Source organism: Phenylobacterium sp., from assembly GCF_030693405.1.
Taxonomy (GTDB): domain Bacteria; phylum Pseudomonadota; class Alphaproteobacteria; order Caulobacterales; family Caulobacteraceae; genus Phenylobacterium.
The window spans coordinates 1-43,888 of sequence record NZ_JAUYAW010000022.1; the positions used below are offsets into that span (position 1 = coordinate 1).

46 protein-coding genes are annotated in these 43,888 nt (G+C 68.4%); 23 read left to right on the forward strand and 23 right to left on the reverse strand.

Annotated features, from left to right (window positions below):
* From Q8N19_RS04320 to Q8N19_RS04360, 9 genes are all read right to left on the reverse strand, one after another.
* Window positions 1–557, reverse strand: a 557-nt coding sequence (locus tag Q8N19_RS04320; protein WP_305588398.1) for a hypothetical protein, incomplete at its 3' end; no start/stop codon positions are given.
* Window positions 558–604: 47 nt separating this feature from the next.
* Window positions 605–1,756, reverse strand: coding sequence for a hypothetical protein (locus tag Q8N19_RS04325; RefSeq protein ID WP_305588399.1), 1,152 nt, complete (start codon window positions 1,754–1,756; stop codon window positions 605–607).
* A gap of 146 nt (window positions 1,757–1,902) precedes the next feature.
* Window positions 1,903–4,089, reverse strand: a complete 2,187-nt coding sequence (locus Q8N19_RS04330) for a xanthine dehydrogenase family protein molybdopterin-binding subunit (protein ID WP_305588400.1) — start codon at window positions 4,087–4,089, stop codon at window positions 1,903–1,905.
* 5 nt (window positions 4,090–4,094) lie between these two features.
* Window positions 4,095–4,556 carry a (2Fe-2S)-binding protein gene (locus Q8N19_RS04335; protein WP_305588401.1) on the reverse strand — a complete coding sequence of 154 codons (462 nt, stop codon included), beginning with the start codon at window positions 4,554–4,556 and terminating at the stop codon, window positions 4,095–4,097.
* A 136-nt stretch (window positions 4,557–4,692) separates the two neighbouring features.
* A complete protein-coding gene (locus Q8N19_RS04340) occupies window positions 4,693–5,388 on the reverse strand; it encodes a TPM domain-containing protein (RefSeq protein WP_305588402.1) in 696 nt (231 codons plus the stop codon).
* Between the two features lies 1 nt (window position 5,389).
* A complete protein-coding gene (locus Q8N19_RS04345; RefSeq protein ID WP_305588403.1) occupies window positions 5,390–6,199 on the reverse strand; it encodes a YgcG family protein in 810 nt (269 codons plus the stop codon).
* Window positions 6,196–6,876 carry a LemA family protein gene (locus Q8N19_RS04350; RefSeq protein WP_305588404.1) on the reverse strand — a complete coding sequence of 227 codons (681 nt, stop codon included), beginning with the start codon at window positions 6,874–6,876 and terminating at the stop codon, window positions 6,196–6,198. Before Q8N19_RS04350 ends, Q8N19_RS04345 begins: the two co-directional genes overlap by 4 nt.
* An 86-nt stretch (window positions 6,877–6,962) precedes the next feature.
* Entirely contained in the window at window positions 6,963–7,565 is a 603-nt protein-coding gene (locus Q8N19_RS04355) for a 2-hydroxychromene-2-carboxylate isomerase (RefSeq protein WP_305588440.1), read from the reverse strand.
* A gap of 17 nt (window positions 7,566–7,582) precedes the next feature.
* Window positions 7,583–8,323 carry an SDR family NAD(P)-dependent oxidoreductase gene (locus Q8N19_RS04360; RefSeq protein WP_305588405.1) on the reverse strand — a complete coding sequence of 247 codons (741 nt, stop codon included), beginning with the start codon at window positions 8,321–8,323 and terminating at the stop codon, window positions 7,583–7,585.
* A 90-nt stretch (window positions 8,324–8,413) separates the two neighbouring features.
* On the opposite strand from Q8N19_RS04360, the gene Q8N19_RS04365 reads away from it, so the two are divergent.
* On the forward strand, window positions 8,414–8,887 hold the full coding sequence (locus tag Q8N19_RS04365; RefSeq protein ID WP_305588406.1) for a helix-turn-helix domain-containing protein: 474 nt from the start codon (window positions 8,414–8,416) through the stop codon (window positions 8,885–8,887).
* A gap of 10 nt (window positions 8,888–8,897) precedes the next feature.
* Here the strand turns inward: Q8N19_RS04365 and Q8N19_RS04370 are convergent, their stop codons facing one another.
* The 4 genes from Q8N19_RS04370 to Q8N19_RS04385 all read right to left on the reverse strand — a co-directional run bounded on the left by Q8N19_RS04370 (window position 8,898) and on the right by Q8N19_RS04385 (window position 14,964).
* Window positions 8,898–10,781 carry an ABC transporter ATP-binding protein gene (locus Q8N19_RS04370; protein WP_305588407.1) on the reverse strand — a complete coding sequence of 628 codons (1,884 nt, stop codon included), beginning with the start codon at window positions 10,779–10,781 and terminating at the stop codon, window positions 8,898–8,900.
* Window positions 10,778–12,679, reverse strand: a complete 1,902-nt coding sequence (locus Q8N19_RS04375; protein WP_305588408.1) for an ABC transporter ATP-binding protein — start codon at window positions 12,677–12,679, stop codon at window positions 10,778–10,780. The genes Q8N19_RS04370 and Q8N19_RS04375 overlap by 4 nt, the downstream gene beginning before the upstream one ends.
* Window positions 12,680–12,823: 144 nt before the next feature.
* Window positions 12,824–13,618 carry a DUF1365 domain-containing protein gene (locus Q8N19_RS04380; protein WP_305588409.1) on the reverse strand — a complete coding sequence of 265 codons (795 nt, stop codon included), beginning with the start codon at window positions 13,616–13,618 and terminating at the stop codon, window positions 12,824–12,826.
* The gene (locus tag Q8N19_RS04385; RefSeq protein WP_305588410.1) at window positions 13,615–14,964 is read right to left on the reverse strand and encodes an NAD(P)/FAD-dependent oxidoreductase; all 1,350 of its coding nucleotides are present in this window, start codon (window positions 14,962–14,964) and stop codon (window positions 13,615–13,617) included. The genes Q8N19_RS04380 and Q8N19_RS04385 overlap by 4 nt, the downstream gene beginning before the upstream one ends.
* Window positions 14,965–15,157: 193 nt before the next feature.
* On the opposite strand from Q8N19_RS04385, the gene Q8N19_RS04390 reads away from it, so the two are divergent.
* The 5 genes from Q8N19_RS04390 (at window position 15,158) to Q8N19_RS04410 (ending at window position 21,062) form a co-directional block, all read left to right on the forward strand.
* On the forward strand, window positions 15,158–16,186 hold the full coding sequence (locus Q8N19_RS04390; protein ID WP_305588411.1) for a cyclopropane-fatty-acyl-phospholipid synthase family protein: 1,029 nt from the start codon (window positions 15,158–15,160) through the stop codon (window positions 16,184–16,186).
* Between the two features lie 14 nt (window positions 16,187–16,200).
* Window positions 16,201–16,611 (forward strand): DUF2177 family protein, encoded by a 411-nt coding sequence (locus tag Q8N19_RS04395; RefSeq protein ID WP_305588412.1) that lies wholly within the window; start codon window positions 16,201–16,203, stop codon window positions 16,609–16,611.
* A gap of 219 nt (window positions 16,612–16,830) precedes the next feature.
* Window positions 16,831–18,414: an AMP-binding protein gene (locus tag Q8N19_RS04400; RefSeq protein ID WP_305588413.1), complete on the forward strand. Its 1,584-nt coding sequence runs from the start codon at window positions 16,831–16,833 to the stop codon at window positions 18,412–18,414.
* A gap of 120 nt (window positions 18,415–18,534) precedes the next feature.
* Window positions 18,535–19,701 (forward strand): DegT/DnrJ/EryC1/StrS aminotransferase family protein, encoded by a 1,167-nt coding sequence (locus tag Q8N19_RS04405; RefSeq protein WP_305588414.1) that lies wholly within the window; start codon window positions 18,535–18,537, stop codon window positions 19,699–19,701.
* 20 nt (window positions 19,702–19,721) lie between these two features.
* Complete coding sequence (locus tag Q8N19_RS04410) at window positions 19,722–21,062, forward strand: nucleotide sugar dehydrogenase (protein ID WP_305588415.1); 1,341 nt, start codon at window positions 19,722–19,724, stop codon at window positions 21,060–21,062.
* 114 nt (window positions 21,063–21,176) lie between these two features.
* Here Q8N19_RS04410 and Q8N19_RS04415 read toward each other — a convergent pair whose 3' ends face one another.
* From Q8N19_RS04415 to Q8N19_RS04430, 4 genes are all read right to left on the reverse strand, one after another.
* On the reverse strand, window positions 21,177–21,989 hold the full coding sequence (locus Q8N19_RS04415) for a thioesterase family protein (protein WP_305588416.1): 813 nt from the start codon (window positions 21,987–21,989) through the stop codon (window positions 21,177–21,179).
* 92 nt (window positions 21,990–22,081) lie between these two features.
* Window positions 22,082–22,975 (reverse strand): patatin-like phospholipase family protein, encoded by an 894-nt coding sequence (locus Q8N19_RS04420; RefSeq protein ID WP_305588417.1) that lies wholly within the window; start codon window positions 22,973–22,975, stop codon window positions 22,082–22,084.
* A gap of 175 nt (window positions 22,976–23,150) precedes the next feature.
* On the reverse strand, window positions 23,151–23,702 hold the full coding sequence (locus Q8N19_RS04425) for a hypothetical protein (protein ID WP_305588418.1): 552 nt from the start codon (window positions 23,700–23,702) through the stop codon (window positions 23,151–23,153).
* Between the two features lie 38 nt (window positions 23,703–23,740).
* Entirely contained in the window at window positions 23,741–24,922 is a 1,182-nt protein-coding gene (locus Q8N19_RS04430; RefSeq protein WP_305588419.1) for a hypothetical protein, read from the reverse strand.
* Window positions 24,923–25,108: 186 nt separating this feature from the next.
* On the opposite strand from Q8N19_RS04430, the gene Q8N19_RS04435 reads away from it, so the two are divergent.
* The 17 genes from Q8N19_RS04435 (at window position 25,109) to tilS (ending at window position 39,291) form a co-directional block, all read left to right on the forward strand.
* Window positions 25,109–26,074, forward strand: a complete 966-nt coding sequence (locus Q8N19_RS04435; RefSeq protein WP_305588420.1) for a zinc-binding alcohol dehydrogenase family protein — start codon at window positions 25,109–25,111, stop codon at window positions 26,072–26,074.
* Window positions 26,075–26,147: 73 nt separating this feature from the next.
* The gene (locus Q8N19_RS04440; protein ID WP_305588421.1) at window positions 26,148–26,984 is read left to right on the forward strand and encodes an alpha/beta fold hydrolase; all 837 of its coding nucleotides are present in this window, start codon (window positions 26,148–26,150) and stop codon (window positions 26,982–26,984) included.
* Between the two features lie 25 nt (window positions 26,985–27,009).
* A complete protein-coding gene (locus Q8N19_RS04445) occupies window positions 27,010–27,801 on the forward strand; it encodes an SDR family NAD(P)-dependent oxidoreductase (protein ID WP_305588422.1) in 792 nt (263 codons plus the stop codon).
* 100 nt (window positions 27,802–27,901) lie between these two features.
* Window positions 27,902–28,648: a YebC/PmpR family DNA-binding transcriptional regulator gene (locus Q8N19_RS04450; RefSeq protein ID WP_305588423.1), complete on the forward strand. Its 747-nt coding sequence runs from the start codon at window positions 27,902–27,904 to the stop codon at window positions 28,646–28,648.
* Between the two features lie 50 nt (window positions 28,649–28,698).
* Window positions 28,699–29,400, forward strand: coding sequence for an MgtC/SapB family protein (locus Q8N19_RS04455; protein ID WP_305588424.1), 702 nt, complete (start codon window positions 28,699–28,701; stop codon window positions 29,398–29,400).
* Between the two features lie 45 nt (window positions 29,401–29,445).
* Complete coding sequence (locus Q8N19_RS04460; RefSeq protein WP_305588425.1) at window positions 29,446–29,934, forward strand: ribonuclease H; 489 nt, start codon at window positions 29,446–29,448, stop codon at window positions 29,932–29,934.
* An 83-nt stretch (window positions 29,935–30,017) separates the two neighbouring features.
* On the forward strand, window positions 30,018–30,536 hold the full coding sequence (ruvC, locus tag Q8N19_RS04465; protein WP_305588426.1) for a crossover junction endodeoxyribonuclease RuvC: 519 nt from the start codon (window positions 30,018–30,020) through the stop codon (window positions 30,534–30,536).
* Window positions 30,536–31,153: a Holliday junction branch migration protein RuvA gene (ruvA, locus tag Q8N19_RS04470; RefSeq protein WP_305588441.1), complete on the forward strand. Its 618-nt coding sequence runs from the start codon at window positions 30,536–30,538 to the stop codon at window positions 31,151–31,153. The genes ruvC and ruvA overlap by 1 nt, the downstream gene beginning before the upstream one ends.
* Complete coding sequence (gene ruvB, locus Q8N19_RS04475; RefSeq protein WP_305588427.1) at window positions 31,150–32,181, forward strand: Holliday junction branch migration DNA helicase RuvB; 1,032 nt, start codon at window positions 31,150–31,152, stop codon at window positions 32,179–32,181. Before ruvA ends, ruvB begins: the two co-directional genes overlap by 4 nt.
* A 12-nt stretch (window positions 32,182–32,193) precedes the next feature.
* Entirely contained in the window at window positions 32,194–32,658 is a 465-nt protein-coding gene (gene ybgC, locus Q8N19_RS04480) for a tol-pal system-associated acyl-CoA thioesterase (protein WP_305588428.1), read from the forward strand.
* A gap of 184 nt (window positions 32,659–32,842) precedes the next feature.
* Window positions 32,843–33,553 (forward strand): protein TolQ, encoded by a 711-nt coding sequence (gene tolQ, locus Q8N19_RS04485; protein ID WP_305588429.1) that lies wholly within the window; start codon window positions 32,843–32,845, stop codon window positions 33,551–33,553.
* Between the two features lie 4 nt (window positions 33,554–33,557).
* Window positions 33,558–34,040, forward strand: a complete 483-nt coding sequence (locus Q8N19_RS04490; protein ID WP_305588430.1) for a biopolymer transporter ExbD — start codon at window positions 33,558–33,560, stop codon at window positions 34,038–34,040.
* Between the two features lie 9 nt (window positions 34,041–34,049).
* Complete coding sequence (locus Q8N19_RS04495) at window positions 34,050–34,985, forward strand: energy transducer TonB (protein ID WP_305588431.1); 936 nt, start codon at window positions 34,050–34,052, stop codon at window positions 34,983–34,985.
* A gap of 14 nt (window positions 34,986–34,999) precedes the next feature.
* Window positions 35,000–36,298, forward strand: coding sequence for a Tol-Pal system beta propeller repeat protein TolB (gene tolB, locus Q8N19_RS04500; protein ID WP_305588432.1), 1,299 nt, complete (start codon window positions 35,000–35,002; stop codon window positions 36,296–36,298).
* A gap of 134 nt (window positions 36,299–36,432) precedes the next feature.
* Window positions 36,433–36,981: a peptidoglycan-associated lipoprotein Pal gene (gene pal, locus Q8N19_RS04505; protein ID WP_305588433.1), complete on the forward strand. Its 549-nt coding sequence runs from the start codon at window positions 36,433–36,435 to the stop codon at window positions 36,979–36,981.
* Window positions 36,982–37,141: 160 nt separating this feature from the next.
* Window positions 37,142–38,023: a tol-pal system protein YbgF gene (ybgF, locus tag Q8N19_RS04510; RefSeq protein ID WP_305588434.1), complete on the forward strand. Its 882-nt coding sequence runs from the start codon at window positions 37,142–37,144 to the stop codon at window positions 38,021–38,023.
* Entirely contained in the window at window positions 38,014–39,291 is a 1,278-nt protein-coding gene (tilS, locus tag Q8N19_RS04515; protein WP_371133789.1) for a tRNA lysidine(34) synthetase TilS, read from the forward strand. Before ybgF ends, tilS begins: the two co-directional genes overlap by 10 nt.
* A 3-nt stretch (window positions 39,292–39,294) precedes the next feature.
* Here the strand turns inward: tilS and Q8N19_RS04520 are convergent, their stop codons facing one another.
* The 6 genes from Q8N19_RS04520 to Q8N19_RS04545 form a co-directional block, all read right to left on the reverse strand.
* Window positions 39,295–40,005 carry a M23 family metallopeptidase gene (locus tag Q8N19_RS04520; RefSeq protein WP_305588435.1) on the reverse strand — a complete coding sequence of 237 codons (711 nt, stop codon included), beginning with the start codon at window positions 40,003–40,005 and terminating at the stop codon, window positions 39,295–39,297.
* A gap of 184 nt (window positions 40,006–40,189) precedes the next feature.
* Window positions 40,190–41,605 carry an NAD(P)(+) transhydrogenase (Re/Si-specific) subunit beta gene (locus Q8N19_RS04525; protein ID WP_305588436.1) on the reverse strand — a complete coding sequence of 472 codons (1,416 nt, stop codon included), beginning with the start codon at window positions 41,603–41,605 and terminating at the stop codon, window positions 40,190–40,192.
* A gap of 22 nt (window positions 41,606–41,627) precedes the next feature.
* Window positions 41,628–41,948 carry a proton-translocating transhydrogenase family protein gene (locus Q8N19_RS04530; RefSeq protein WP_305282348.1) on the reverse strand — a complete coding sequence of 107 codons (321 nt, stop codon included), beginning with the start codon at window positions 41,946–41,948 and terminating at the stop codon, window positions 41,628–41,630.
* Window positions 41,949–41,974: 26 nt separating this feature from the next.
* The gene (locus Q8N19_RS04535; RefSeq protein ID WP_305588437.1) at window positions 41,975–43,102 is read right to left on the reverse strand and encodes a Re/Si-specific NAD(P)(+) transhydrogenase subunit alpha; all 1,128 of its coding nucleotides are present in this window, start codon (window positions 43,100–43,102) and stop codon (window positions 41,975–41,977) included.
* A gap of 187 nt (window positions 43,103–43,289) precedes the next feature.
* Window positions 43,290–43,529 (reverse strand): aa3-type cytochrome c oxidase subunit IV, encoded by a 240-nt coding sequence (locus tag Q8N19_RS04540; RefSeq protein ID WP_305588438.1) that lies wholly within the window; start codon window positions 43,527–43,529, stop codon window positions 43,290–43,292.
* A gap of 65 nt (window positions 43,530–43,594) precedes the next feature.
* Window positions 43,595–43,888 (reverse strand): alpha/beta fold hydrolase (locus Q8N19_RS04545; protein ID WP_305588439.1); only part of this gene is annotated, 294 nt, incomplete at its 5' end.

A 43,888-nucleotide genomic window follows, 5' to 3' on the forward strand; every position in this document is an offset into this window, starting at 1 on the left:
GGCGGGAACGACCAGCCGAGCTCCTGCAGCAGGGGCAGCAATTCGGCTCGCATGGCTTCCCGCAGGGAGGCCTCAGGCGGAGTCGTGCGGGATGTGGCCCGCCGCGCCAGCCTGAACCATTCGAGCCCCCGCGTCTCACCGGCACGATAGCCGCACAGGTTTCCAGCGAGGGCAAGGGGCGCCTCATATTCATCCGCGTCTGACGGATTGGGCGGTACCTTGCCCATCGACATGGGTTCGCCTTGGTCCTCCTCGGAAGCCAGCAACCACTGAAGCTGGCCATCCTGATAGGCCTTCGCCCGGGTGAAGCTCGCGATATCGACGACCTCGGCCCCGATGGCCTCCCCGCACGCCTCTGACACGCGGGGTAGCTCGTCCATGAGTCGATCGTCGAATGCGTGGCCGACCAGGACAAGCCATCCCGACGGCAGCTCGGCCATCGCCAGCCCCACGCCGACCTCCTGGCTCACCTCTCCCGCAAGCTCCAGCCCCAGACACTCCAGCAGAGCCCGCCGTCGCTCCGCCTTCACCGCCAGCCAGCTAAGCCTAAGTCCCATTGGTCACCCCGTTTTGCTCCACAGCCACGATTTGCCGCCTACAGCTATTACTTGTTTTGATCCAATACTGGAGGCGCCAAGGGACTGGAAATGGCAGAAGCGGCTTTGCCAACATCAGGCGGGACTGTGTGATAAAGGATAAATCTGTCGCCAATAACCTTTTGAGCGATAATCTGATTTGGAGTCAGACGCGCGTCGAAACCAAACTTATCCTCAAACCGGATCAGGTTTTCCGATACACCGTCCGGATACCAATACAGCGTCCTTTCTTCATTGATATAATCTCGTTTTTTTGTTATAGGTATCCAATTTTCTGCATCAACAACTTCATCACCATTTCTCGGCCAATAGCCAACAAATGGCCTGGGTTCTCCATTCAATTTACTTCGCGTGATGCCGAGAAGATCGCCGAGATCCCCCTTCCCCTTCGTCGAAAGCCCATTGGACCAACGCTGAGCGGCACCGTCGGCGAATCCGGCAAATACGCCGCCCAGAAACGCCGCCTGGGCCGCATCATCCGATGAGGGAGTTCGACCATTTAAATAGTCTTGCGCCATGGTTGTGGCCGCTGCGCCGAATGCGCCAGCGCGAACCGGGCCAGCTGGCAGCGCTGCTGCGCCGACGGCGCCGCCTATAGCGGCGCCGACGCTATCGGCGGCGGTCGATGGCCGCCCCTGTAGGGTATCCGTGCCAATCTGAACGCCAAGGCCCGCCACGCCCCCGCCGCCGATAATGGCGGCGATTTCTCTGCCTGTCAGTGCGGCTGCACCAGCCAATCGAGGAGCGGCGGTGGCTACACCCACGGCAGGGGCGACCGCAGCGGTCGCGGCGACACCCATGACAGCGCCGCCCGCGTTACCTACGCCCCTGGCGACGGGACGCTGAACGGCGTCCAGACGACCCCTGGCCCTCTCATCTCGAAGGTTTGAATGGAAACTCTCGACAAGATCCGCGCCATTCGCAGCCTGAAACGCCGCGTTTGCGCCCGCAGCGACATGGTCCGCGATACCGAGGGTCATGACATTTGCCGCTCCCCTCATGGCCGTATCGATCTGCATCGCCCCTTGCTGAGCCAAAGCGCTGGCCTTGCGCAGGGCCTGAGACCCTCGAACCGTTGCGGCAAGCTTTCTTTGCGCATCCAGACGCGCAGCTTGGACTTTTGCCAACTTCTCTCGAAGGGCAACCGCCTGAGTCAACATGGACATTCTGCGGCTGGCGCAGCCAGCCGTCCCTCAAGGTGTGGATGGCCTACACTCGGCGTGCGTTCAGCACGTCAGCGGTCCAATCCTGCCATAAAGAGAATGAGCGTCCAGAACAAAGTAAGAACATTTGTCTCAGGCGCCCCCTACCCTACCGCCAACTCCGAGGCCTTCAGCGGCAGGCTCCGCACCCGCTTCCCCGTCGCGGCGAAGATGGCGTTGGTGACGGCCGGAACCACCGGCGGCAGGGCAGGTTCGCCGAGGCCTGTGGGCGGGTTGTCGGACTTGAGGAAGTGGGTCTCGATCACCGGGGCGTCCTGGATGCGCAGCAGGGGGAAGGTGTCGAAATTGGCCTGTTCGACCTGACCGTCCTTGATGGTGATTTCGCCGAACATCTCGGAGATGCCGTCGATCACCGAGCCCTCGATCTGGTTGAGCGCGCCCAAGGGGTTGATGATCTGGCGGCCCACATCGGCGGCGACCCAGACCTTCTCCACCTTCACCGTCCCATCGTCAGCGACCGCCACCTGGGCCACCTCGGCGAAATAGCCCAGATGGCTGTAGTGGAAGGCGATGCCCTGGCCCTGGCGGGGGCCGAGCTTGGTCTTGCCCCAGCCGGCCTTTTCAGCCGCCAGTCGCACGACGCCGGCCATGCGTTCGGCGTTGAGGCCGCCCTGGCCGCCGGCCGCGGCGGTCTTGCCGAGCAGGCGCAGGCGCATCTCCACCGGATCGACGCCGCCAGCATGGGCCAGCTCGTCAATGAAGGACTGGACCACAAAGGCGATGGCGTTGCTGCCCGGCGCCCGCAGGGGCCCCGTCGGCACGCCCAGCGGCATCATGGAGACGTCGAGTTTGTAGTTGTCCAGGAACTGGGCGGGGAATTCGGTCGGCGCCATGCCGGCGCTGCGGGCGGTGGTCTCGCCCTCGCCGAAGGTGACGAAGTGGTTGGCCCAGGCGGTGATGTTGCCTGAGGCGTCGACCCCGCCGCGGAAGTGGTGGAAGCCCGCCGGACGATAGAAGTCGTGGCGCATGTCGTCTTCGCGGGTCCAGACCAGCTTGACCGGGGCGCCGGCCTCCCGGGCGATCCAGGCGGCCTCGACCATGTAGTCGTTCATCAGCCGGCGACCGAAGCCGCCGCCTGAGCGGGTCATGTGGACGATGACGTTTTCCGGCGCGATACCGAGGGTCTTGGCCACCAGCTGGCGGCCGGGCTCGGGCAGCTGGGTCGGGGCCCAGATCTCCATCTTGCCGTCATGGAAGTGGGCCGTGCAGTTCTGCGGCTCAAGCGTGGCGTGGGACAGGAAGGGATAGAAGTAGTCGGCCTCCACCGTCTTGGCCGAGGCCGAAAGTGCTGCCTCCACATCGCCGTCGCTGCGCAGGGTCTTGCCGCCTTTGGCCGCCTTGAGGCTGCGGGCCTGGCCGGCATAGCCTTCGGTGGACTGGCTGGAGGTGGGATGTTCCGCCCACTGAATATTCAGCGCCTGGCGGCCCTTGTTGGCGGCCCACCAGCTATCGGCGACCACGGCCACGCCGGGCAGCAGGCCGTCGAGTTCGGTCCCGCCCTCGACCACGAAGGCCTTGCGCACGCCCTTGACCGCTTGGGCGGGGGAAAGATCGACGCTGGCCACCTTGGCGGCGAACACCGGCGCCTTGGCGTAGGCGGCGTACAGCATGCCCGGCAGGCGCATATCGATGCCGAACAGGGGCTGGCCGGTGACGATGGCGGCGGTGTCCACCTGCGGGATCGGCTGGCCGATGATCCGGTAGTTCGCCGCGTCCTTGAGCTTCAGGCTCGACAACTCCGGCGCGGTCTGGACGGCGGCCTTGGCGGCCAGCGACCCATAGGTTGCGCGGCGGCGGCTGGCGGCATGAACCACGATGCCGGGCTCAGTGGTCAGGCTGGCGGCGTCCACGCCCCAGTCGGCGGCGGCGGCGGAGATCAGCATGGCCCGGCCGGCGGCGCCCACCTGGCGCAGCTGGTCCCAGTGCAGGGGGGTGGCCATGGAGCCGCCGGCGAACTGACGGCCATAGGCGACCGGGTCATTGCCGGCCTGGACGGTGCGGACATTGGCCCAGTCCACGTCCAGCTCCTCGGCGATCAGCATGGGCAGGGAGGTCTTGATGCCCTGGCCGATCTCCGGGTTCTTCGAGACGATGGTGACGATGCCGTCCGGGGCGATCTGCACATAGGCGTTGAGCTTGGCGAGACCGTCGGCGGCCGCGCCCTTGCCGGCGAAGCTGAAGGCCAGGATCAGGCCGCCGGCGCCGCCGCCGGCCAGCACGGCCCGGCGGGAGGGGGAGAAGCCCTGAGTGATGTTCTGAACGATGCCCATGGTCTTCAGGCCTCCTGGCCGGCGGCGCGCTTGATGGCGGCGCGGATGCGAACATAGGTGGCGCAACGGCAGATGTTCCCGGCCATGGCCGCGTCGATATCGTCGTCGGTGGGGCTGGGGTTCTGGGACAGAAGCGCGGTGGCCGACATGATCTGGCCGGGCTGGCAGTAGCCGCACTGGGCCACGTCCAGCTCACTCCAGGCCTTCTGGACCCGGGCGCCGACCTCAAGCGCGCTGGCGCCCTCGATGGTGGTGATCTTGGCGTCGCCGATGGCCTCGATGGGGGTCATGCAGGCGCGGATCGGGGCGCCGTCGGCATGGACCGTGCAGGCGCCGCACTGGGCGATCCCGCAGCCGAACTTGGTCCCCACCAAGCCGAGGGTGTCGCGCAGCACCCACAGCAGCGGGGTGTCGGGCTCGACATCGGCGGTCATCGCCTTGCCGTTGACGTTGAGCTGGTAGGCCATGCCCGTTCCCCTGTTCTGGTTTCCTCAGATACCGAGAGTACGGGCGCCGGGCCTGTAGGTAAACGTCTGTTCGAACTGAGCCCTAGCCCAGCGCGCGTATCATCCGATAACCGGCTCCAGCTTATCGGAACGCGCTTCAGAGCCGAGGGATCAGGATCACCGCGTCCGGCAGCTCGTTGGGGTTGTCGGTGGGGTCGGCGGGGAAGTGCTCGGCCAGGATGTCGCCCACCTGGGTGACGGCGGCCACCAGGCCGTCGGCCGTGCGCCCGGCCTTGGCCCCGGCCACCAGGGCGGCGATGGCGTCGTCCCAGCGCTTCTGGTCCACCACCGCGGCGATGCCCTCATCGGCGATCAGTTCGGCGGCGTGTTCGGCCAGGGAGACGAAGATCAGGACGCCGGTCCGCTCGCGGGTCTGGTGCAGGTTGCGGGCCAGGAACAGCTCCTGGGCGTGACGGCGCGAGCGGTCGAGCTTGACGCTGCGGGGCGTCATGAAGCGGCGAACGGGACCCAGAGACCCGACGACGGCCACGAGGATGAACAGCACCGCCTGCAGCACGAGCGTGGTGGTCAGGGCGCCGCGCACGGCCATTTCGGCCGCAGCCCCGGCCTGGGCCGCCGTCCAGGGGGCGAAGGCGTCAGGCACCGAGACCTGGACGCCGGCCAGCAGCAGGATGGCCGGGGCGGCGAGCGCCGTCAGCCCGGCCCACAGGAAGGGGGTCTCGCGATAGTCCGAGGACTCCTCAGCGATGACGCAATAGAGCTCGCCGCGGGTGCGGGTCTCGGCGGCGCGGACGGCGGCCTTGACCGCCTGGGTTTCCTGATCGTTCAGCATCTCACCAGCTCCCCGAGGATCCGCCGCCGCCGAAGCCGCCGCCGCCGCCGCCGGAGAAGCCTCCGCCGCCAAAGCCGCCCCCGCCTCCGAAGCCGCCGCCTCCGCCGCGACCGCTGCTGCTTGAGATCAGCAGGGGCAGGAGCCACCAGAGGCTGGAGCCCCGGCCGCGGCGTCCGCGACCCCGCCCGAAGGCGCCCATGAAGCCGCCGATGATCCAGAGCACGATGAACAGGACAAAGATGATCGGGGCGATCAGCCCCTCCTCGCCCTGGGCGGTCTGCGCCGCCGCCTGCGCGCGGGCCAGGGCCTCGTCCTCCGGCAGGGCCAGCTGGTCGATGATGGCCTGGGTTCCGGCGATGACGCCGGCCTCCATCTCGCCTTCGCGAAACTGCGGCAGGACCACAGCCTGCAGGATGGTGGAGGAGAGCGCGTCGGTGAGGATCGGCTCCAGGCCGTAGCCGACCTCGATGCGGACCTTGCGCTGGTTGGGGGCGACGATGAACAGGGCGCCGGAGTCGGTCTCGGCCTCGCCGATCCCCCAGTGGCGGCCGAGCTGATAGCCGAAGTCCTCGATCTCATAGCCCTGCAGGTCGGCCAGGGTGACCACCACCAGCTGACGGCCGCTGGCGGCCTCCAGGGCGGCGAGCTGATCAGTGAGCTGGGCCTCGGTCTGCGGCGAGAGCATGTTCGCGCCATCGACCACACGGCCGGTCAGCTCCGGAAAGCTGGGCGCGGTCTGGGCGTGTCCCGTCCCGGCGAGCGCCAGGACGAGACCAAAGGCCAGGGCGCAGAGCGCGCCAAGCGACTTCATTGGGCCGGCGCGGGCTCAGCGGCGGGCGCAGGGGCCGGGAGAGGCGCAGGCGCCGGCGGAGGCGCGGCCGCCGGCTGATCGAAGCTGACCGTCGGCGCGGTCTGGGCCGAGGCCGAGGCTTCGAAGGTCTGCATGGGCTCGGCCCAGCCATGGACCGTGTTGGCCCAGATGGCGCCGGGGAAGGTGCGGATCTCGGTATTGTAGTCGCGCACGGCCTCATTGTAGTCGCGCCGGGCGATGGCGATGCGGTTTTCGGTGCCTTCAAGCTGGCTCTGCAGGGCCAGGAAGTTCTGGTTGGACTTCAGCTCCGGATAGCGCTCCTGGATCATCATCAGCCGGCCCAGCACGCCTGACAGCTGGTTCTGGGCCTCGGCGAAGCGCTGGAACTGGGCCGGGTCAGTGATGGTGTCGGCATTGACCTGCACCTGGGTGGCCGAGGCGCGGGCCTCGGTGACGGCCACCAGGACCTCCCGCTCCTGGGCGGCGAAGCCCTGGACGGTGGAGACCAGGTTGGGGATCAGGTCCGAACGGCGCTGATACTGGTTCTGCACCTCAGCCCAGGCGGCCTTGGCCCGCTCATCCTTGGTGGGAATGGTGTTGATGCCGCAGCCGGCAAGCGCCAGCGGAACGACGATCAGGACGGCGGCGCGGGCGAGGCGGGTGATCAGTCTGGACAAGGCGGGGCGCTCCAAAGCGGTGATGGCGCAGTTTCGGCGCGAATGTGGCCCTCGCCTTGACCTGACGCAATGGGGCGCAGCGAGCCTCAAGCGCTGAGCGCCTCCTCCACCTGGTCCAGGCGGTCCTTGCCGAAGAACATCTCCTCGCCCACGAAGAAGGTGGGGATGCCGAAGGCGCCCCGGGCGGCGGCAGCCTCGGTCGCGGCCATCAGCTCGGCTTTGACCTCGGGAGCCTGCGTCGCCTCCAGCAGACCCTGGGCGTCCAGGCCCGCAGCCGAGAGCACCTCGGCGACCACGGCGGGATCGTCCATCTTGCGCCCCTGCTCCCACATGGCGGCCAGCACGGCCTCCATATAGGCCTCGGTCACCCCGGCCCGCCGGGCGGCGACCAGGCCGCGCATGATCAGCAGGGTATTGACCGGAAAGTGCGGGTTCATCTGGAAGGCGGTGAGCCCGTGGCGCGCGACGAAGCGCCTTGTCTCCAGGTTCTCATAGGCGAGCTTGCCCTTGATCTCGCCAAACGCCTCCATGGGCGAGCGGTTGTTGGTCAGCTTGAAGAGGCCGCCCAGCAGGACGGGCCTCACCTCCACCTGCGCGCCGGTGCGCGCCAGGATCGGCCCAAGGGCCTTCCAGGAAAGGTAGGCGTTGGGACTGCCGAAATCGAACAGGAATTCCACGGTGGCGGCCATCGGGCGTTTCTCCTTGCTCACCAGTTCTCCGTCCACGGACGAATATCAAGCTCGTGGGTCCAGGCTGAGCGCGCCTGGCGGTGCAGGGCCACATAGGTAGCGGCGATGTCAGCGGGCTTGAGCACACGATCTTCGGCCAGACGCTGCTCGATGTCGGGCATGTTGGCGCGGCTGAAGACGCCGTCGATGGCCCCGTCCACTACGATGTGGGCCACATGAATCCCCTGAGGTCCCAGCTCCCGGGCCAGACTCTGGGCGATGGCGCGCAGACCGTGCTTGGCGGCGGCGAAGGCGGCGAATCCCTCGCGCCCCCGCACCGAGGCCGTGGCGCCGGTGAACAGGATCGTCCCACGCCCCCGGGGCGACATCACCCGGGCAGCCTCGCGGCCGGTGAGGAAGCCCGCGAAACAGGCCATCTCCCAGACCTTGGTGAAGACCCGGCTGGTGGTCTCCAGGATCGGGAAGCGGACATTGGCTCCGATATTGAACACCACCACCTCGATCGGGCCGACCTCGGCCTCGATGCGGTCGAACAGGGCGGCGATCTCCCCCTCCTCCCGGGCGTCGACCCCATAGGCGCGAGCCTGGCCGCCAGCGGCGATGATCTCATCGGCCAGGGCCTGAAGCTGGTCCTCATGGCGGGGGCGGCGGGTCACGCAGGCGACGAGGCCCTCGGCGGCGAAGGCCTTGGCGATGGCGCCGCCGACCCCGTCCCCAGCGCCGATGACCACGCAGGCGCCCTTCGGTTGGTCAGCCATGACGATCTCCGTTCAAAATCCGAACTTACGTTCGTATTGAATTCGAACGGAGTCAATCGCATGATCGCCAGGCAGTAGGAGGCACAGGCGATGAAGTGGGATGATCTGGCGCAGGAGCCCTGTTCGGTGGCCCGGTCCCTGGCGGTGATCGGCGACCGCTGGACCCTGATGATCCTGCGCGACATCTTCTTGGGCGTCCGCCGCTTCGAGGCCTTCCAGGCCAGGCTCGGCATTTCCCGTAGCATCGTCACCGAGCGGCTCAACCTGCTGGTGGCCGAGGGCGTGCTGGAGCGCCGCCCCTATCAGGACCGGCCGGTCCGCCACGAGTACCGCCTGACCGACAAGGGTCTCGACCTGCATCCGGTGATCATGGCCATCGTCGACTGGGGCGACCGCTACTATGCGGGTGAAGCCGGCCCCCCGATCCTGCGCCGGCACAAGGGATGCGGCTGCGACTTCCACGCCGTGCAGGTCTGTTCCGAATGCGGCGAACCCGTCACCGCCCGCGACGTGGAGGCGCGGCAAGGTCCCGGCGTGGCCCCAGAGGCCAAGCCGGTCGCCTGAGCATCCGCCCTCAGGTTCGCGTGGCGAACTCCGCATCGCCGGTGGCCGCCACCTGGGCGTCGTCGAAGGAGGCGTGGGCCGAGGTGTAGAGCCGGGAATAGAGCCCCTGGTTGGCCATCAGCACGTCATGGGGTCCCTGCTCCAGGATGTGGCCCTGCTGCAGGACGATGATCTTGTCGGCGTCGCGGATGGTGGCCAGCCGGTGGGCGATGACGATGCAAGTGCGCCCTGCGAACAGCACCTTCAGCGCCTTCTGGATCGCCTGTTCGGTGAAGGAGTCGATATTGGCCGTGGCCTCATCGAGGATCAGGATCTGCGGGTCGGCGACCAGGGCGCGGGCGAAGGACAACAGCTGCCGCTGGCCCAGCGAAATGTTGCGCCCTCGCTGGCCGAGCTGGGTGTCGTAGCCCTCGGGCAGACGCATGATGAAGTCGTGGGCCGAGACCGACTTGGCCGCCGAGATCACGTCCTCCCGGGTGGCGCCTTCGGTGTTGTAACGGATGTTCTCCTCGATGGTGCCGCTGAACAGGAAGGGCTCCTGCAGCACCATGCCGATATTGCGGCCGAGCGACTCCAGGGTCACGTCGCGCACGTCGCGGCCGCCGATCAGCACCTGGCCCTGGTCCACCTCATAGAAGCGGTGGGCGAGCGCAATGATGCTGGTCTTGCCCGAGCCCGTGGGGCCGACCAGAGCGACCACCTGGCGGGGCTGCACCTCGAAGCTCACATTGTGCAGGACCGGCCTGGCCGGGTCATACCCGAACGTGACATCGCGGAATTCCACCGTCGGCTCGAAGTCGGCCAGGGGCTCTGCGCCTACCTTATCGACGATGGTCACCGGCACATCCAGCACCTCGAAGATGCGATGACCGGCCGCCATGGCCCTCTGCATGATGGTGTACTGCATGGACAGCATGCGGACCGGATCGAAGAAGCGCTGCACATAGAAGATGAAGGCGACCATGACTCCCACATCCAGGCGTCCGCCCAGGACGGCGTTACCGCCGACCACGATGACGATGCCCATGGCCAGGCCGGTCAGGACGTCGACCGTGGGGACCATCACCTGGGTCATGGCCGCCGAACCGTTCTGGGCGGTCATGTTCTCCCGGGCCTTCTCCTCATAGAGCTTGAAGTTCATCGCCTCGCGACGGCTCTCCTGGACCGTGCGGACGCCTTGGATGTTCTCGGCCAGCGCGCTGTTGGCGGTGGACGAGGCGTCACGGGCCTCGCGGAAGGTCTTCTTGGAGAAGGGCAGCCAGATGGCCCGGACCACGATCAGGGCCGGGATCACGGTGAGGGTCAGCAGGCCCAGCTGCAGGTCCATGCTGAGCAGGGCGACCGTGATGCCGATCAGCAGGGCGATGTCGCCGACCGCGCCGGTGGTGCTCTCCAGGAACTCCTGCAGGGCGTTCACGTCGCCCTGCAGCCTGGCCATGATCCGGCCCACATGGGTCTTGTCCATGAAGGACAGGGACACGTCCTGGAAGTGGCTGAACATGGAACGGCGGACGTCGAAGATGACCCGCTGGGCCAGCCGCGAACTCATCCACTGTTCGAGGAAGAAGGCGGCCGCATTCAGGATCACCACGCCGACGAAGATGGCGATGATGGTGTCCAGGCGGTCGTCGTCGCCGCCGCCGACCGCGGCGTTCACCGCCTGGCCGATCATGTAGGGGATGGCGATGGCCGTGGCCGCCGAAATCAGCACGGAAATCTGTGCGCCGATGACGAAGGCCTTGTGCGGCTTCAGATAGTGGACGAAGCGGCCGAGGATTTTCGGATTGATCGAAGCGAAGATCTCCTCAGCGTCGTCGCTGCCGAGGGTGGCCCTGGCCTTCCGGGGCGTCTGGGAGGCGACGTCATTCCCACGGTCGAAGACGAAATCGCTCATGCCCGCACCCCTTCAGTCTGACTGGAGGCAGGCGCCTCGGCCGGTAAATCCGGCGGCAGGTCCTCGGATAATCCACCCCCGTCGGCGCGGGTCTGCAGGGCATAGAGCTCAGCATAGACGCCGCCGGCCGCCACCAGGCTCTGGTGGTCGCCGCGCTCCACCACACGGCCCTCGTCCAGCACGATGATCTGGTCGGCATGCATCAGTGAAGACAGGCGGTGGGCGATGATCACCGTGGCCTTGGCCTTGGTGGCGCTGGCCAGGGCGTCGCGGACCTTGCGCTCGGTGACCGCGTCGATGGCGGCGGTGGAGTCATCGAAGATGATGACGCCAGGGCCCGGCACCACGCCGCGGGCGATAGACATCCGCTGGCGCTGGCCGCCGGACAGGGCCACGCCCCGCTCGCCCACCCGGGTCGTGTAGCCGCTGGGTAGGCCGGCGATATAGTCGTGCAGCTGGGCGGTGCGGGCGGCGCCGACGATGCGGTCCTCCTCGGCCCAGGGATCGGCATAGGCGACGTTGTTGGTGACCGTGGTGTCGAACAGGAAGGCCTCCTGCTGCACCAGGCCGATATATTCCCGCAGGGAGGCCAGGCTGACCTCGCGGATGTCCTGGCCATCGATGGTGATCCTGCCGCCAGTGACGTCGTAGAAGCGGGGGATCAGGTTGGCGATGGTCGACTTGCCGCTGCCCGGCGCGCCGACGACGCCCAGGGTCTGGCCGGGCCGGACCTCGAAGCTGACATCGCTGAGCACCGGGCGGCCCTCGTCATAGGAAAAGTCCACATGCTCGAAGCGCAGGATCCCTTGGGTCGGCGCCAGCCGCTGGGCGCCGGGCGCATCGGCGATCTCGGGCTCCAGGTCGAGCACCTCAAACACCCGGCCGCCGGACGAGGTGGCCCGCGCAGCCGAGGCGAAGATCATGGCGATCTGCCGGATCGGGGCCTGCAACAGGGTCATGTAGGTGAGGAATTCGGTGAGCCGGCCCACCGACATGGCGCCGGCGATCACCTGATGGCCGCCATACCAGAGCAGCAGGGCCATGGAGCCGTAATAGCTGAGCGTCATGGCGGTGATGGCGCGGAAGCGCAGGGTAATGCGCTTGAACGAATACTGCAGGGCGTTGTCGGCGGCGACGTCGAATTTGGCCATCTCGAAGGCCTTGGCCGAGAAGGCGCGCACCACCCGGATGCCCTGGAGGTTCTCCTCCATGGTCAGCGTCAGGACCGACATCAGCTGCTGGACCCGCAGCCAGGTCACCCGCAGCAGAAAGCCCATCCGCGCCAGGAACCAGCCGGCGATCGGCACGAAGGCCAGCGCCAGGAAGGCCATGGTCACGTCGGTGGAGAACATCATGAAGGCCGAGACCGACAGCAGCATGACGAGCGTCAGGGTCTGCATCATCCCGCCCTGGATGAAGGCTCGCGTCCCCTCCAGGTCCAGCATGCCCCGGGTCACCAGGTCGCCGGAGTGGATCTTGTCGTGGAAGCCGAAGGACAGGCGCTGAAGCTGCTGAAAAAAGGCGAGCCGCAGGTCATAGGCCACAAGCTGGCTGACCTTTTCGGCCACATAGCCGCCATAGCCGGTAAGCAGGCCGCGCAGGCTGGCCGCCCCCAGCACCAGCAGGGCGGTGGTCATCAGGGCGCGCTGAACCTCATCGACGCTGGCGTTCTCGCTGGCCAGCAGCAGATGGGCCTGGTCCACCGCCTGGCCAAACAGCCGCGGCAGGGTCAGGCTGAACAGGGCCGCGCCGATGGAGCAGCCGACAGCCAGGGCCACCAGGCCCGGATAGCGCAGGGCCAGCCCCATGATTCTGCGCAGGACCCGGGGCATAGCCGAGACGTCAATCGACACAGAATCCGCCGCCGCATCCCTGGGGGAGGGGCGTGAATCACTCATCTGAAAATGTCCAATCTTGGTATGACGCCATCATGCGGCGCCACCAGGGGTCGCGCCACCGTCTTTTGACGCCGCCGCCAAATAGTCCGTCTGCGTGACATCCGTCCGCGCCTCGGGGCGCCGATCGACCAGACAACCTTGGCCTCAGGCCGGCAGGGGCTCCGCCTTTGGCGCCACGGTCACCGGCATGATGGGCGGGGTCGGCCGCGGCCGCAGCCGTTCGCCCTTCAGCCAGATCTTCAGGGCCTCCCAGTGGATGGCGCCCATGACGCCCAGGGTCATCCAGGGATGAGCGAGCCAAGCCGAAAGGAGGGCGCGGTCGGTCAAGGGGCGGCGGGTCCCGGCGAAACTGGCCGAGAGCAGGGCGCCCTCCCCGTCAGACACCTCGATGCTGACGGCGACCTTCTCGCCGGGGGGGCGGAGGGTGAAGGCGTAGGTCAGGTCCATGTCCATGAAGGGGGAGACATAGAAGCCCTTGTCGACGGCCTGGCGGACCACCTCGCCTGGCCGGGTGTCCGGGGCGGGGATCAGATAGCTGTGCCGGTCGCCGAATGTGTTGTTGACCTCATAGAGGATGGCGCTGAGCGCCCCATCGGCGCGGTGACAGAAATACACGCTCAAGGGGTTGAACACGCCCCCCAGCACCCGGGGCATGCAGAGCAGGCGGACGGGTCCGCCGGTCTCCAGCCCCGCGGCCTGGAGATGGGCCTCCACCTGGGCCTTGAGCGGGCGGGGCGAGCCGTCCCCGTGGTCGCGACTGTGAAAGCTGAACAGACCGGGGCTGTCGAAGCCGAACAGCCGAAGACCCCGGGCGAGGCCTGGTCCCTCGTCCAGGTCCACCAGCAGCATGAAGATGCGGTAGCGCAGGGCGTGCGCCCTGGGCCGCGTGCGGGCGTGCAGGACCAGCCCCGGATAGAGGCCCGAGGCTGGAGGGCTCACGCGGCGGCCTCGGCGGGCGCAGGCGTCAGGGCCGGACGCAGGCGGATGCGCCCCGACTCGCCCTCCACCGACCAGGGGCGGCGCACCCCGCCGAGCTGCTCGGCCACCGCCAGGCCCGACTGCAGCCCGTCCTCATGGAAGCCGTGGCCGAAATAGGAGCCGCAGAACCAGGTGCGGTTGGCGCCCTGCAGGGACCAGAGCTCATCCTGGGCGGCCAGGGCGCCGGCGTCGAACAGGGGGTGCTCGTAGACCTCGGTGCGGATCACCGCCTCCGGCGCGATCTCCCGGTTGGGGTTGAGGGTGACGAACAGCTCCGGTTGGGCCGGCAGGCTCTGCAGCTTGTTCATCCAGTAGGTGACGCAGCCCTCCTCGGCCGAACCCCGACGACCCAGATGGTTCCAGCTGGTCCAGGCGGCCCGGCGGCGGGGCATCAGGGCGCGATCGGTGTGCAGGACCGTCAGATTGCGGCTGTAGCGGAAGGCCGAGAGCAGGCGGGTCTCCTCCGCGCCGGGATCTTCCAGCAGAGCCAGCGCCTGGTCGCCGTGGGTGGCGATCACCACCTCGTCGAACCGCTCGACCTGACCGTTGGCCAGGCGCAGATCAACGCCGCCGGCCTCGCGCCGGACCCCGACTACGCGGACGCCGGTGCGCGCCTCGCCCTGAAAGGCTGCGGCCAGACGCGACACATAGGTGCGGCTGCCGCCTTCCACCGTGCGCCAGAGGCCGCGGCCGAAGATGCTCATCATGCCGTGGTTCTGGAAGAAGCGGATCAGAGCAGCGGCGGGATAGGCGCCGATGGCGCCGAGCGGCGTCGACCAGATGGCCGCAGCCTGGGGCAGCAGATGGTCGTCCCGGAAGGCCTGGCTGTAACCCTTGTCGCGCAGATAGTCGTCGAGGCTGGTGAGCGGCGCCTCAAGCGCCTCAAGGTCCCGCGGCGCCTGGCGATAGAAGCGGGTCACGTCCCTTAGCATCCGCCAGTAGCGGGGGCTGAACAGATTGCCCAGCTGGGCGAACAGGGCTTGGGATGAGTACTCGAACGCCCCATCGTCCAGGGAGACGCTGAGCGCCATGTCCGCATCGAGGGTGGGCACGCCGAGGTGCTTCAGCAGGGCGGTGAAGTTCGGATAGTTGTCCTCGTTATAGACGATGAAGCCGGTGTCCACCGGCACGATCCCGTCCGGTCCCCCTGGCGCCTCGACCGTGTTGGCGTGGCCCCCCAGGCGGCCGTCGCCCTCGAACAGGGTGACATGATGGCGCGTGCTGAGCAGCCAGGCCGCCGAAAGACCCGCGACTCCGGCGCCGATCACGGCGATCCGCAACGGCCTGGAACTGTTGTCTGCGCCCACGGGAACTCCTTAGCTATGAGGATTGGTCAGACCGCCGCCCCACCGGCGCCGACCTCAAGCTGTACGGGGCGAGTGCGCGGCCGGATGCAGCCAGGCCGACGCATCCGAACCCTCCAGACTCGCGTAACCAGACTGTCGGACATCAGAACATCCGTCGACCCGCATGCGTCACGTAAGAAGGAACGCCGCCTCCATGAGCTTTATCGGTTCGGCCATCCAGGCCTTTGAAGGGGCGCCGGCGCCCGACCTCATGCGTCGGGCCGCCATTGAGCTGCTGGTGGCCAACGCCCGGCGGCAACTGGGCAAGGCCGGCCCCGAAGCCGAGGCCGCCTTCGCCCGGGAGATGGCCGTGCGCCCGATCGCCGAACACACCACCGCGGCCAATGAGCAGCACTATGAGCTGCCGGCGGCCTTCTTCCAGAAGGTGCTGGGCCCGCAGCTGAAATACTCCAGCAGCCTCTATGATCCCGGCGTCGAGGATCTGGCCGCCGCCGAGGAGAACGCGCTTTCCGAAACCGCCGAGCACGCCGGTCTGGCTGACGGGCAGGAGATCCTGGAGCTGGGCTGTGGCTGGGGATCTCTGACCCTGTGGATGGCCCGCGCCCTGCCGGGCGCGAAGATCACCGCTGTGTCTAACTCCGCGAGCCAGGGGGCCTATATCCGGGAACAGGCCAGGGCCGCGGGCCTGACCAATGTGACAGTGCTCACCGCCGACATGAACACCTTCGAAGCGCCGGGGCGATTCGACCGCGTGGTCTCGGTGGAGATGTTCGAGCACATGGCCAACTGGCGCGCCCTGCTTGGCCAGGTTCGCGGCTGGCTGAAGCCCGATGGCCGGGCCTTCATCCACGTCTTCACCCACCGCACCACCCCCTACCGGTTTGATGTGGACGACGAGTCCGACTGGATCGGCCAGCACTTCTTCTCTGGCGGCGTCATGCCGAGCCACGGCCTGATGGCGCAGTTCCCGGACCTCTTCGAGGTGGAGGCCGACTGGCGATGGTCGGGGCGCCACTACGAGCGCACCGCGCTCGACTGGCTGGCCAATTTCGACCGCAACGACGCGGCCATCCGTAGCGTTCTGCGGGAGGTCTATGGCGACACGGCCCCCCTTTGGCGGCGGCGCTGGCGGCTGTTCTTCCTGGCGACGGCGGGTCTGTTCGGCCACCGTGCCGGCGAGGAGTGGGGCGTCAGCCACTACCGTCTCAAGCCGGTCCCCTGAAGGAATAGGATCCCATGCTGAAATACCTCATCGGCTACCTCGGCACAGGCCTGGCCTTCGCCATCATCGACGCGGTCTGGCTGACCACGGTAGGCCCCAAGCTCTATCGACCGACCCTGGACGAAGTGCTGGCCGACCAGTTCGCCCTCGGACCGGCCATCGCCTTCTATCTGATCTACATCGCCGGGATCATGATCCTGGCGGTCAGTCCGGCGGTGCGGGACGGCGGATGGACCCAGGCGCTGACCACCGGCGCCATACTGGGCTTCCTCTGCTACGCCACCTACGACCTGACCAACCAGGCCACCCTGAAGGTCTGGGCCACGCACATCACGCTGGCCGACATCGCCTGGGGTACGGTTCTGACCGGCGCCTCGGCCACCGCCGGCTACTTCGTCACCCGCTGGGCTGAACGCACCTTCTAAGGCCCAGCGCGCCTCCCCACGGCCGCCTGATCCGGCCTCTGTTCGGATCGGGCGGCCGTTGTCGTTGCGGAATTCCGCTGTCATTGTGCGGCCCAAGGGCGGCCCGGGCGGCGGTCAGGCATATTGCGTCTGATCCCTCCGGACCCACGCCGTCCCCCAACGATAATCAGACGCGCCCTGCGCCCGGCACCCCGGTCAGCAGGCGCCGGGAGGAATTTGATGGAAGATTTGAAAGAGCGCGTGGGCCTGGAAGAACGGCTCGACCAGGCGGCTGTCACCGGCATGACCATGGCCGTCTGGGCCGACGTCCAGCCCGACAAGCCCGCTGTCATCGACGCCTATGGCAAGTCGCGGACCTTCGCCGAGGTCAACGCCAACGCCAACCGTCTGGCTCGCCTCTTCCGTCAGCATGGGGTTCAGCCCGGCGACAGCCTGGCGCTGGTCTGCTCAAACCGGGTCGAGTTCATCGAAGTCCTCGCCGCCACCATGCGCGCCGGCGTGCGCATCACCCCGGTCAACTGGCACCTCAACGCCGACGAAATCGCCTACATCATCAATGACTGCGAGGCCAAGGTCCTGGTCGGCGACGTCCGTGTCGCTGTGATCGGCGAGGCCGCGACCCACTGCCCGCACCTGACGCTGAAGCTGTCTGTGGGCGGGGATATCGACGGCTTCGTCGACTATGACACCGCCCTGGTTCCCCTGGACGGCTCCGATATCGCAGACCCGGTCCTGGGCAACCAGATGATGTACACCTCGGGCACCACCGGGCGGCCCAAGGGCGTCTATCGGCCCACCCCGGTCGTCACGCCGGTGAGCATCCTGGCCGGCCGTGGCTATGACGACACCTCGATCCAGCTCTGCGCAGGCCCCGCCTATCACGCCGCCCCGCTGGCCTTTGACGTGCGGGCAGCCATGGGCACTGGCTCGACCCTGATCTTCATGGACAAGTGGGATTCAGAGCAGGTCCTGCGCACCATCAGCGAGCAGAAGGTCACCCACCTGCACATGGTGCCGATCATGTTCCAGCGCCTGCTGGACCTGCCGGCCGAGGTGAAAGCCAAGTACCCGGTCAACCACGTCCGCTACATCGTCCACGGCGCGGCGCCCTGCCCGCCCGAGGTCAAGCAGGCCATGATCGAGTGGTTCGGCCCGGTGCTCAGCGAATACTATGCCGGCTCCGAAGGCGGCGCGGGCTTCACCATCAATTCCGACGAATGGCTGAAGAAGCCTGGCAGCGTCGGCAAGCGTCCGGCCATGCTTCAGGTCCGCATCATCGACGAGCAGGGCAATGACTGCCCCAACGGCGTGCCCGGCACCATCTACCACCAGCTGCCCCCCGGCGGCGGCTTCCAGTACTACAAGGACGAAGCCAAGACCCAGGCCTCCCGGGTCGGGGACTTCTTCACCATGGGCGATGTCGGCTATTTCGATGAGGACGACTATCTGTTCCTCACCGGCCGCAGCGCCGAGACCATCATCTCCGGCGGGGTGAACATCTACCCGCAGGAGATCGACAACGAGCTGATCAAGCACCCGGCCGTGGCCGACTCGTCCACCGTCGGCATCCCGCACGCCGAGTGGGGCGAGCAGGTGAAGGCGGTCATCATGCTCAACGAGGGCTACGAGCCCAGCGACCAGCTGGCCCACGAAATCCTCGACTTCGCCCGCAAGGCCCTGCCGGGCTTCAAGGTTCCCCGCAGTCTGGACTTCGTCACTGAGCTGCCGCGCAGCGAGGCCGGCAAGATCCAGCGCAACAAGGTCCGCGCCCCCTACTGGGAAGGCCGCGCCCGGCAGATCTGATCGCAGCGCCGCGCCGGGATCGGTTCCGGCGCGGCGAAATCTTGCGAAAACATCCGTGTTTGGCGTGACCTCCGGGGCCGTGGCATGTACCGCGACCTTAAAGACCCGCGAGTGTCCGCCATGCCGATTCCGTTCATTGACCTGCAGGCCCAGCGCCAGCGCCTCGGCGAGCCCCTGGAGGCCGCCATCCTCGAGGTGGTGCGCTCGGGCGCCTATGTCATGGGCCCGCAGATCGGCCAGCTGGAATCCGCCCTCGCCGAATTTGGCCAGGCGCCGCATGTGCTGTCCTGCGGATCGGGAACCGAGGCCCTGATGCTGCCGCTGATGGCCTGGGGGATCGGGCCGGGCGACGCCGTCTTCTGTCCGTCCTTCACATTCGCGGCCACCGCAGAGGTCGTGCCCCTGGTCGGCGCTTCGCCGGTCTTTGTCGACATCCTGCCCGACACCTACAATATGGACGCCGCCCACCTGGACGCGGCCATCGCCGCGGTGAAGGCCGAAGGCAAGCTGACCCCCCGTGCGGTGATCGCGGTCGACCTGTTTGGCCAGCCCGCTGACTATCCCGCCATTAGCGCGGTCTGCCAAAAGCACGGGCTGAAGCTCATCGCCGATTCCGCGCAAGGCTTCGGCTGCACCCTGGAGGGCCATCACCCCCTGCGCTGGGCCGATGTGGCCACCACCAGCTTCTTCCCGGCCAAGCCGCTGGGCTGCTATGGCGACGGCGGGGCGGTGCTCAGCAAGGACACGCGGCTGCACGACCTGCTGGTCTCCCTGCGGGTCCATGGCCAGGCGGTGAAGTCGGACCTCGAGGGCCGCACCTTCGACCACGATCCCAAATATCTGAATATGCGCATCGGCATGAACGCCCGCATGGACACGATCCAGGCCGCCGTCCTCTTACAGAAGCTCGGCATCTTCGCCGACGAGATCGAGGCGCGGAACCGGGTGGCCGATCGCTACGCCGAGGGGCTCTCCGACGTGGTGCGCACGCCCGCAGTGATCGACGGCGGGATGTCCGTCTGGGCCCAGTACACCATCGAGACCGACGACCGCGACGGCCTGGCCGCCCATCTGAAGGCCGCCGAGATCCCCACCGCCGTCTATTATCCGATCCCGATTCACAAGCAGGGGGTCTATTCGGGCTATCCTGTGGGGCCGGGTGGTTTGCCCGCGACCATGGCGGCGGCGGAGCGGGTCATCAGCCTGCCCATGCACCCCTATCTGGAGGCCGACGTGCAGGATCAGATCATCGCCGCCATCCGGGCCTTCGCCGGTCGCAACACATGAACGCCAGCGGCGATCATCCGATGTCGGATCAAATGGCCGTCGAGTTCGAGGCGCGCGCCGAGTCCCGGGACCTGGTGATCGGCGTCATCGGGCTGGGCTATGTGGGCCTGCCTTTGACCGAGGGCTTCCTCGGCAAGGGGTTTCGCGTTCTGGCCTATGACCCGGACGCCGCCAAGATCGCCGCCCTGCGGGACGGCCGCAGCTATATCAAGCACATCTCCGACGACCGGGTCGCGGCCATGGGCGCCACCGGCCGCCTGGAGGCCACCTCCGACGAGGCGCGCCTGGCCGACGCCGACGCCCTGCTTATGTGCGTGCCCACCCCGCTGAACGTCCATCGGGAGCCCGACCTCTCCTATGTGGCCGACTGCGCCAGGACCATTTCGCGCCATCTTCGCCGCGGCCAGCTGGTGGTGCTGGAATCCACCACCTATCCCGGCACCAGCGAGGAACTGATCCGCCCGATCCTGGAGCAGGCTACGGGCCTGAAGTCCGGGATCGACTTCGCCATCGCCTACAGTCCCGAGCGGGAAGACCCCGGCAATATCGACTTCGGGGCGACCACCATCCCCAAGGTGGTCGGCGCCGATACCGACGCCGAGCGCCGGATGGCCATCGCGGTCTATTCGCCTCTGACCCAGGTGGTGCCGGTCAGCGACCTGAAGACCGCCGAGGCGGTCAAGCTGACCGAGAACATCTTCCGTCTGGTCAATATCGCGCTCGTCAACGAGCTGAAGGTCGTCTTCGAGAGCATGGACATCGACATCTGGGAGGTGATCGATGCGGCCAAGACCAAGCCTTTCGGCTACATGCCCTTCTATCCTGGACCGGGCCTGGGCGGGCACTGCATCGCCATCGACCCCTTCTACCTGACCTGGAAGGCCCGGGCCCACGGTGAGGCGACCCGGTTCATCGAGCTGGCCGGCGACGTGGTCGCAGCCCTCCCGCGCCGGGTGGTGGAGGCGGTGGCCGAATCCCTGTCCAGCCGCGAGGGCAAGGCGGTCAATGGCGCGCGCATCCTGGTGGTGGGCCTGGCCTATAAGAAAAATGTCGACGACATGCGCGAGAGCCCCTCGCTGCATGTGATCCGGCTGCTGCGCGAGCGCGGGGCGCAGGTGGACTATTACGATCCCCACATCCCTGTGGCGCCTGAGACCGGCGAGCACCCCGAGGTGGCCGGCATGGCCTCCATCGGCTGGGATGAGACGAACCTCGCGGCCTACGACTGCGCAGTGATCTGCACCGACCACGACATGGTGGACTATGCGACCCTGACGAGGATCGTGCCCCTGGTCATCGACACCCGCAACGCCGTTGGCCGCCTGGCCCCGGACTTCGCCGACCAGGTCCGCAAGGCTTGAGGCCCACCTTCCACGTCCGTCACCCTCGGGCTTGGCCCGAGGGCCCATGCACACCTGGCTGACCCTGTGTTCATGGATGGTCGGGTCAAGCCCGACCATGACGTGAAGAAGCGCCTACTTGAACCAGCAGAGCTGTTCGGTGGTGGCCAGCAGGACGCCGTCGCGGGACCAGAGCGCCCCGTGCTGGTCGAAGAAGCCGCTCTCGAACCGGCGGGCCTTGGCCTCGCCGAGGATGAAGTCGCCGCCCACCGCCGCCAGCTCGGCGGGCGTAGCGTGGAAATAGACGCTCATGCTCACCGTCGAGGCCGGCCGCCGCTCGGCGCTGCGATAGAAGATCCGCGGGGCGAAGACGTCGGCCAGACCCGCCAGCAGCACATAGTCCAGGGGCCTCGCCTGATGGTCGCGCATCCAGTTTCGGGTCAGACTGTCGGGGTTCTCCTGCAGGGGCGCCGAGCCCTGGGCCGGGCGCTGTTCGAACATGGCGGTGAAGAAGCCCGGACGTGAGGGGACGCTCTCGATCTCTTCGGGACGCTTCACGTCTGCGGGGAAGCTCGCCTCCTGGGTGGAGAAGGTCTCGCGTCGCTGACCGAGCGTCACCATGGCCATGGCTACCGGCGCGCCGTTCTGGAGCAGCTCAGAGGTCCAGAACTCCACCGACTTGCCCTGGCGGGCCGGACGGGTGGAGAGCTGCAAGGGACTTTCGTCCAGCCCACCCATCAGATTGACGGTCAGTCCGACCGGCGTGCCGCCGTGGTCGCCTTCGGCCAGGATGGCCTTCAGCAGCAGGGCGGCGGTCCAGCCGCCCCAGGGGCCGATCATGTTCCAGTAGCGCTTGTCGATGCGGGAGTCCCACAGGCGGGGACCGGCCGGCGTGAGCGGCAGGGCTTCGTCGAAATCGTGCAGGCGCACGGGCGCGGCGGCGTCCATGGGAAATCCCTCGAGAAAAATGCGGGCGCGGCGGGGAGGCCGCGATCAATGCCCGCCTTCTATGAAGGGCGCCCTTGGGGAAGGCTAGATTGTCAATTCCAGGCCGCCGCTATCCGGGCGGCCTCGGCGCGTCCCTGTTCCAGCCCGGCCCGGGCGGCGTCCGGTCGGCGGGCGAAGTTCATCAGATTGACCCCCATGGCCGCGGCGCTGCCCGTGTCGGGGCTGATCAGCACCACCTGCGCGCCTGAGGACTTGAGGACCGAGATCTCGCCGTCCAGTTGCCTGGCCATGGCCTCGGCCGCGGGCCCTGCGGTGTCGCCGCCGCGGACCTGCACCAGCACCACCAGATCATGGCCCTTGGCCATGTCGGCGTTGAGGGAGGAGCGCATGCCGCCGTCGACGTAGCGTCGGCCCTGCAGCGTCACCGGCGGATAGACGCCGGGCACCGAACAGGAGGCGGCGACGGCTCGAGTGACGCCAACGCCGGACTCCTTGGTCCAGAGCTGGAAGGCGCCGGTCAGGGCGTCCACCGCCGTGCAGGCAAAGCCGCGCTCGGGCCAGGCGTCCTCGGCCAGGCCGGCGAAAGACCGCCCGAAGGAGGCGATGAAGGCCGCCTCGTCCACGGTCTCGGCGGCGAGCGCAAAGGCGCCGATATCGGCCAGCACGGCCTCGGCTGGCCGGGCGCCGGAGCGGGCCTCCTGCATCATCTTCATCAGCGGAGTAAGGTCGGGCGCCGGGCGGGGCGCCTCGCCGGCCTTGGCGGGCGGCTGACGGGGGCGGTCGGCCTCGGCGAGGATGGGCGCCGCCAGCTCTCCGGCCGGGTCGCCGAGCGCCAGCCGTGCGCCGACAAAGGATCCCGCCGAGGTCCCGAGGATGAAGTCCGCGGCGCCCAGATCGACGCCGGCCTCCGCCAGCCCTGCGATCAGGCCGGACTCCCAGGCGATGCCCACCGGCCCGCCGCCGCCCAACACCAGCGCCTTGCTCATCTCGCTCTCCCTGGCCGTCTTCTGTCTTTCGGCCAGGATCGGGCGCCTTAGCGGCCATGTCCACGTACGCGCCCAAAACGAATGAGAGCGCAGCCAAGGACTGCGCTCTCTCCGTCAGGATGAGACCGGAACTCCCCCAAGCCCGGCCGACGCCCCCACAGGGGTAAGGACGCTCCTAACAGGCCTTTTCGCGGTAGAGCCCCAGAAGGTGGTTCATCCGCTGTTGTTGGGGCGACACGGTCGCCGCCGTCTCATCGCCGCCCGCGGCGATCGCCTGGCCTACCGCCTGGGAGCTGGAATCAGCCACCGCGCTCAGGGCCTGGGCGGCGAAGGGGCTGAAGGCCCCGCCCACCATGCCGCGGGCCAGCCCATAGCGGGCCGCGCCGCCCAGGACGCCGCCGGCCAGACCGCCGGCCAGACCCCGGCCCTGCTTGGCCCGCTGGGCCTCCTTCGCCGCTGCAGCCTGCTCGGCCATCAGCTGGGCGTTGAGGGTATTGGCCTCGGCCCCGATCTGCTCGCAGCTCATGGCCCGGTCGCCCGGCCGCAGCACCTGATAGACGTTGGGATCGATCAGCGGCGACGCCGGCGCGGCGGCTGGGGCGGGCGGCAGGCTTTCGGCCGGCGCGGCGACGGCGGCGGGGGGCAGAGTCGCGGACTCCGGGGTCTGGGCGACCGCGGCGCCGGCGGCCAGCGCCAGGGCGGCCGTGGCGCAGAACAAGCGCTTCATGAGGGTGGTCTCCAAGAGGTGAATGGGAATGGGGAGGATCACTGGCCGCGGGCCTTGCGAATCTCGGCCACCAGGGCGGCGTTGAAGCCCTGGACGGCCGCGCGGCTGAGGGCGGCGTAGCGCTTGGGCGACACCTCGGCGTCATAGACGAGGCTCTGGCGGTAGACCGAGCCGAAGCCGATGCTGACGAGCGCGTTGTGGGTGGCGATGGAGTCCGAGCGGTCGGCCGTCTGGGCGAGGATGCCGAAGGGCTGCGGGGTGAAGGCGCCCTTGGTGGTGAACCAGCCGGGCATAGCCCCGCCGCTGTTGTTGCCCCAGACGAAATCCACCTTGGAGGTGGGATTGATCCCGAACCGCAGATCGGCGTCCACCGAGGCCGAGCCACTGTAGGTGCGACGGCCCGTGCTCTCCATGTCGATATAGTCGAGCAGCACCCGCGGCGAGAGAACGATGGCGTCCAGGTCACGGCTGGCGCGGCCGAACCGCAGCAGCGCGCCCGAGGCGGCCACCGCCCCCATGCCGGTCTCGAAGGCGTGGCCCTTGATGATCGGCAGGGCGCGGGGGCCATAGGCCACCCAGGCCTTGGTGGCCCGGCTGTCGATGATGCCCTGGCCGCCGACCGGGCCATCATAGCGGGCCAGGCCGCGCATCTGCTCCGAGGCCTGGAAGGTCGCGAGGTCGACGACCTCGAAGCCCGCGGCCTCCAACTGGGCCACCAGATCGGCATAGGCCGCGTCGGCCATGTCCTGGGCCATCGCATCGGTGAGGCCCACCAGACGGGTGGCGATCTGGGTCCGGCGCTGGCTGGTGTCCAGCCCAGCGCCGCCGCCAAAGGCGCTGGCCGATGCGCCTTGCACGAAGGCCAGGGTGTAGCCGGGGATGACGATCTTCGGCCGGTTCGCCAGGTAGCGGGTGGCGTGGCCCTGCAGCGCCACAGGCAGGGGCGGCGCATTGTCCGGCATCATGTCGAGCTGGGCGAGGCTGACCCGGCCGCTGGCGTCAGCGCCAGCATAGCTGCGCCCTACGGCCCCGCTGACCGAGGTGGCGCCGGTGCGGCCGGACGAGGCGTCCTTGGCCGGCGTAGCGCCAGGGGCCGGGGTGTAGAGGGCGCCGAAGGGGTCGGCCTGGCCCAGCGCGGGGGCCGGCAGGGACAGGGCCAGGACGGCCATGGCGGCCAGGGCGGTCTGGCCCCTGAGCGGGCGGAAAGCAGTGAGGCGCATGGGGGATGGCCTTGGACGGGGGACGAGATCGTGTTGTCCTCCTTCCTGACCCCTGCGGCGGGACGCCGCATGATCCAAACGGACTAGGCGGAGCCGCCCGCCCCTCTCCGGCGCCTTGCGGGCGAGGCGCGGTCATGGGAAGGCTTGGCGTCAAACGTTTGTTTTAAGTCATTAGGGAGACGGCCCATGAAGGCTGCGGTCTATTACGAGAACGGTGGTCCCGAGGTCCTGAAGTACGAGGAAATCCCGGACCCGGTCTGCCATCCCAAGGGCGTCATTATCCGTGTGGAGGCCATCGCCATCGAGGGCGGCGACACCCTGAACCGCTGGCGCGGGCCGTTGATGACCAACCCGCATGTGGTCGGCTATCAGGCGGCTGGCGAGATCATCGAGATCGGCGAGCAGGTCACCAATGTGAAGGTCGGCCAGAAGGTCGCCACGGTGAACAACTGGGGCAGCCACGCCGAGCTGCGCTCGGTCCCGGCCCGCAACTGCTGGCCCGTTCCGGATGGCTTCGACCTGCGCAAGGCCGCCGCGATCCCGGTGACCTTCGGCACGGCCCATGACTGCCTGTTCGAGTTCGGCCGCATGAAGAAGGGCGAGACCGTCCTGGTGCAGGCCGGCGCGTCCGGCGTCGGCGTGGCCGCCATCCAGCTGGCCAAGCGGGCCGGCGCTGGCCTGATCCTGGCCACCGCCTCCTCCGACGAGCGTCTGGAGAAGCTGAAGCGCCTCGGCCTCGACCACGGCATCAACTACACCCGCGACGACGTGGTGAAGGAGGTCAGGCGCCTCACCGACAACAAGGGCGTCGACGTGGTGGTCGATTCCGTCGGCGGTTCGACCCTGCAGGGTTCGATCAATTCGCTGGCCTATCGCGGCCGGGTCTCCATGGTCGGCGCGGCGGGCCGTGAGCCCATGGTGGTCGATGTCGGCACCATGATGGGCGGCAACCGCGCCCTGTCCGGCGTCTTCCTCGGCGCCGAGATCGGCACCGATCGGGTGCATGACAACATCCAGCAGCTGATCGAAGACGCCGCCAAGGGCGAGCTGGAAGTGATCATCGACAAAGAATTCCCCCTGTCGGACGCCGCCGGCGCCCACGCCTATATCGAGAGCCGCCAGGCTGTCGGCCGGGTGGTTCTGGTTCCCTGATCGCCCCGTGATCGGACGGCGCGGGCCTGTGCCTGCGCCGTCCGCATTTCAATTCATAGTCCAGGAGGCCGTCATGCCCCGCGCCGCCGTCAATGGCATCGAGATCGAGTACGAGACCTTCGGCCCGGACGACGCTCCGGCCGTCCTGCTGATCAATGGCCTGGGGTCGCAGATGACCCGCTGGCCCGTCCCGTTCTGCGAGAAGCTGGTGGCCCGGGGCTATCGCGCCATCCGCTTCGACAACCGCGATGTGGGCCGCTCCACCTGGTTCCAGTCCGGCGACCGCTACACCCTGTCGGACATGGCCGCCGACGCTGCGGGCCTGCTGGATCACCTGAAGATCGACACGGCCCATGTGGCCGGCGTGTCCATGGGCGGCATGATCGCCCAGACCGTGGCCATTGAGCACCCGGCGCGCGTGCGCTCGCTCACCTCGATCATGTCGGCCACCGGGGCGCCCGGCACCATGGACGCGACGCCCGCAGCCGCCGCTGTCCTGACCCAGGTCGCGCCGGACCCCACCGTGGACGAAGAGGCCTTCGTCGCCCACGGCATGAAGAACGCGCGGACCATCGGCAGCCCAGCCTATCCGTGGTCGGATGAAGCCCTGCGCGAGCGGGTGCTGTCTGAGATGCGCCGGGCCTTCAATCCCAAGGGCGTGCAGCGCCAACGCGGCGCCATCGGCGCCAGCGGCGACCGGACCGAGAAGCTGGCCAAACTGAACGTGCCCACCGTCGTTCTGCACGGCGAGGCCGATCCGCTGATCCCCAAGGCTGGCGGCGAAGCCACGGCCAGGGCGATCCCGGGCGCGGAGCTGCGCATCATTCCCGGCATGGGCCACGACCTGCCCGAAGCCCTCTACGACACCATCATCGACGCCATTGTCGCCGCCGCCGATCGTGCGCGCTGAAGCCCTGACTGAAGGAGAGTATCTTATGGGACGTCTCGAAGGCTTTTCGGCCGTGGTCACCGGCGCGGCCAGCGGCATCGGCCGCGCCAGCGCCACCCTGTTCGCCAAGGAGGGCGCTCGGGTGGTCTGCGTCGACCGGGCCGAGGCCGTGGAAGAGACCGCCGCCTCGATCCAGGCCCATGGGGGCCAGGCGATCGCCATGACCGGCGACGCCGGCGACGAGGCCTTCGTGCAATCCTACATCCAGCGCGCGGTGGACGCGTTCGGCGGCCTGGACGTGGTCTACGCCAATGCCGGGATCACCGGCGGGCCCACCCCCTTCTTCGAGCTGACGCCGGAAATCTGGACCGAGGTGCTGCGGATCAATCTGATCGGCCCTTTCCTGGCCATCAAGCACGCCAGCAAGATCATGATCCCCAAGGGCAAGGGCTCGATCATCTGCACGGCGTCGGTGGCCGGCATCCGCTCGGGCGCCGGCCCGGCCTCCTATTCGGCCTCCAAGGCCGGGGTGATCAATCTGGCGACCACCGCGGCCAACGAGCTCTATGGGACGGGTGTGCGGGTGAATGCGGTCTGCCCCGGCCTGATCGAGACGGGCATGACCCAGAGCGTGTTCGACTATGCCCGGTCCCGGGGCAGCGAGGGCAGGATCGGCCAGCTCAATCCGCTGACGCGGGCCGGCGTCCCAGACGAAATCGCCCACATGGCCCTGTTCCTGGTGAGCGACGAGGCTTCTTACGTGAACGGCCAGGCCATCGCCGTGGACGGCGGCCTCTCGTCGTCACACCCAGTGGGCAAACGCGGCGGTCCCCGCTAGGACCGCTCGCCGGGGCGCAGGGTTTTGCCTTGCGCCCCGGCGAGCGCTAGAAGCGGCCCTCGCACTTCCCCAAGACCAGCCCCAAAGCCGTACAGCACCCATGGCCGGACATTCAAAGTTCAAGAACATCATGCACCGCAAGGGCCGCGCCGATGCGGTGCGGTCCAAGCTGTTTTCCAAGCTCAGCCGCGAGATCACCGTGGCGGCCAAGTCGGGCATGCCCGACCCGGCGATGAACTCCCGCCTGCGTCTGGCCGTGGCCAACGCCAAGGCCGAGTCCATGCCCAAGGACAATATCGACCGGGCGATCAAGAAGGCGTCCGGCGCTGACGCCGAGGCCTATGAGGAAATCCGCTATGAGGGCTTCGGGCCTGGCGGCGTGGGCCTGATCATTGAGGCCCTGACCGACAACCGCAACCGCGCGGCGGCCAATGTGCGGGCCATCTTCTCCAAGAACGGCGGCAATCTGGGGGAGACCGGCTCGGTGTCCTTCATGTTCGACCGGGTGGGCCAGATCGTCTATCCGGCCAGCGTCGGCTCGGAAGACAAGGTCATGGAGGCCGCCATTGAGGCCGGCGCCGAGGACGTGGAGTCCGACGAGGACACCCACACCATCTTCACCGCCTTCGAGGACCTCTCCGACGTCGCCCAGACCCTGGAAGCCGCGTTGGGAGAGCCCAAGTCCACCGCCATCGCGTGGCGGCCCAAGACGCTGACGCCCGTCGAGGGCGAGCCGGTGGCCACCCTGATGAAGCTGATCGACGCCCTGGAAGACGATGACGACGTCCAGAACGTCTACGGCAACTACGATGTCTCCGATGAGGATCTGGAGACCTACGCGGGCTAGAGGCTGAGCCTCCTCGTGAAGCCACGCCGCCCCTGGCGCGTTGAGGGGCGATGGAATGGCTCAGCGGATATGTCGTCCCGGTGCTCGGCGCCGTCGTCGCCGGCGGCCTGATCGGGCTTGAGCGGGAGTACCGCGGCCGGCCGGCTGGGTTTCGCACCCATATCCTGGTGGCCCTGACCTCATCCCTGCTGATGCTGGCGGCGATCCATCAGCTGGAATGGATGGGCGAGGTGGACGGCGATGTCATCCGCATCGATCCCACGCGGATGGCCCACGGCATCCTGACCGGCATCGGCTTTCTGTGTGGAGGGGTGATCTTCCGCCATGGGTTAAGCGTCCATGGCCTGACCACCGCGGCCTCTTTGTGGATCACTTCGGCCCTGGGGACCCTCTATGGGGTGGGCTTCTATGGCCTGGCGATCGGCGGCACCGCCGTCACCCTGCTGGTGCTGGGCGTTCTGCGCTGGGCCGACCGGCGCATCCCCCAGCTGCGCATCGTGGATGTAAAGGTCCGCTACCGCCGGGCCGAGGCGATGACGGAAGACGAGTTCCGCAAGCTGGTGGCCGAATTCGACCTGGACGCCGGGGCGATCAGCGAGCGCCTGTGGTCCGGCGAAAATGAGGATAAGGCCCGCGTGGAGCACCGCGCCACCCTGCGCGGCACCGGCGCCTCCAATCTGGCCCGCCTGGCCGAGCACTTCCGTGAGGACCGGCGGGTGGTCGAGTACAGCCTTTCGCCGCGAAAGGACTGAGGCAGGCGACAAATCGGCCTTTGGGGTGCTAGAGACCGCGCCCTCATGACCCTGCGACTCTGGATCGAGATCAATCATCAGGCCCCCTACCGCACGGGGGGTTGGGCCTGGCTCCGTCAGGACGGCAAGGCTCTGGCCGGCGCCGCCGGGGGTGAGCGGGATATCGACGCCGAGGCCTTCTGCGTCCATGCGCTGCGCGCCGCCCTCGTCGACCTGCCCGCCGAAACGGCCGTGGCCTTGCATCTCTCTGAGCCCCTGCTGATCGAAGGGGTCCGCACCATGTCGGCCAGGCGGGCGGCCGGTTGGAAGACCGAGGCGGGTGAGGATTCGCCTGACGCCGAAGCCTGGGAGGCGGTGGCCAAGGCCCTGACCGGACGAGCGCTGAGCCTGGTCCGCACCCAGCCCACCGACGCGCGCAGCCCCGCCGGTTTCGCCGCGGCCTGGGCCGAGCTTGGCCGGGACAAGGCCAAGACCAAGGGGACGTTCAAGAACGCCATTCCCCGCCCGAACCTGACCAAGATCCGCGGCCTTTAGGGACGGTCTAAACACCCCCTTAACCCTGGGGCGGGCTAATCGGCCGGTAGGAACAATCCCCGAACACGCCTATAGAGTCGCCCATGGCCGCCGTGCGAATCCTTGGACTGGACCCCGGCCTCCGCCGCACCGGCTGGGGGGTGATCACCATCGAAGGCGCGCGCCTGGCCCATGTGGCCCATGGCGTCATCGCGCCCAAGGAGTCCCTGCCCTTCTCCGAGCGCCTGCTGGTCCTGTTCGAGGCGATCAGCGCCCTGGTGGCTGAACATCGCCCCGACGAGGCGGCGGTGGAGGAGACCTTCATGAACAACAACGCCGCCAGCGCGCTCAAGCTCGGTCACGCCCGGGCCATGGCCCTGGTGGCGCCGGCCCGGGCCGGCCTGCCGGTCGCTGAGTACGCCGCCACCGTGGTCAAGAAGGCCGTGGTCGGCACAGGCGGCGCCGACAAGGACCAGGTGGCCTTCATGATCGCCCGGCTGCTGCCGGCCGCCGGCGGGGTTACGGCCGACGCCGCCGATGCGCTCGCCGTAGCCATCGCCCATGCGCACGCCCGCACGGCCCGGAGCCTCGCGAACCGTACGCCGTCGAGGAAGGTGGCGTGATGATCGGCCGGCTGCGCGGGACCGTCGCCGAGATCGGCGAGGAGGACGCCCTGATCGACGTCCTGGGCGTCGGCTATGTGGTCCGCTGCGGCGCGCGCACGCTCTCGCGCCTGCCGCCGGTGGGCGAAGAAGCCGTACTGCATATCGAGACCCAGTGGAGCGAGCAGGCGGGCATGCGCCTCTATGGCTTCCTCACCCTGGACGAACGGCGCACCTTCCTGATTCTCAAGGAAATCCAAGGGGTCGGACCCAAGGCGGCGCTGGCGGTGCTGGACGTGCTGCCGCCGGCCGAACTGGCCGCCGCGGCCGGCCGCCAGGACAAGGCCGCCATCGCCCGCGCCCAAGGGGTGGGCCCCAAGCTCGCCCTGCGCATCGCCACCGAACTCAAGGACAAGCCGCTCACCGACCTGCCGGTCAGCGCGTTCGCGCCCGGCGCGGGCGCAGCTGACGCGCCGCCCGCCCCGTCCGCCTCGGGCGAGGCCGTCGCCGCCCTGATGGGCCTGGGCGTGGCCGAGCCCCAGGCCCGCCGCCTGGTGGAGGCCGCCGGGCTGCGGCTGGGTGAGGACGCCGAGGCCGGGGCCCTCATCAAGGCCGCTCTGCAGGAGCTGGGCCGGTGAGCCGGTTGGTCAGCGGCGAGGCCGCGCCGGCCGAGGGGACCGATCGCGCCTATCGCCCCCAGACGCTCGCCGAGTTCGTTGGCCAGGAGCAGTCCAAGGCCAATCTGCGGGTCTTTATCCAGGCCGCCCGGGACCGGGGCGACACCCTCGACCATGTTCTGCTGTTTGGCCCTCCGGGCCTCGGCAAGACGACTCTGGCCCAGATCATCGCCCGGGAGATGGGGGTCAACTTCCGCGCCACCTCCGGGCCGGTCCTGGCCAAGGCCGGGGATCTAGCCGCCATCCTGACCAATCTGGAGGCTGGCGACGTCCTGTTCATCGATGAAATCCACCGCCTGGCGGCCAATGTGGAGGAGATCCTCTATCCCGCCATGGAGGATCACGTCCTGGACCTGATCATCGGCGAAGGTCCCTCAGCCCGCTCGATCCGCATCGACCTGGCGCCCTTCACCCTGGTGGCGGCCACGACCCGGGCCGGCCTTCTGGCCACGCCGCTGCGCGACCGGTTCGGCATCCCGGTGCGGCTGGAATTCTACACCACCGACGAACTGATCAAGGTGCTGGCCCACGCGGCGGGCAAGATGGGAGTCAATCTGACGCGGGACGGCGCCGCCGAGATCGCCGCCCGGGCCCGGGGCACGCCGCGGGTGGCGGGGCGCCTGCTGCGCCGGGTCCGCGACTTCGCCGCCGCCGAGGGCGCCGCAGCCATCGACAAGGGCGCAGCCGGCCGGGGCCTGGCGCGGCTGGAGGTGGATGAGGTGGGTCTGGACTCCCTGGACCGCCGCTATCTGCGCGCCCTGATCGACAACTATGGGGGCGGCCCGGCCGGGGTGGAGACCATCGCCTACGCCATCGCCGAGGCCCGGGACGCCGTCGAGGACGTCATCGAACCCTATCTGATGCAGCAGGGCTTCATCCAGCGCACGCCCAGGGGCCGGGTGGCCTGCGCCAAGGCCTATGCCCACCTTGGCCTGACCCCGCCGCCCCAGCCGCCGGGGGCTGGCCAGCCCACCCTGTTCGACGAGTAGCGGAGGCCCCTCATGACCCCTGCCCCTGGCGAACCCTCGGCCGGCTGGATCGACGGCCGCGAGCATGTCCTGCCCGTAAGGATCTATTACGAAGACACCGACTTCACCGGCGTGGTCTATCACGGCAACTATCTGCGCTATTTCGAGCGTGGACGGTCCGACTTCCTGCGGCTGGCCGGGGTTCGCCACGCCGAGCTGCTGGACCAGGACACGCCCACGGCCTTCACCATCGTGCGTATGGAGCTGGACTTCAAAGCCCCCGCCCGCATCGACGACGCCCTGCAGGTGCGCACCACCTATGACCGGGTGAAAGGCCCCCGCCTGTTCATCAGTCAGAGGATCGTCCGCGGCGAGACCCTGATCGCCCAGGCTGCGGTCATGGCCGCCTGCATCGGTCTGGACGGCCGCCCGCGCAAGCCGCCGCCGGGCATGGCCGCGGCGCTCTCGCCCTTTTTCGCGCCAGACGAAGCCCCCTGACTTCAGAATTCGGACAGCGAACACCGCGCCGCTGCACCTGGGGCAGACTTCGGTAACCCTAATGTTGTTCCACTGCAGGGGGTACGGGCGTGATCGTCACGTTCGGGCGCCTTAAGTTCGCCACCACAGCGTTTCACTTCAGCCTTGGGCGTCTCCGCCCTAACGACAACGGAGCCCACACCGCATGGACCCCGCCGCCTCCGCCACCCTGACGGCCGAGAGTTTCTCCATGGTCGCGCTGTTCATGCGCGCCGACTGGGTGATCAAGTCCGTGATGATCGGTCTGGCCCTGGCCTCGCTGTTCTCCTGGGCGGTGATTATCGACAAGCTGGTGCGCTTCGGCGCCCTGAACCGCCATGCCGACCAGTTTGAAGATCAGGTCTCCTCGGGGCGCTCCCTGGAAGAGATCGCCAATGAGGCCGGGGACCGTCCTCGTCACGCCCTGCCGCGCATGTTGCAGGCCGCTCTCCGGGAATGGCGCGAGGCGCGCACCAAGGGCCTGTCCAGCGACAGCCAGGCCGGCTTCCTGATCCAGCGCATCGACAGGGTGCTGGACGCCATCATCGCCCGGGAAAGCGCCCGGGTGGAGGAGGGCCTTCCCCTGCTGGCCATCGTCGCCACCGCCTCGCCGTTTGTCGGCCTGTTCGGGACCGTCTGGGGCATCATGGACGCCTTCCAGGCCATCGCCATCCAGCAGAACACCAACCTGACCGTGGTGGCGCCGGCTATCGCCGAGGCCCTGTTCGCCACCGCCATCGGCCTGGCCGCAGCCATCCCGGCCTATATCGCCTACAACAAGTTCTCGTCTGACGCCGCGCGCTATGGCGGGCGGCTGGAGGGCTTCGCCGACGACCTGGCCACCGCCATCCAGCGGCGCCTGAGCGATCGGGCCTGACGCCATGGCGCTGTCTTCCCACGACGCCTATTCGGCCGGCGGCGGCGGGCGCCGACGCAGGCGCTCAAGCCGCCGCGGCGCCCTGTCGGAGATCAATGTCACGCCCCTGGTGGACGTGATGCTGGTCCTGCTGATCGTCTTCATGATCTCCGCACCGCTGCTCACGGTCGGCGTGCCGCTGGAGCTGCCCAAGACTGAGGCCAGCGCCATCCCCGACCAGTCCGAACCCCTGACGGTCTCGGTGCGGGCCGATGGCAGCATCTTCATCGACGAGGAAGAGACGGCCTTTGCGAGCCTGTCGCCGCGCCTGATCGCTATGGCTGACGGATCCACCGAGCGGCCGATCTATGTGCGCGCCGATGGCCGGACCAACTATGGCCTGGTCGCCCAGGTGATGGCCGCCCTGGCCAGCTCCGGCTTCACCTCCATCAACCTGCTCACCGAGACCGGCGGCCCCTCTTCGGGCGCGGATCAAGCAGCGCGCTGAGGACAGCCCATGCGCGGCGAGCGGTCTGACCTGGGCACAGCCCTCATGCTCTCAGCCATCCTGCACGTCGTGGTGCTGGGCGCGGCGCTGATCCCCTGGCCGTGGGCCCGTGAACTCAAGGTCGGAGCGGTCGTTCCGATCAATATTGTGAGTTCCATCCCCGCCAATCCCCGCCCCGCTGTTCAAGGCCCCCAGGAACAGACCGCCCAGACCGAGGCGCCGGAGCCCGACGCCCCGCTGGACGCGCCGGTCGCCGCGCCTGAGCCTCAGCCTCAGCCTCAGCCTGCCCCCCAGCCGACCCCCACGCCGCCAGCGCCGAAGGCCCCGGCCCCGAAGCCGGCGCCGACGCCGACGCCGACGCCCAAGCCGGCGCCAGCCCCGACCCCAACTCCGAAACCGACACCGACACCGACACCGACACCGACACCCAAGCCTGCGCCGGCCCCTGCGCCCGCGCCCGCACCCGCGCCCAAGACGCCCGCGCCAAAACCTGCTGCCGCGCCGCCGAAGAAGTCTGACGCCCTCGATCTCGACGCCCTCGCCTCCAGCCTGAAGGGCTCGCAGAGCTCGTCCGCCGCTCGGGGCGCCGCGCGGCCCGAAACGGCGACCCAGCCGCGTTCGACCACCGGCAGCGGCCTGTCTGGCGCCGCCATGTCGGGCCTGGCCGAGGAGTTGCAGCGCCGCTGGAACCCCAATTGCGAGGTGGAGGCGGCGCGAAATGTCCGGGTCCGTGTCACCTTCCGACTGGGCGGCGACGGCCGCGTCGTCGGCGATGTTCGGGCTGGCGGCCAGGAGAACTCGTCCGACCCCGTCACCCGGGCGGCGGCCGAGCGGGCCATCCGCGCGGTTTACAGCGCCGCCCCCTTCACCACCCTTCCCCGGGAGTTCTACGGCGACCAGATCGCCGTGAGCTTCAACGCCGCCCAGGCGTGCGCCGACAATTGAGGAGCAAATAGCCCATGCGACTGCGGACCCTGTTCGTCGCCCTGACAGCAGCCCTGATGTCGGCCGGCGCCCTCACAAGCCCCGCCCGCGCCCAGATCGAGGTGGACGTCAACCGCGGGGACATCCAGCCCCTGCCTGTGGCCGTGCCCGGCTTCCGGGGCGAGCGCGGCGCGGAGATCGCCCAGGTCATCACCAGCAATCTGGAACGCTCGGGCCTGTTCAGGCCCATCGATCCGGCCGCCTTCATCGAGCGCGACCTGGACATCCGCTACCAGCCGCGCTTCGCCGACTGGAAGACGATCAACGCCCAGGGCCTGGTCAATGGCGAGGTGACCGTCGACGCCACCGGCCGGCTGACGGTCAACTTCCGCCTGTGGGACGTCTTCGCCGAACAACAGCTGCTGGGCATGCAGTTCACCTCCACCTCGGAGAACTGGCGGCGCGTGGCGCACAAGATCTCCGACGCCGTCTATGAGCGGCTGACCGGGGAGAAGGGCTATTTCGACACCCGGGTGGTGTTCGTGGCCGAGAGCGGCGGGCGGATCGACCGGATCAAGCGCCTGGCCATCATGGATCAGGACGGGGCCAATCCGAGCTATCTCACCGACGGCTCCTACATCGTGATGACGCCCCGGTTCTCCTCCACCAGCCAGGAGATCACCTATATGGCCCTGCGGCCGGAAGGGTCATCGATCTACCTGTTCAATCTGGAGACCGGTCGCCGGGAGAGTCTGGGCTCGTTCAACGGTATGGTCTTCGCCCCGCGCTTCTCCCATGACGGGGGCAAGGTGGCCTTCTCCGTGGAGCGGGGCGGCAATACCGATGTCCATGTGATGGATCTGCGCAGCCGCTCCTCGAGCCGACTGACCAGCGACCCGTCCATCGACACCTCGCCGTCCTTCTCGCCGGACGGAAGCCAGATCACCTTCAATTCCGACCGGGGCGGCAGCCCTCAGCTCTATGTGATGAACGCCGATGGCTCCGGCGCCCGTCGCATTTCCTTCGGATCGGGGCGGTATATGACCCCGGTCTGGAGCCCCACGGGAGAGTTCATCGCCTTCACCAAGCAGGCTGGCGGCCAGTTCCACATTGGCGTCATGCGTCCGGACGGCTCGGGAGAGCGCCTTCTGACCACCAGCTATCTCGATGAGGGGCCGACCTGGGCGCCCAATGGCAGAGTTTTGATGTTCTCCCGTGAAACGCCCGGTGGCGCTGCGCGTTTGTGGACGGTTGACGTCACGGGACGCATCGTTCGGCCGGCGCCCTACCCGCAGTCGGGTTCGGATCCGGCATGGTCGCCGCTGCTCAACTGATAAGTGAAGGTAGGTGCAGGCGATTAGTATTGTTGGCCTAGTTCAGAGTCGTCATAAAGCCAGAGCGCAGATCCATTGTTTTCGGCGCTCGGCGCGCCGCCCGTAAGAACCGTATAACAAGGAATGACCTCGAAATGACCACCATCACCCTGACCAAGCGCGCCGCGCAGTTCGCGGTCATCGCCCTGGCTGCGGCCTCCGTCACTGCCTGCGCCTCGCGGCCCAAGCCCGACACCCTGCCGCCCGCGCCGCCCGCGCCGCCCCCGGCGACTCAGCCCTCGACCCCGCCGCCGCCGGTGGGCCAGGGCGCCCTGCCCGGCACGATCCAGGACTTCGTGATCAATGTTGGTGATCGGGTCTATTTCGACTTCGACTCCTACTCGGTCCGTTCGGACGCCGCCCCGGTTCTCGAAGCCCAGGCCGCCTGGCTGAACCGCTATCCGTCGGTGATGATTCGCCTCGAAGGCAATGCCGACGAACGCGGCACCCGCGAGTACAACCTGGCGCTTGGCGCCCGCCGCGCCAACGCCGTGCGTGACTTCCTGGTGTCGCGCGGCGTCTCGTCGAGCCGGATCACCACCGTCTCCTACGGCAAGGAACGTCCGATCGATCCGGGCACCTCGGAGGACGCCTACCAGCGTAACCGGAACGCCCACACCGCGATCACCTCTGGCGCGCGCTAAGCGCTGCGACCACGCGTAAGGTAGTGAGAGGGGATCCCGGTGGGGTCCCCTCTTTGCTTTTGTATCCGGGCGGCGTCGCCCATTGGCGCCGGGGCCGCTCCAGCCCATGGTGCCAGTCACGCCGCAATTTCGGCCCTTCGGCCCCATAGATGATCTGACCATGACCTCTCGCCGACGTATCGCCCTGCCCGCCGCCCTGGTCCTGTCCCTCAGCCTGATCGGCCCGGTGACAGCCCCGACGCTCGCCCTGGCCCAGACCTCCATGGAGGACCCCCTGGACATTCGCGACGCCCGGCGCGTGGAGCGCATGGAAAGGGTCGTGCGCGAGCTGCGGGCCATCGTCTTCCAAGGGCGCGACACCGGCCGGCCGGTGGTCGTCCAGCCGGCAGAGACCGACTACCGGATCGAGGAGCTGAACCGTCGGCTCACCGACCTGGAGAGCGTCATCACCCGCCTGAACGGCCAGATCGAGACCACGAATTTCGAACTCCGTCAGAGCCGGGACAAGGCGAGCGCCCTGGAAAGCCAGCTGGCGGCCATGAACCAGAAGATCGCCGCCCTGGAAGTGTTCACCGGCGTTCCGCCGGCCGGCGGCGGCAGCGGCGGGGGCGCGACATCCAGCTTCTCCGGCCCGCCCCCCAGCGCCGGTGGCGGGGGCTCGCCCCAGGCCGATTTCGACCGCGCCCGGGGCCTCATGCTCAGCGGCAACTATGACGGGGCGGAATCCGCCTTCGAGGCCTTCGTCGCCACCCATGGAAACGCCAGCCTGGCGCCTGAGGCCAACTATTGGCTGGGCAAGACCCTGGTGGTCCGCGGCGCCGACGCCGAGGCCGCCAGCGCCTTTATCGCCGCCATCCGCGGCTGGCCCACGACGGCCTGGGCGCCGGACGCGGTCCTGGAGCTGTCGCGCTCTCTGATCGCCCTGGGCCGCAGTCCCGAGGCCTGCCAGACCCTGACGGAGCTGTCGCGGCGCTACCCGTCAGCAGCCCCGTCCATTCAGTCGCGGGCGGCGGCGGCGCGCACCCAGGCCCGGTGCGGCTGACCCGAACCCTGGAACGGTCGGGGCCTTCCCCCGCCGAACTGTTCGACACGCATCTGAGCCACACCTCAGCGGCGCCCGTGGCCGTCGCCTATTCCGGCGGCGGCGACAGTCTGGCCCTGTTGCTGGCCGCCCATGACTGGAGCGCCGCGCGCGGGCGGCGGCTCATCGTCCTGCATGTAGACCACGGCCTGCAGGCGGCGTCCGCCGCCTGGGCGCGCCACTGCCAGACGGTCGCCCTGGCGCTGGGAGCGCCCTTTCAACGTCTCTGCTGGACTGGGCCAAAGCCCGCCACGGGCTTGCCGGCCGCAGCCCGGGCCGCGCGCCACAGGCTGCTGGCTGACGCCGCCCGGGCCGCGGGCGCCTCGGTGGTGCTGATGGGCCATACCGCCGACGATGTGTTGGAGGGCCGCCAGATGCGCCGCGAGGGCGCCACCACCCCAGATCCTCGGCCCTGGTCGCCCAGCCCCGCCTGGCCGGAGGGCCGCGGCGTCTTCATCCTGCGGCCCCTGCTTAGCGTCCGCCGCGCCGAGCTGCGCGCCCAGCTGGCCCGGCAGTCCCTGAGCTGGATCGAGGATCCGGCCAATGGCGACCTCGCCTATGCCCGCGCCCGAGCCCGGGCGGTCCTGGACCCGGACGGCCTGGAAGAGCCCGAGGCGCCGGCCCCTGGCCAGGCCCTGACATCCCTCGCCCGGCGCGCCCGGCATGGCGAGGATGGGACGATCAGCTGGCGTCGCCAGGACCTGCGGGATGCGCCTGACCAGGCCGTGGCCCAGGCCCTGTCGATCGCCAGCCTCTGCGCCGCCGGCGGCGCCCGCCCGCCCAGGCGGGCCTCGGTTGATCGTCTCGTCGAACAGATCGCGACAGGGGGGCCCTTCACAGCCACCCTGGCCGGCGCCCGGCTCGTGGTCGCGGCCGAAGCCCTGCTGGTGGCGCGGGAAGCCGGCGAGGCGGCCCGGGGCGGTCTGGGGGATATCCCGCTGGAACAGGACAGGCCCCAGGTCTGGGACGGGCGGTACGAGGTGCAGACCACAAGGCCAGGCTTGCAGGTCGGAGCGCTGGCCGGCCGGATGGCCCGTCTGCCCCCTGAGGCGCGCCGCAGGCTGGCCGCCCTGCCGCCGGCCGCACGGAAGGCGCTGCCGATCCTGATTGCGGCGGACGGCGAGGTCAGGCTGATGATGGAGGGTGTCTCTTCGCGCAGTCTCGTCCAGGCGCGGTTCGAGGCCGCCACAGGCCAGATCAGCCGAGAGCCGAGCCTAAACCAGCTCTGAGGCTCAGTCGCCGGCCTCGATCAGACCCTTGGCGACCATCAGGCTGCGCTTGGAGTCTGGAATGGTCGAGACCTGCGCCATACGGACCCTGGGTGAGACCGTGGCGGCGGCCTGGACCGGCAGATCTTCCGCCTCGGCGAAACGGCGGCCGAGGAAATAAAGCGGATTGAGCGGCCGATCCTGCCGGTCGCGAATCTCGAAATGCAGATGGGGTCCGCTGGACACCCCGCTGGAGCCCACCTCGCCAATGGCGTGGCCGGCCCTGACCCTCTGGCCGCGCTTGAGGCCCGGCGTCACCGCGCCCAGGTGGGCGTAGCGGGTCACCAGACCCTCGGCATGGGTGATCTCGACCATGCTGCCGTAGCCCGGCGACGCGCCCGCCCGGGTCACGACCCCATCGGCCGCGGCCAGGACCGGTTCCCCGAAGGGGGCGGCGATATCGACGCCGGCGTGGAGCCGCCCGACGTCCTCCCAGGGCATCTGACGCAGACCGAAGGGCGAGTTGATCGCGTGACCGGGCAGCGGAGACTGAAACGCCACGAGCACGACGCGCTCGGGCGCGGTCGGGGGGACCGGCATGGCGACGGGCTCAGCCTCGGGGCGGGGAAGGGCTGCATGCGCCAGGGTGATGGCGCCGAGCGCCAGGACGGCGCCGAACAGCGCGATCCCCAGGCGATGCAGGCCGCCCTGGGGAGCGGTGACGGCTTCAGTCAATGGTACGTCCCGACTCTTCTATCGGCGCGGCGCGGCCCGGACGCTCAAGGTCCAGGTCTGCGACTGCGGTCATAGCCGGGGTCAGTTAATGAATGTTCGAGATATCCCGCAGACGCGCCACAGCGACAATTGGGCGCGCCCGCCGCATTCAGAGGAGTTCACCATGAGACGATCGAAAGCGTCTCTAGAGCGACTTCAGAATGCCCTCGACCATCTTCTTGGCGTCGCCGAACAGCATCATGGTGTTGTCGCGGAAGAACAACTCGTTATCGACCCCGGCATAGCCCGAGCTCATGCCCCGCTTCACGAACAGCACGGTGCGGGCCTTTTCCACGTCCAGGATCGGCATGCCGTAGATGGCCGAGGTCGGGTCGGTCTTGGCCGCTGGGTTGGTGACGTCATTGGCGCCGATGACGAAGGCCACGTCGGCGGTGGAGAACTCCGAATTGATGTCCTCCAGCTCGAAGACCTCGTCATAGGAGACCTGGGCCTCGGCCAGCAGCACGTTCATGTGGCCCGGCATGCGGCCGGCCACGGGGTGGATGGCGTATTTCACCTCGACGCCCTCGGCCTTCAGCACGTCGCCCATTTCGCGCAGGGCGTGCTGGGCCTGGGAGACCGCCATGCCGTAGCCGGGCACGATGATCACCTTGCTGGCGTTCTTCATGATGAAGGCGGCGTCCTCGGCCGAGCCCTGCTTGACCGGCCGGGTCTCGACATGGCCGCCGGCGGCCGCAGCGCTGTCGTCGGCGCCGAAGCCCCCGAGGATCACCGAGATGAAGGACCGGTTCATGCCCTTGCACATGATGTAGGAGAGGATCGCGCCGGAAGAGCCCACCAGGGCGCCGGTGATGATCAGGGTGGTGTTCTCGAGCGTGAAGCCCAGCGCCGCAGCCGCCCAGCCCGAATAGGAGTTCAGCATCGAGACGACGACAGGCATGTCGGCGCCGCCGATGGGGATGATCAGGGTGATCCCGATCAGCAGGGCCAGCGCAAAGATGCCCCAGAAGGCCCAGACGGCTGCGCCGCCGCTCATCACCAGCACCACCACCAGGGCCACGATGCCCACGGCGATGGCCAGGTTCAGCAGGTGCCGGGCTGGCAGCAGGATCGGCGCGCCGGACATGTTGCCGTTCAGCTTGGCGAAGGCGATCACCGAGCCGGTGAAGGTCACCGCCCCGATGGCCAGGCCCAGGGACAGCTCGATCAGGGAGATCAGGTGGATCTCGCCGGCCACGCCGATGCCATAGGCCTCCGGCGTATAGATGGCCGCCACCGCTACCAGACAGGCCGCCAGGCCCACCAGGCTGTGGAAGGCCGCCACGAGCTGGGGCATGGAGGTCATGGCCACCTTGCGGGCGATCACCGCGCCGACCCCGCCGCCGATGGCCACGCCCCCCAGGATCAGGGCCAGGGTGAGGGCGTCGAGAGCGCCCTGGCCCAGCAGGGTCGCCATCACCGTGCCGACCGCGATGGCCATGCCGATCATGCCGTTGCGGTTGCCCGCCCGACTGGTCTCAGGACTGGAGAGGCCGCGCAGGGCCAGGATGAACAGAACCCCGGAAACGAGGTAGAGGATGGCCGCGAGATTGGCGTTCATGATCGTGCCCCTTCAGCCCGCTCTACTTCTGCTTCTTCTTGTACATGGCGAGCATGCGCTGGGTGACGAGGAAGCCGCCGAAGATGTTCACCGCCGCCAGGGCTGCAGCCAGTGCGCCGGCGCCCTTGGAGATCATCACGCTGCCGCTCAGGGCCGCGCCTTCAGCCCCGTGGGCGGCGGCGGCCAGCAGGGCCCCGACGATGATCACTGAGGAGATCGCGTTGGTCACCGCCATCAGCGGAGTGTGCAGGGCCGGCGTCACGCTCCAGACCACGTAGTAGCCCACGAAGATGGCGAGCACGAAGATCGCCAGGCGGAACACGGTGGGATCGACAGATTCCATGGGGGGCGTCCTCTCTTGATCTCGGGTCAGCTGGCCAGGGCGGGGTGGACCACCGCCCCGCCGCGGGTGACCAGGGCGGCCTTGAGGATCTCGTCCTCGAAGTCAGGGGCGAAGGCGCCGTCCTTGGTCAGGAACAGGCCGCCGAAGGCGGCGAGGTTGCGGGCGTAGAGGGCCGAGGCGTCGGCGGCGATGCGGCCCGGCAGGTTGGCGTAGCCGACGATCTTGACCCCGCCAGTCTCCACGACCTGACCCGCCACCGCGCCCTCCACATTGCCGCCCTGCTCGACGGCGAGGTCGACAATGACCGAGCCTGGACGCATGGAGGCGACCTGGGTGGCGCTGACCAGCCGCGGGGCCGGGCGGCCCGGGATCAGGGCGGTGGTGATGACGATGTCCTGCTTGCGGATATGCTCCGAGACCAGGGCCGCCTGCTTGGCCTGATACTCGGCGCTCATTTCCTTGGCGTAGCCGGCGGCGGTCTCGGCGGCCTTGAACTCCTCGTCCTCGACGGCGATGAACTTGGCGCCGAGGCTTTCAACCTGCTCCTTGGCCGCGGGCCGCACGTCGGTGGCGGTGACCACCGCGCCGAGGCGCCGGGCCGTGGCGATGGCCTGCAGGCCGGCGACGCCAGCCCCCATGACGAAGACCTTGGCCGCGGCGACGGTGCCGGCGGCGGTCATCATCATCGGCAGGACCTTGCCATAGGCGTTGGCGCCTTCCAGCACCGCGCGATAGCCGGCCAGATTGGCCTGGGAGGACAGGACGTCCATCACCTGGGCCCGGGTGATCCGCGGCACGAACTCCATGGAAAAGGCGCTGACGCCCTTGGCCGCCAAAGCCTGGAGTGTGGTCTTGTCCTGGTGGGGGTTGAGCATGCCGACAACGATCGCCTCGGCCTTCAGCCCGGCGATCTCCTCGGGCGTCGGTCCGCGCACCTTGAACAGGATATCGGCCTTGGCGAGCGCCGCGTCGAGGCCGCACAGCTCAGCGCCGGCGGCGGCATAGTCGGCGTCCGGATAGGAGGAGGCCTCTCCGGCGCCGGTCTCCACCGCCACCGCAAAGCCTGCGGCGATCAGCTTCTTCACCGTGTCGGGCGTCGTGGCGACGCGGGTCTCCCCGTCGCGGCGTTCCTTGGTGACGGCGATGACGGCCATGGTCGAGGTCCCCCCGGTCGGAAAAGCCGGCGGACCTTAGGGATGTCAGTGGCCCCTTGTCCAGAAATCGATCGGCGATTTCCAAACAGATGTTTGATCGACAGCTTGCGGATGTCGCGCGCACGCGAACGCCGCCCGCGTCTGGGGACGGGGGCGGCGACCAATTCGCCAGACATCGGCTCGGTGTTTAGTGCGCCTGCTCGGGCTTGTCGCGCAGGAGCACGAAGCCGATCACGGCGGTCACGACGGCCGAGATCAGGCCGGCCATGAAGCCACCCGGCGTGCAGAACCACACGATGAACAGCAGCAGGACAGCGACGATGGCCAGGGAGCCCCACTTGGTCATGCCCATGAACAGGTCATAGGTGGCCAGCTGTTCCTGGATTTCCATTTCGCCGCGGTGATAGTCGGAAGCCTGTTCGCCCATGGCGGCCGGGTCTCTCTCTTACGGAAGCTGATTGACAGCGGTGCTACACGAGAGCGCGCGCCGGCTCAAGTCGGCCAAACCTTCAACAGCGTGCGCAGGGCGGCCACCAGGGCCAGGGGCTGATCGACCATCACATGGTGGTTGGCGTCCGGGATGGCGATCTCGATCATGTCGGCGGGCAGGGGGTTGGGGCGGCTATCCTGACGTCTTGCGATCACCGGGGAATGCTCCCCGTGAATATGGGCGATCGGCACTTCGATCTTGGGCGGGCCATCGGTGACCATGGCGTTCATGGCGCTGCGGTCGAGCTTGTTCCACATGGCCGGATCGAACATCCAGGTCCAGCCTTCGCCGGAGCC

Coding starts and splice junctions, on each gene's coding strand:
- Q8N19_RS04360 (WP_305588405.1), bottom strand. CDS start 8,323: ATGGCTGACCAACCGAAGGGCGCCTGCGTGGTCATCGGCGCTGGGGAC.
- Q8N19_RS04540 (WP_305588438.1), bottom strand. CDS start 43,529: ATGGGCGAACAGGCTTCCGACTATCACCGCGGCGAAATGGAAATCCAG.
- Q8N19_RS04460 (WP_305588425.1), top strand. CDS start 29,446: ATGACCCTGCGACTCTGGATCGAGATCAATCATCAGGCCCCCTACCGC.
- Q8N19_RS04455 (WP_305588424.1), top strand. CDS start 28,699: ATGGAATGGCTCAGCGGATATGTCGTCCCGGTGCTCGGCGCCGTCGTC.
- Q8N19_RS04325 (WP_305588399.1), bottom strand. CDS start 1,756: ATGTTGACTCAGGCGGTTGCCCTTCGAGAGAAGTTGGCAAAAGTCCAA.
- Q8N19_RS04445 (WP_305588422.1), top strand. CDS start 27,010: ATGGGACGTCTCGAAGGCTTTTCGGCCGTGGTCACCGGCGCGGCCAGC.
- tolQ (WP_305588429.1), top strand. CDS start 32,843: ATGGACCCCGCCGCCTCCGCCACCCTGACGGCCGAGAGTTTCTCCATG.
- Q8N19_RS04390 (WP_305588411.1), top strand. CDS start 15,158: ATGAGCTTTATCGGTTCGGCCATCCAGGCCTTTGAAGGGGCGCCGGCG.
- ybgF (WP_305588434.1), top strand. CDS start 37,142: ATGACCTCTCGCCGACGTATCGCCCTGCCCGCCGCCCTGGTCCTGTCC.
- tolB (WP_305588432.1), top strand. CDS start 35,000: ATGCGACTGCGGACCCTGTTCGTCGCCCTGACAGCAGCCCTGATGTCG.
- Q8N19_RS04405 (WP_305588414.1), top strand. CDS start 18,535: ATGCCGATTCCGTTCATTGACCTGCAGGCCCAGCGCCAGCGCCTCGGC.
- Q8N19_RS04440 (WP_305588421.1), top strand. CDS start 26,148: ATGCCCCGCGCCGCCGTCAATGGCATCGAGATCGAGTACGAGACCTTC.
- Q8N19_RS04425 (WP_305588418.1), bottom strand. CDS start 23,702: ATGAAGCGCTTGTTCTGCGCCACGGCCGCCCTGGCGCTGGCCGCCGGC.
- Q8N19_RS04435 (WP_305588420.1), top strand. CDS start 25,109: ATGAAGGCTGCGGTCTATTACGAGAACGGTGGTCCCGAGGTCCTGAAG.
- Q8N19_RS04370 (WP_305588407.1), bottom strand. CDS start 10,781: ATGAGCGATTTCGTCTTCGACCGTGGGAATGACGTCGCCTCCCAGACG.
- ybgC (WP_305588428.1), top strand. CDS start 32,194: ATGACCCCTGCCCCTGGCGAACCCTCGGCCGGCTGGATCGACGGCCGC.
- Q8N19_RS04345 (WP_305588403.1), bottom strand. CDS start 6,199: ATGAAGTCGCTTGGCGCGCTCTGCGCCCTGGCCTTTGGTCTCGTCCTG.
- Q8N19_RS04415 (WP_305588416.1), bottom strand. CDS start 21,989: ATGGACGCCGCCGCGCCCGTGCGCCTGCACGATTTCGACGAAGCCCTG.
- Q8N19_RS04410 (WP_305588415.1), top strand. CDS start 19,722: ATGTCGGATCAAATGGCCGTCGAGTTCGAGGCGCGCGCCGAGTCCCGG.
- Q8N19_RS04365 (WP_305588406.1), top strand. CDS start 8,414: ATGAAGTGGGATGATCTGGCGCAGGAGCCCTGTTCGGTGGCCCGGTCC.
- Q8N19_RS04490 (WP_305588430.1), top strand. CDS start 33,558: ATGGCGCTGTCTTCCCACGACGCCTATTCGGCCGGCGGCGGCGGGCGC.
- Q8N19_RS04535 (WP_305588437.1), bottom strand. CDS start 43,102: ATGGCCGTCATCGCCGTCACCAAGGAACGCCGCGACGGGGAGACCCGC.
- Q8N19_RS04340 (WP_305588402.1), bottom strand. CDS start 5,388: ATGCTGAACGATCAGGAAACCCAGGCGGTCAAGGCCGCCGTCCGCGCC.
- Q8N19_RS04525 (WP_305588436.1), bottom strand. CDS start 41,605: ATGAACGCCAATCTCGCGGCCATCCTCTACCTCGTTTCCGGGGTTCTG.
- Q8N19_RS04335 (WP_305588401.1), bottom strand. CDS start 4,556: ATGGCCTACCAGCTCAACGTCAACGGCAAGGCGATGACCGCCGATGTC.
- Q8N19_RS04355 (WP_305588440.1), bottom strand. CDS start 7,565: ATGGCCGCCACCGTGGAATTCCTGTTCGATTTCGGCAGTCCCAACGCC.
- Q8N19_RS04420 (WP_305588417.1), bottom strand. CDS start 22,975: ATGAGCAAGGCGCTGGTGTTGGGCGGCGGCGGGCCGGTGGGCATCGCC.
- Q8N19_RS04450 (WP_305588423.1), top strand. CDS start 27,902: ATGGCCGGACATTCAAAGTTCAAGAACATCATGCACCGCAAGGGCCGC.
- Q8N19_RS04495 (WP_305588431.1), top strand. CDS start 34,050: ATGCGCGGCGAGCGGTCTGACCTGGGCACAGCCCTCATGCTCTCAGCC.
- Q8N19_RS04430 (WP_305588419.1), bottom strand. CDS start 24,922: ATGCGCCTCACTGCTTTCCGCCCGCTCAGGGGCCAGACCGCCCTGGCC.
- Q8N19_RS04330 (WP_305588400.1), bottom strand. CDS start 4,089: ATGGGCATCGTTCAGAACATCACTCAGGGCTTCTCCCCCTCCCGCCGG.
- Q8N19_RS04395 (WP_305588412.1), top strand. CDS start 16,201: ATGCTGAAATACCTCATCGGCTACCTCGGCACAGGCCTGGCCTTCGCC.
- ruvA (WP_305588441.1), top strand. CDS start 30,536: ATGATCGGCCGGCTGCGCGGGACCGTCGCCGAGATCGGCGAGGAGGAC.
- Q8N19_RS04530 (WP_305282348.1), bottom strand. CDS start 41,948: ATGGAATCTGTCGATCCCACCGTGTTCCGCCTGGCGATCTTCGTGCTC.
- Q8N19_RS04375 (WP_305588408.1), bottom strand. CDS start 12,679: ATGAGTGATTCACGCCCCTCCCCCAGGGATGCGGCGGCGGATTCTGTG.
- ruvC (WP_305588426.1), top strand. CDS start 30,018: ATGGCCGCCGTGCGAATCCTTGGACTGGACCCCGGCCTCCGCCGCACC.
- pal (WP_305588433.1), top strand. CDS start 36,433: ATGACCACCATCACCCTGACCAAGCGCGCCGCGCAGTTCGCGGTCATC.
- Q8N19_RS04400 (WP_305588413.1), top strand. CDS start 16,831: ATGGAAGATTTGAAAGAGCGCGTGGGCCTGGAAGAACGGCTCGACCAG.